The 54,500-nt window shown below is 68.4% G+C and carries 59 protein-coding genes and 1 pseudogene (1 of these 60 running past the window's edge); 33 read left to right on the plus strand and 27 right to left on the minus strand.

The genetic code is table 11. From position 1 onward, the window contains the following. Positions 1-221: 221 nt before the first annotated feature. The 3 genes from ACNPQM_RS29770 to ACNPQM_RS29780 all read right to left on the minus strand — a co-directional run bounded on the left by ACNPQM_RS29770 (position 222) and on the right by ACNPQM_RS29780 (position 2,945). Positions 222-836, minus strand: coding sequence for a hypothetical protein (locus ACNPQM_RS29770; protein WP_418086387.1), 615 nt, complete (start codon positions 834-836; stop codon positions 222-224). A gap of 92 nt (positions 837-928) precedes the next feature. Then, positions 929-2,560 (minus strand): multicopper oxidase family protein, encoded by a 1,632-nt coding sequence (locus tag ACNPQM_RS29775; RefSeq protein ID WP_418086388.1) that lies wholly within the window; start codon positions 2,558-2,560, stop codon positions 929-931. After that, positions 2,553-2,945 carry a hypothetical protein gene (locus tag ACNPQM_RS29780; protein WP_358861290.1) on the minus strand — a complete coding sequence of 131 codons (393 nt, stop codon included), beginning with the start codon at positions 2,943-2,945 and terminating at the stop codon, positions 2,553-2,555. The genes ACNPQM_RS29775 and ACNPQM_RS29780 overlap by 8 nt, the downstream gene beginning before the upstream one ends. Before the next feature lie 165 nt (positions 2,946-3,110). Here ACNPQM_RS29780 and ACNPQM_RS29785 point away from each other — a divergent pair, with 165 nt between their 5' ends. Continuing rightward, entirely contained in the window at positions 3,111-3,998 is an 888-nt protein-coding gene (locus tag ACNPQM_RS29785) for a LysR family transcriptional regulator (RefSeq protein WP_418086389.1), read from the plus strand. Between the two features lie 278 nt (positions 3,999-4,276). Here ACNPQM_RS29785 and ACNPQM_RS29790 read toward each other — a convergent pair whose 3' ends face one another. Further along, positions 4,277-4,633: a zinc ribbon domain-containing protein YjdM gene (locus ACNPQM_RS29790; protein WP_358861292.1), complete on the minus strand. Its 357-nt coding sequence runs from the start codon at positions 4,631-4,633 to the stop codon at positions 4,277-4,279. A gap of 156 nt (positions 4,634-4,789) precedes the next feature. On the opposite strand from ACNPQM_RS29790, the gene ACNPQM_RS29795 reads away from it, so the two are divergent. The 6 genes from ACNPQM_RS29795 (at position 4,790) to ACNPQM_RS29820 (ending at position 9,148) form a co-directional block, all read left to right on the plus strand. After that, positions 4,790-5,131, plus strand: a complete 342-nt coding sequence (locus ACNPQM_RS29795; protein ID WP_418086390.1) for an ArsR/SmtB family transcription factor — start codon at positions 4,790-4,792, stop codon at positions 5,129-5,131. Positions 5,132-5,148: 17 nt separating this feature from the next. Then, positions 5,149-6,858 (plus strand): SulP family inorganic anion transporter, encoded by a 1,710-nt coding sequence (locus tag ACNPQM_RS29800; RefSeq protein WP_358861312.1) that lies wholly within the window; start codon positions 5,149-5,151, stop codon positions 6,856-6,858. Beyond that, positions 6,855-7,274, plus strand: coding sequence for a pyridoxamine 5'-phosphate oxidase family protein (locus ACNPQM_RS29805; protein ID WP_418086391.1), 420 nt, complete (start codon positions 6,855-6,857; stop codon positions 7,272-7,274). The genes ACNPQM_RS29800 and ACNPQM_RS29805 overlap by 4 nt, the downstream gene beginning before the upstream one ends. Next, positions 7,271-7,690, plus strand: coding sequence for an ATP-binding protein (locus ACNPQM_RS29810; RefSeq protein ID WP_358861295.1), 420 nt, complete (start codon positions 7,271-7,273; stop codon positions 7,688-7,690). Before ACNPQM_RS29805 ends, ACNPQM_RS29810 begins: the two co-directional genes overlap by 4 nt. Before the next feature lie 286 nt (positions 7,691-7,976). Then, positions 7,977-8,321 carry an ArsR/SmtB family transcription factor gene (locus ACNPQM_RS29815; protein WP_358861313.1) on the plus strand — a complete coding sequence of 115 codons (345 nt, stop codon included), beginning with the start codon at positions 7,977-7,979 and terminating at the stop codon, positions 8,319-8,321. Between the two features lie 56 nt (positions 8,322-8,377). Next, the gene (locus ACNPQM_RS29820; RefSeq protein ID WP_418086392.1) at positions 8,378-9,148 is read left to right on the plus strand and encodes a CBS domain-containing protein; all 771 of its coding nucleotides are present in this window, start codon (positions 8,378-8,380) and stop codon (positions 9,146-9,148) included. A gap of 188 nt (positions 9,149-9,336) precedes the next feature. Here ACNPQM_RS29820 and ACNPQM_RS29825 read toward each other — a convergent pair whose 3' ends face one another. Beyond that, entirely contained in the window at positions 9,337-10,257 is a 921-nt protein-coding gene (locus ACNPQM_RS29825; RefSeq protein ID WP_418086393.1) for a DUF1918 domain-containing protein, read from the minus strand. A gap of 589 nt (positions 10,258-10,846) precedes the next feature. Here ACNPQM_RS29825 and ACNPQM_RS29830 point away from each other — a divergent pair. The 4 genes from ACNPQM_RS29830 (at position 10,847) to ACNPQM_RS29845 (ending at position 13,571) form a co-directional block, all read left to right on the plus strand. Next, entirely contained in the window at positions 10,847-11,299 is a 453-nt protein-coding gene (locus ACNPQM_RS29830) for an SH3 domain-containing protein (protein WP_418086394.1), read from the plus strand. A gap of 68 nt (positions 11,300-11,367) precedes the next feature. Further along, positions 11,368-12,396, plus strand: coding sequence for a teichoic acid biosynthesis protein C (locus ACNPQM_RS29835; RefSeq protein WP_418086395.1), 1,029 nt, complete (start codon positions 11,368-11,370; stop codon positions 12,394-12,396). Positions 12,397-12,566: 170 nt separating this feature from the next. Next, entirely contained in the window at positions 12,567-13,346 is a 780-nt protein-coding gene (locus ACNPQM_RS29840) for a DUF2690 domain-containing protein (protein WP_418086396.1), read from the plus strand. Further along, the gene (locus tag ACNPQM_RS29845) at positions 13,347-13,571 is read left to right on the plus strand and encodes a hypothetical protein (protein ID WP_418086397.1); all 225 of its coding nucleotides are present in this window, start codon (positions 13,347-13,349) and stop codon (positions 13,569-13,571) included. It begins immediately after the preceding gene. 23 nt (positions 13,572-13,594) lie between these two features. Here ACNPQM_RS29845 and ACNPQM_RS29850 read toward each other — a convergent pair whose 3' ends face one another. Then, a complete protein-coding gene (locus tag ACNPQM_RS29850) occupies positions 13,595-13,975 on the minus strand; it encodes a VOC family protein (RefSeq protein WP_358861302.1) in 381 nt (126 codons plus the stop codon). A 291-nt stretch (positions 13,976-14,266) separates the two neighbouring features. Further along, positions 14,267-14,908: a TetR/AcrR family transcriptional regulator gene (locus tag ACNPQM_RS29855; RefSeq protein ID WP_418086398.1), complete on the minus strand. Its 642-nt coding sequence runs from the start codon at positions 14,906-14,908 to the stop codon at positions 14,267-14,269. 53 nt (positions 14,909-14,961) lie between these two features. Here ACNPQM_RS29855 and ACNPQM_RS29860 point away from each other — a divergent pair, with 53 nt between their 5' ends. After that, positions 14,962-15,939 (plus strand): GNAT family N-acetyltransferase, encoded by a 978-nt coding sequence (locus tag ACNPQM_RS29860; RefSeq protein ID WP_418086399.1) that lies wholly within the window; start codon positions 14,962-14,964, stop codon positions 15,937-15,939. Here ACNPQM_RS29860 and ACNPQM_RS29865 read toward each other — a convergent pair. After that, positions 15,861-16,454 (minus strand): transposase, encoded by a 594-nt coding sequence (locus ACNPQM_RS29865; RefSeq protein ID WP_418086400.1) that lies wholly within the window; start codon positions 16,452-16,454, stop codon positions 15,861-15,863. The genes ACNPQM_RS29860 and ACNPQM_RS29865 overlap by 79 nt on opposite strands. A 72-nt stretch (positions 16,455-16,526) precedes the next feature. On the opposite strand from ACNPQM_RS29865, the gene ACNPQM_RS29870 reads away from it, so the two are divergent. Together ACNPQM_RS29870 and ACNPQM_RS29875 are read left to right on the plus strand one after the other, a co-directional pair. Further along, positions 16,527-17,786 carry an esterase/lipase family protein gene (locus tag ACNPQM_RS29870; RefSeq protein ID WP_418086401.1) on the plus strand — a complete coding sequence of 420 codons (1,260 nt, stop codon included), beginning with the start codon at positions 16,527-16,529 and terminating at the stop codon, positions 17,784-17,786. Between the two features lie 24 nt (positions 17,787-17,810). Beyond that, the gene (locus ACNPQM_RS29875; protein WP_358861306.1) at positions 17,811-18,872 is read left to right on the plus strand and encodes an alpha/beta hydrolase; all 1,062 of its coding nucleotides are present in this window, start codon (positions 17,811-17,813) and stop codon (positions 18,870-18,872) included. A gap of 34 nt (positions 18,873-18,906) precedes the next feature. Here ACNPQM_RS29875 and sbnA read toward each other — a convergent pair whose 3' ends face one another. The 9 genes from sbnA to ACNPQM_RS29920 all read right to left on the minus strand — a co-directional run bounded on the left by sbnA (position 18,907) and on the right by ACNPQM_RS29920 (position 31,968). Beyond that, positions 18,907-19,983: a 2,3-diaminopropionate biosynthesis protein SbnA gene (gene sbnA, locus ACNPQM_RS29880; RefSeq protein WP_418086402.1), complete on the minus strand. Its 1,077-nt coding sequence runs from the start codon at positions 19,981-19,983 to the stop codon at positions 18,907-18,909. 208 nt (positions 19,984-20,191) lie between these two features. After that, entirely contained in the window at positions 20,192-21,262 is a 1,071-nt protein-coding gene (gene sbnB, locus ACNPQM_RS29885; protein ID WP_418086403.1) for a 2,3-diaminopropionate biosynthesis protein SbnB, read from the minus strand. Beyond that, positions 21,259-22,263 carry a TauD/TfdA family dioxygenase gene (locus ACNPQM_RS29890; RefSeq protein ID WP_418086404.1) on the minus strand — a complete coding sequence of 335 codons (1,005 nt, stop codon included), beginning with the start codon at positions 22,261-22,263 and terminating at the stop codon, positions 21,259-21,261. The genes sbnB and ACNPQM_RS29890 overlap by 4 nt, the downstream gene beginning before the upstream one ends. 23 nt (positions 22,264-22,286) lie before the next feature. Further along, on the minus strand, positions 22,287-25,553 hold the full coding sequence (locus ACNPQM_RS29895; protein WP_418086405.1) for a non-ribosomal peptide synthetase: 3,267 nt from the start codon (positions 25,551-25,553) through the stop codon (positions 22,287-22,289). A gap of 60 nt (positions 25,554-25,613) precedes the next feature. Continuing rightward, positions 25,614-28,148 (minus strand): Pls/PosA family non-ribosomal peptide synthetase, encoded by a 2,535-nt coding sequence (locus tag ACNPQM_RS29900; RefSeq protein WP_418086406.1) that lies wholly within the window; start codon positions 28,146-28,148, stop codon positions 25,614-25,616. Positions 28,149-28,747: 599 nt separating this feature from the next. After that, on the minus strand, positions 28,748-29,839 hold the full coding sequence (locus ACNPQM_RS29905; RefSeq protein WP_418086407.1) for an ABC transporter ATP-binding protein: 1,092 nt from the start codon (positions 29,837-29,839) through the stop codon (positions 28,748-28,750). A 109-nt stretch (positions 29,840-29,948) separates the two neighbouring features. Then, the gene (gene modB / locus ACNPQM_RS29910) at positions 29,949-30,827 is read right to left on the minus strand and encodes a molybdate ABC transporter permease subunit (RefSeq protein WP_418086408.1); all 879 of its coding nucleotides are present in this window, start codon (positions 30,825-30,827) and stop codon (positions 29,949-29,951) included. Further along, positions 30,824-31,648 carry a molybdate ABC transporter substrate-binding protein gene (gene modA, locus ACNPQM_RS29915; RefSeq protein WP_358863285.1) on the minus strand — a complete coding sequence of 275 codons (825 nt, stop codon included), beginning with the start codon at positions 31,646-31,648 and terminating at the stop codon, positions 30,824-30,826. Before modA ends, modB begins: the two co-directional genes overlap by 4 nt. 50 nt (positions 31,649-31,698) lie before the next feature. After that, entirely contained in the window at positions 31,699-31,968 is a 270-nt protein-coding gene (locus tag ACNPQM_RS29920; RefSeq protein WP_418086409.1) for a TOBE domain-containing protein, read from the minus strand. 252 nt (positions 31,969-32,220) lie between these two features. Between ACNPQM_RS29920 and ACNPQM_RS29925 the strand changes: the two genes are divergently transcribed. Then, a complete protein-coding gene (locus ACNPQM_RS29925) occupies positions 32,221-32,691 on the plus strand; it encodes a molybdopterin-dependent oxidoreductase (RefSeq protein ID WP_358863287.1) in 471 nt (156 codons plus the stop codon). Here ACNPQM_RS29925 and ACNPQM_RS29930 read toward each other — a convergent pair. Further along, a pseudogene (locus ACNPQM_RS29930) lies at positions 32,673-32,905 on the minus strand (hypothetical protein); the annotation flags it as partial. The gene ACNPQM_RS29925 and the pseudogene ACNPQM_RS29930 sit on opposite strands and share 19 nt — an antisense overlap. 145 nt (positions 32,906-33,050) lie before the next feature. Continuing rightward, a complete protein-coding gene (locus ACNPQM_RS29935; protein ID WP_358863288.1) occupies positions 33,051-33,446 on the minus strand; it encodes a TOBE domain-containing protein in 396 nt (131 codons plus the stop codon). A gap of 364 nt (positions 33,447-33,810) precedes the next feature. Between ACNPQM_RS29935 and ACNPQM_RS29940 the strand changes: the two genes are divergently transcribed. Both ACNPQM_RS29940 and ACNPQM_RS29945 read left to right on the plus strand, forming a co-directional pair. Further along, positions 33,811-34,062 (plus strand): DUF6400 family protein, encoded by a 252-nt coding sequence (locus ACNPQM_RS29940; protein WP_358863289.1) that lies wholly within the window; start codon positions 33,811-33,813, stop codon positions 34,060-34,062. Further along, the gene (locus ACNPQM_RS29945; protein ID WP_358863290.1) at positions 34,046-34,291 is read left to right on the plus strand and encodes a hypothetical protein; all 246 of its coding nucleotides are present in this window, start codon (positions 34,046-34,048) and stop codon (positions 34,289-34,291) included. The genes ACNPQM_RS29940 and ACNPQM_RS29945 overlap by 17 nt, the downstream gene beginning before the upstream one ends. Before the next feature lie 386 nt (positions 34,292-34,677). On the opposite strand, the gene ACNPQM_RS29950 is transcribed toward ACNPQM_RS29945, so the two are convergent. Both ACNPQM_RS29950 and ACNPQM_RS29955 read right to left on the minus strand, forming a co-directional pair. Continuing rightward, positions 34,678-35,010 (minus strand): hypothetical protein, encoded by a 333-nt coding sequence (locus ACNPQM_RS29950; RefSeq protein WP_418086410.1) that lies wholly within the window; start codon positions 35,008-35,010, stop codon positions 34,678-34,680. A gap of 380 nt (positions 35,011-35,390) precedes the next feature. Beyond that, complete coding sequence (locus ACNPQM_RS29955; protein ID WP_418086411.1) at positions 35,391-35,834, minus strand: hypothetical protein; 444 nt, start codon at positions 35,832-35,834, stop codon at positions 35,391-35,393. Between the two features lie 333 nt (positions 35,835-36,167). Between ACNPQM_RS29955 and ACNPQM_RS29960 the strand changes: the two genes are divergently transcribed. Together ACNPQM_RS29960 and ACNPQM_RS29965 are read left to right on the plus strand one after the other, a co-directional pair. Then, on the plus strand, positions 36,168-36,752 hold the full coding sequence (locus ACNPQM_RS29960) for an RNA polymerase sigma factor (RefSeq protein ID WP_358862320.1): 585 nt from the start codon (positions 36,168-36,170) through the stop codon (positions 36,750-36,752). Beyond that, a complete protein-coding gene (locus tag ACNPQM_RS29965) occupies positions 36,745-37,461 on the plus strand; it encodes a hypothetical protein (protein WP_418086412.1) in 717 nt (238 codons plus the stop codon). The genes ACNPQM_RS29960 and ACNPQM_RS29965 overlap by 8 nt, the downstream gene beginning before the upstream one ends. Positions 37,462-37,467: 6 nt before the next feature. Here ACNPQM_RS29965 and ACNPQM_RS29970 read toward each other — a convergent pair whose 3' ends face one another. Beyond that, positions 37,468-37,902 carry a CBS domain-containing protein gene (locus tag ACNPQM_RS29970; protein WP_358862318.1) on the minus strand — a complete coding sequence of 145 codons (435 nt, stop codon included), beginning with the start codon at positions 37,900-37,902 and terminating at the stop codon, positions 37,468-37,470. A gap of 214 nt (positions 37,903-38,116) precedes the next feature. Next, positions 38,117-38,416, minus strand: coding sequence for a hypothetical protein (locus ACNPQM_RS29975; RefSeq protein WP_358862317.1), 300 nt, complete (start codon positions 38,414-38,416; stop codon positions 38,117-38,119). A 267-nt stretch (positions 38,417-38,683) separates the two neighbouring features. Here ACNPQM_RS29975 and ACNPQM_RS29980 point away from each other — a divergent pair, with 267 nt between their 5' ends. From ACNPQM_RS29980 to ACNPQM_RS30005, 6 genes are read left to right on the plus strand one after another with little or no spacing between them, the layout of a single operon-like run. After that, positions 38,684-39,421 carry a DUF1684 domain-containing protein gene (locus tag ACNPQM_RS29980; protein WP_418086413.1) on the plus strand — a complete coding sequence of 246 codons (738 nt, stop codon included), beginning with the start codon at positions 38,684-38,686 and terminating at the stop codon, positions 39,419-39,421. 48 nt (positions 39,422-39,469) lie between these two features. Further along, the gene (locus ACNPQM_RS29985) at positions 39,470-40,987 is read left to right on the plus strand and encodes an ABC transporter substrate-binding protein (RefSeq protein WP_358862315.1); all 1,518 of its coding nucleotides are present in this window, start codon (positions 39,470-39,472) and stop codon (positions 40,985-40,987) included. Beyond that, a complete protein-coding gene (locus ACNPQM_RS29990; protein ID WP_358862314.1) occupies positions 40,987-41,952 on the plus strand; it encodes an ABC transporter permease in 966 nt (321 codons plus the stop codon). Before ACNPQM_RS29985 ends, ACNPQM_RS29990 begins: the two co-directional genes overlap by 1 nt. After that, positions 41,949-42,764, plus strand: a complete 816-nt coding sequence (locus ACNPQM_RS29995) for an ABC transporter permease (RefSeq protein WP_358862313.1) — start codon at positions 41,949-41,951, stop codon at positions 42,762-42,764. The genes ACNPQM_RS29990 and ACNPQM_RS29995 overlap by 4 nt, the downstream gene beginning before the upstream one ends. Beyond that, positions 42,761-43,558: an ABC transporter ATP-binding protein gene (locus ACNPQM_RS30000; RefSeq protein WP_358862312.1), complete on the plus strand. Its 798-nt coding sequence runs from the start codon at positions 42,761-42,763 to the stop codon at positions 43,556-43,558. The genes ACNPQM_RS29995 and ACNPQM_RS30000 overlap by 4 nt, the downstream gene beginning before the upstream one ends. Continuing rightward, complete coding sequence (locus ACNPQM_RS30005; RefSeq protein WP_418086414.1) at positions 43,558-44,322, plus strand: ABC transporter ATP-binding protein; 765 nt, start codon at positions 43,558-43,560, stop codon at positions 44,320-44,322. Before ACNPQM_RS30000 ends, ACNPQM_RS30005 begins: the two co-directional genes overlap by 1 nt. 183 nt (positions 44,323-44,505) lie before the next feature. Here the strand turns inward: ACNPQM_RS30005 and ACNPQM_RS30010 are convergent, their stop codons facing one another. Continuing rightward, positions 44,506-45,204 (minus strand): response regulator, encoded by a 699-nt coding sequence (locus ACNPQM_RS30010; protein ID WP_358862310.1) that lies wholly within the window; start codon positions 45,202-45,204, stop codon positions 44,506-44,508. Beyond that, a complete protein-coding gene (locus ACNPQM_RS30015; protein ID WP_418086415.1) occupies positions 45,201-46,799 on the minus strand; it encodes an ATP-binding protein in 1,599 nt (532 codons plus the stop codon). The genes ACNPQM_RS30010 and ACNPQM_RS30015 overlap by 4 nt, the downstream gene beginning before the upstream one ends. Positions 46,800-47,017: 218 nt before the next feature. Between ACNPQM_RS30015 and ACNPQM_RS30020 the strand changes: the two genes are divergently transcribed. From ACNPQM_RS30020 to ACNPQM_RS30045, 6 genes are all read left to right on the plus strand, one after another. Continuing rightward, the gene (locus ACNPQM_RS30020) at positions 47,018-47,833 is read left to right on the plus strand and encodes an ABC transporter ATP-binding protein (RefSeq protein ID WP_418086416.1); all 816 of its coding nucleotides are present in this window, start codon (positions 47,018-47,020) and stop codon (positions 47,831-47,833) included. Further along, the gene (locus ACNPQM_RS30025) at positions 47,823-48,686 is read left to right on the plus strand and encodes an ABC transporter permease (RefSeq protein WP_358862307.1); all 864 of its coding nucleotides are present in this window, start codon (positions 47,823-47,825) and stop codon (positions 48,684-48,686) included. The genes ACNPQM_RS30020 and ACNPQM_RS30025 overlap by 11 nt, the downstream gene beginning before the upstream one ends. A gap of 45 nt (positions 48,687-48,731) precedes the next feature. Continuing rightward, positions 48,732-49,769 carry an ABC transporter substrate-binding protein gene (locus tag ACNPQM_RS30030; protein ID WP_358862306.1) on the plus strand — a complete coding sequence of 346 codons (1,038 nt, stop codon included), beginning with the start codon at positions 48,732-48,734 and terminating at the stop codon, positions 49,767-49,769. A 349-nt stretch (positions 49,770-50,118) separates the two neighbouring features. Further along, a complete protein-coding gene (locus ACNPQM_RS30035; protein ID WP_418086417.1) occupies positions 50,119-50,583 on the plus strand; it encodes a hypothetical protein in 465 nt (154 codons plus the stop codon). Positions 50,584-50,667: 84 nt separating this feature from the next. Continuing rightward, entirely contained in the window at positions 50,668-51,177 is a 510-nt protein-coding gene (locus ACNPQM_RS30040; RefSeq protein WP_418086418.1) for a mycothiol transferase, read from the plus strand. 351 nt (positions 51,178-51,528) lie between these two features. Continuing rightward, entirely contained in the window at positions 51,529-51,768 is a 240-nt protein-coding gene (locus ACNPQM_RS30045; protein WP_418086419.1) for a DUF6296 family protein, read from the plus strand. Positions 51,769-51,804: 36 nt separating this feature from the next. Here the strand turns inward: ACNPQM_RS30045 and ACNPQM_RS30050 are convergent, their stop codons facing one another. Next, positions 51,805-52,284, minus strand: a complete 480-nt coding sequence (locus ACNPQM_RS30050; protein ID WP_418086420.1) for a VOC family protein — start codon at positions 52,282-52,284, stop codon at positions 51,805-51,807. A gap of 531 nt (positions 52,285-52,815) precedes the next feature. Beyond that, a complete protein-coding gene (locus tag ACNPQM_RS30055) occupies positions 52,816-53,007 on the minus strand; it encodes a DUF6381 family protein (RefSeq protein ID WP_358862302.1) in 192 nt (63 codons plus the stop codon). A 140-nt stretch (positions 53,008-53,147) separates the two neighbouring features. Here ACNPQM_RS30055 and ACNPQM_RS30060 point away from each other — a divergent pair, with 140 nt between their 5' ends. Beyond that, positions 53,148-53,843 carry a ribonuclease H family protein gene (locus ACNPQM_RS30060; protein WP_418086421.1) on the plus strand — a complete coding sequence of 232 codons (696 nt, stop codon included), beginning with the start codon at positions 53,148-53,150 and terminating at the stop codon, positions 53,841-53,843. Positions 53,844-53,974: 131 nt separating this feature from the next. Beyond that, positions 53,975-54,500, plus strand: the 5' portion of a protein-coding gene (locus ACNPQM_RS30065; protein WP_418086422.1) for a CDP-alcohol phosphatidyltransferase family protein. It continues 212 nt past the right edge of the window; only the first 526 of its 738 coding nucleotides appear in the window; it begins with the start codon at positions 53,975-53,977; its stop codon lies off the right edge, out of view.

Consider the following 54,500-nt stretch of genomic DNA (forward strand, 5'->3'; position numbering starts at 1 on the left):
GCACTCAGTTGATCTCGAATCTCCTGCGTTATGCCCATACCACATCAACGAGCCGCATCGCCGGAAGCAACACGTTGATTCTCTGCGAGCCCTAAGCCCTGCCCATGAACAGCTCCGACACCCGAAACGGCCCGCCAGACAATCCGACGGGCCGTCACGAAAGATCGAGGCCAGAAGAACAACGGAGCCCCACATGGGATGGTGGGGCTCCGTCGGTCATCTCAACTGCCCGTTGGGTTCACCTGACAGGGCTTGTATCTCTGAAACCGTTGCCGCCACTGTGCCCCTGCCGCGCGGCCGCGCCGGACCGGGACCGTACGGGCCAGCGGGTCACCCGGCTGCACGCGGAACTGGGAGGTCAGTTCCCGACCCGTGCCGGCCAGCACCCACTGCCGGTTCACGACCCGGCCACCGACCTCGAACTCGTTCCGCAGGACGGGAAGTTCGAGCATGCGGGTGAACCACTCCGCCGCGCGCTCCGCGAGGAATTCGGGCGTTCCAGAACTCTCGATCGCCGTTTCCGGGTTCCGCTCCAGCGTGTACAGCTGATCACGGAATTCGCCTCCGACGAGACGGGAGCCGGTGAAGAACGCACCCACGGTGAGAATGTGTGCTTCCGGATCGGAATCGGGATCGTAGAGCTCCAGGGTGACCATGAGTTCGGTGCGGTTCTCGAAGACCGCGAAGCTCGCGAACGTGTCGTCGGGATCGCAGGACCACGCGCCGGATTCCGACCGCTCGCGGAGAGCGGCGAGAAAGCGAAGGCCCTCCTCGGTGGCCTCCAACTCCGGATCGGGCTCGAACCAGACGGGGCCGGGGATGTCGTGCTCGTTCATGACGTTGCTGCCTCGCAAGGCCCCGGCAAGGGGCCGTGAATGAAGTGACCTGACAAGCGCTCGGCCGGGCTCTGGTCCGCAATGAGGATGTATCAGGTTATTTCGAGGTTGGCCATCATGCCCATGTCCTCGTGTTCCGCGTTGTGGCAGTGGAAGAGGTAGCGGCCGCGGTAGCCGTCGAAGCGGGTGATGATCTCCGCTGATTCGCCCGGCCGCAGCGAGATGGTGTCCTTCAGTCCGGCGTCGTGCGGCAGGGGCGCGCGCCCGCCGCGGGCCAGCACCCGGAATCCGACCAGGTGGAGGTGGATGGGGTGGTGGACGTCGGCGACGAACCGCCATACCTCTACGGCCCCGAGGCGGGTGCGGATGTCGGTGCGCGCGGGGTCGAAGGCTCGCCCGCCGATGACCCAGCCGCGGCCGTGCTGCATCTGCCCGGCGCGGAAGGCGAAGTCCCGGACCGCGGTTGCCTCAGAGCGCCGCCAGGTGGGCAGGTCGTCGGCGAGGAGTGCGGGGATGTGGGTGTCGTCCCCGGCGCGGCGCGCGACACGGAAGGCCATGACCTCGCGGGTGCGTCCGGTGCCGAGCCGGTTGATCAGGCGCACCCGGCTGCCGGCCGGCAGGCCCGCGAAGTCGACAACCACGTCGTAGCGTTCCGCCGGTGCGATCGGCAGGGTGGTGTGGTTGACGGGGGCGGCGAGCAGGCCCTGGTCGGCGCCGATCTGCACCAGGTCCAGACTGCGACCGTCGTCGGTGACGGCCGCCAGCTCGTAGTGGCGGGCGTTGGAGGCGTTGAGCAGTCGCAGCCGGTAGCGGACGGCGTCGACCTCGTGGATCGGCCAGGGTGCGCCATTGACCAGGATCACGTCGCCGAGCACGCCGGCCGCGTAGCGCGCCCTCACGCCGGGCCGGTCGCGCAGTGCGGGGTCGAGGGAGGGGTAGGTCAGGGAGCCGTCGGAGGCGAACGCCCGGTCGGCGATCATCAGCGGCAGTTCGCGTTCTCCGCGGGGCAGGTCGAGGGCGTCCTCGATGTCGTCGCGGATGATGTGCAGTCCGGCCAGGCCCCGCCAGATCGCCGGGGCGGTGAAGTCCATGCGGTGGTCGTGGTACCAGAGCATGGTGGCGCGTTGGTCCAGCGGGAAGGCGTACTCGCGCGTGGTCCGGCTGGTGACCGCGCGGGGGTCGGGCATCGCGTGTGCGCCGGTGTGGTGCTGGTGGTGCGCTGCGGGGTCGGGCCAGCTGTGCGGGAGGACGAGGTCGGTGGGGTAGCCGTCGGAGGCAGCGGGGGTCCGCCCGCCGTGCAGATGCACCACCGTCGGCACGGGCAGCTCGTTGCGGTGCGCCACGGTGATCGGTCGTCCGCGACGGGACTCGATCATCGGGCCGGGGAAGGTGCCGTTGTACGTCCACAGCCCCGTTCGGATCCCGGGCAGGATCTCCGCGGACACCTGGCGCTGGGTGATCTCGTACCGGTCGGCGCCCCCGGAAGTGCCGGCCGGTTTGAGGACGGGCGGGATCGGCAGCGGCAGGGTGTACGGCTCGGGCAGCGGCGCGGCGCTGCGCAGCTGGTTGCCGGTGCTCGCAGGTCGGTGTGCCATCGTGCCGGACAGTGCCAGCCCGCCCGCCGTGGCCAGCCCCAGCGCGCCACCGAGCCCGAGCACGTGGCGGCGGGTCCACTCCGCGCTGCTCCAGCCATCGTGACGGATCGGTCCCGGTCGCTCAGACATGGGTCTCGTCCCGCCGCGGCTTGCCCGCGTCAGTGGCCCGGTCGGCTACGGCGCGGTTCGGCAGCGGCAGCACCCAGACCGCGGCGGACAGCACGGCCAGCGCGGCGACGATCATCACGCCCAGGGGGATGTGCACCCACAGCAGGCCGGACAACCCCGCCATGTACTGCCCCGTCTCGGCCGCAAGGATCAGCATCGACACGGCTATCGGCCACAGGCGGCGCATCCGCCTCGAGGCCGCGCCGCCGACGGCGGCCTGCAGTAGTCCGAGGGAGAACACGACGTCGGCGCCGCGGGCGTGCCAGTCGAGGCCGCCGATCTCGCCGGTGAGGTAGACGCCCGCGAAGACCGGCTGGCCGAAGGCCGCAACGGTGTGTACTGTCACCGCCGCCCGGAACAGCCGACCGGCAAGACCCGTGGATCGCACGGCTGTTGATGGTCGTTCATATGTGGTGGTCACGCCCTCCACAGTCATTCTCGATACAGCATCATGTCAAAGATCAATACTGCTATCCCGCTATGCGTTCGGTGCTATGAGAGGAGGGTGGCGATGGATCTGCATGCGCTCAAGCAATTCCTCGTGGTCGCACGGCTGGAGCACCTCAGCCGGGCGGCCAGGGAACTGCGTGTCGCTCAGCCGTCGTTGAGCCGCACCATCGGACGGCTGGAGTCCGAACTCGGTGCGCCGCTGTTCGATCGGGCCGGTCGTCTCCGGCTCAACGAGTCGGGGCGGCTCTTCCGGGATCACGTCGAGCGCTCCCTCGGGGAGCTGGAAGCGGGACGCCGTGCTGTGGCGGAGGCGGCTCGCGAGGGCATCGGCGGTGTACGGCTGGCCTCGGAGACGTTCCTGACCATCACCGGCCCTCTGGCCGCCTACAAAGAAGCCCACCCCGATATCGACGTTGAACTCCACCAGATGCAGGCCGCGGACATGCACCGCGCCCTGCGCGCCCGCGAGGTCGACCTGTGCGTCGCCTCCCAGCCGGTCCTGGGCGACGGACTGGACAGCGTCCAGCTGCACGACGAGCCGGTCTGGCTGGCCGCGCCGCCCGGCCACCGGCTTGCCTCCCGCGCCTCCGTCAGTGTCGAGGAGCTGCGCGAGGAGCCGTTTGTGATCCCACGGCCCGGCCACTGGCAGCGCCGCCTGCTCGACCGGCTCTTCGCCGGCCACAATCTGACCCCGCGTATCGTCTGCGAGGGCGACGAGCCGGCCGCCCTCGCCGGCCTGGTCAGCGTCGGCATCGGCCTCACTCTCATCCCGGCCATGGCCCGCGGTGCCGACATCAGCGCACCAGGCGTCTGGGTCGGCATTGACGACCCCACCTGCCGCCGCACCCTCACCCTGCACCAGGCCGCCGACAGCCGACTGTCGACCGCCGCCCGGCTGATGCGCAACACCCTCGCCATGTGGCCCTGGAACACCACAGGCGGCCGGTAAGGGCGATGACGCACCGGCTGCCCCCTCCAGGTGCGGCGGGCCGTCCGGCCCCCGGGTCCGGACGGCACCCCTTATGTGGAGGCGGTGGGTCTTCCGGTGGCTGGGGCGGCGGGCGTCATCCCGTTGTCCGAGGGCGGACTCTTCGGGGCTGCGTACCGCCCCGATGTGCTTGATCCGACCGTCTGCGACCTCAATGCGTGCAGCGCCGCGGTGAAGCCCTCTCGCTGAACCATCAGGTCGGGCCGGCCGTTGACCGGGCCGGCTGATCGGGGCAGTGGTCAGACCTTCTTGACCACGCTGGACTTGAGCTGCATGGGGCCGAAGCCGTCGACCTTGCAATCGATGTCGTGCCCGTCCACCCCGTCGACCAGGCGGATGTTTCGGACCTTGGTGCCCGCCTTGATGCCGGTGGGGCTGCCCTTGACCTTGAGGGTCTTGACGACGGTGACCGTGTCGCCGTCGGCCAGTGCGTTGCCGACCGCGTCCCTGATTGCCTTCTCGCCGGAGCCGGCCGGGCCACTCTCCTCGGTGGTGGCGGACCACTCGTGTCCGCATTCGGGGCAGACGAGGAGGGCGCCCATCTCGTAGGTGTAGGCGCTGGAGCATTCGGGGCACGGGGGGAGGTTCTCGTTCACCCCGCGAGTCTACGGGGGCCCGACCCCCGGATCGCAAGAGCTGTTAATTGCAAAAAAACGCAATTCATTACATGATGGGTTGGCTGTGCCCGTAGGTAGCCGCGGGCACAGCACCATGCGAGACCCCCGACGGGGAGGTGAGGAGAGGCGACGACCGTGCCGGTTCCGCTGTATCAGGCGAAGGCCGAGTTCTTCCGAATGCTGGGGCATCCCGTGCGCATCCAGATCCTGGAGCTGCTCCAGGACGGGCCCTTGGCCGTGCGTGAGCTGCTGGCGCGGATCGAGGTCGAGCCGCCGGCGATGTCGCAGCAGCTGGCTGCCCTGCGGCGCTCGGGGATCGTCACTTCCAGCCGCGAGGGGCCGACAGTCGTCTACACCCTGGCCGGCGGGGACGTGGCGGAGCTGATGCAGGCCGCGCGGCGGATCCTCACCGAGCTGCTGGCCGGGCGAAACGAGCTGCTGGCCGAGCTTCGGGAAGCCGAGGTCATCGCTTCGTGAATGCCGTGCTGTCCGGGATGGCCCGCCGGGTGCGGGAGCTGCTGCCCGTCCGCGCAGACTTCGCCGCCATGGCCCGCAATCCGCGACGCGACCTGCTCGCCGGGCTCACCGTCGCCATCGTCGCCCTGCCACTGGCCCTTGGCTTCGGGGTGTCCTCCGGCCTCGGCGCCGAGGCCGGGCTCGCCACCGCCGTCGTCGCCGGGGCGCTCGCCGCCCTGTTCGGCGGATCGAGCCTCCAGGTCTCCGGCCCGACCGGAGCCATGACGGTCGTCCTGGTGCCCATCGTCGCGCAGCACGGTCCGAGCGGGGTGCTGACCGTCGGACTGCTCGCCGGGCTGATCGTCGTCGGCCTCGCCCTGGCCCGGGTGGGCCGGTACATGGCCTACATCCCGGCCTCGGTGGTGGAGGGCTTCACTCTCGGCATCGCCCTCGTCATCGGCCTCCAGCAGATGCCGAACGCACTGGGCGTGCCCAAGCCCGAGGGCGATCGCGTGCTCGTGGTGACCTGGCGGGCCGTCGAGGAGTTCGTCCGTACGCCGAACTGGACCGCGCCGGCGCTCGCGCTCGGTGTCGCCGCCGTCATGCTGATCGGGGCCCGGCTGCGTCCCACCATCCCGTTCTCGATTGTCGCGGTGATCGTCGCCACGGTCGTCGCGCAGGGCTGCCACCTCGACGCCGTGCCCCCGATCGGCGACCTGCCCGCGGGCCTGCCTGCGCCCTCCCTCGGCTTCCTCGATCTGTCGGCCCTCGGGTCCCTGCTCGCCCCGGCGGTAGCGGTGGCCGCGCTCGCCGCCCTGGAGTCGTTGCTCTCCGCGCAGGTCGCCGACGGCATGACCGTGGGACAGAAGCACGACGCGGACCGGGAGCTGTTCGGGCAGGGGCTGGCGAACCTGGCCGCGCCGCTGTTCGGCGGCGTACCGGCAACCGGCGCCATCGCTCGTACCGCGGTGAACGTGCGTACCGGCGCCTCCTCCCGGCTGGCCGCGCTCACCCACGCCGCCATCCTCGCCGTCATCGTCTTCGCCGCGGCCCCGCTCGTGTCGAAGATCCCCCTTGCCGCGCTCGCGGGCGTACTGCTGGCGACCGCCGTCCGCATGGTGGAGGCCGGGTCGCTGCGCGCGATGGCGAAGGCGACCCGCTCGGATGCGGTCGTGCTCGTGCTCACGGCCGTCGCCACGCTCGCCCTCGACCTCGTCTACGCGGTGATCATCGGTCTCGTCGTCGCCGGCGCTCTCGCGTTGCGGGCCGTGGCCAAGCAGGCCCGCATGCAGCAGGTGGACTTTCGGCCCGACCTGCCCGGCGAACACAGCGACGAGGAACACGCGCTGCTCGCCGAGCACATCGTCGCGTACCGGATCGACGGCCCGTTGTTCTTCGCCGCTGCCCACCGCCTCCTTCTCGAACTCACGGAGGTGGCAGATGTCCGGGTGGTGATCCTGCGGATGTCCCGGGTCATCACGATCGACGCGACCGGCGCGCTCGTTCTCAAGGACGCCGTCGAGAAGCTCAACCGGCGCGGCATCGCCGTCATGACCTCCGGCATACGGCCCGGGCAGCGACAGGTCCTCGACTCCGTCGGCGCCTTCGACCTGCTGCGGTACGAGGGCCGCGAGTACGCCACCACCCCCGAGGCCATCGCCGGAGCCCGCGCCTACCTCCAGGGGGCGGGCGTATTGCCGCGTCCCGCCCAGCAGAGCCACCCCGCCGTTCAGGAGGGCATGAGATGACCACCCCCGCTCCGAACCCCCGCCGCATGGTCGAGCTCTCGGGCGCGGAGGCGCTGTGGCTGCTCGAAGGAGCCGTGCAGGGGCGTCTGGTGTACGTCCAGCGGGAGCAGGCCGTGGTTCGCTCGGCCGTCCACGTCCTGGAGTACGGGCGGCTGATCGTCCGCACTCCCGTACAGGCCGACGTGGTCTCCGGCCGACCTGTCCTGACGTATCAGGCGGACGAGATCCGGCTGCCCGTCGGCACCGGCTGGAGCGTGACCGTCACCGGCCCCGCTGAGCCGGTCACCGACTCCGCAGAGGCGGCACATTATCTGCGGACCCTCTCCGGCTGGGCGTACGGCCCCCATGACACCTTGCTGCGCCTTCGGCCGCAGACGGTGACCGGGTACCGCCTCGGCACCGTGGAGATCCCGTGATCACGCTGCCGGAGGCACTGCCCCACCGTCATGTCCTCACAGTGCCGACGGTTCCCGGCTCGGTCCGTCTGGTGCGGGAGACCGCGGAGATGACGTATGCGTCCTGGGGTGTCGACGCCTGGCACCCCACGATGGGCCCGGCGCTGCTCATCCTGGGCGAGCTGGTCACCAACAGTGTCCGGCACGCCGCCGTGGCCTCCCCGTCTCTCACGGTGACCTTCGCTGCGGGCGAGTACACGCTCGTGTTCGCCGTGCACGACCGCCACCCCTACCACCCGGGTGTTCTCCCCGCGGCGGGCGCAGCGGGCGGGCTGGCCATGGTCGCCGAAGTGACCGCGGAGAGCGGCGGCACCTGTGTACTGCGGCGGGACGCCGACGGCGGCGGCAAGAGCGTGTGGATCACTCTCCCCCTGTGAGTGCGACCCGGTCGATGTGGAGGCTCACGAGCCGCTCGTGCCCGCAGCGAGGGCAGTAGCCGTCGGCGGTGGCGAGGCACTTGAGACGGACGCGGGAGACTTCAGCAGCGCGTTGCCGCCACGCAGGCGGGGACTTCTCACGCAAACCTCCTCTCTGAATTTGCTAGTTGCTAGCATGAGCAATTACCAAGGTCATCACATCGGCGTGAAGGCGTGAGGATGGGGCCATGGTGATGAGATCTGGATGGATGCGGTGCCCGGCTACGGCACGGTGGGGGTGGTGCGGGTGAGTGCGCCCCTGTACCAGTTGAAGGCGGAGTTCTTCAAGACGCTGGGGCACCCGGTGCGTATCCGGGTCCTGGAGCTGCTCAGTGAACGCGAGCACGCGGTCGGCGAGATGCTGCCCGAGGTAGGCGTCGAGCCCGCGCATCTCTCGCAGCAGCTCGCGGTGCTCCGACGGGCCAACCTCGTCGTCACCCGCCGCGAGGGGTCCACGGTCTACTACGCGCTCACCGACCCGCAGGTGGTCGAACTCCTCAAGGTGGCGCGGATGATCCTGTCCGGAGTGCTCGCCGGCCAGGCCGAACTCCTCGCCGACCTTCAGGCGATCACGCCCCGACCGCCCGCCTGACGGCGGGCTGGGAAGGGCGGGTTGCACGAGGGGCCGGCACCGAGAGGGAGCCAGCGATGAAGCACAGCAAGATCGGCAGCCTGATGGTGAACGATGTCGTCTCGGTGATTCCGCAGACCCCGTTCAAGGAAGTCGCCAAGCTGTTCGCGGTGCACCGGATCAGCGGTTTGCCGGTGGTCGACACCGACGACAAGGTCCTCGGCGTGATCTCCGAGAGCGACCTCGTACTCCGGCAGGCGGGCGTTTCGCCCGAGTCGGAATCCCTCCGCAGCGCGCGGCCGGCCTGGCGGTCACCGCCAGGCGGCGGTGACCGCACCGAAAGCACGGCAGATACCGAGGCGCAGGCCTTGAGTGCCCGAGAACTGATGTCGCACCCCGCGATCACCGTCCAGACCCATGACACCGTCGCCGTGGCCGCCCGCATCATGGCCCAGCACCGCGTCGAGCGACTGCCCGTGGTCGATGCGGAAGGCCGCCTGGTGGGTATCGTGACCCGCCGCGACCTGCTTCAGGTCTTCCTGCGGCCGGACCCTGACATCCGTCGGGAGATCGTCGACGAGATCCTGGCCCAGACGCTGTGGCTGTCCCCAGGCGCGGTTCAGGTGCATGTGATCGACGGTGTGGTCACCCTCGAAGGACAGCTTGAGCGGTTCAGCGACAGCCAGGTCGCGGTCCGGCTGGCCCAACAGGTGGACGGCGTGGTCTCCGTCATCGACAAGCTGACCTACCGCTACGACGACTCCCGCTCGCGGCCTGTCCGGCAGACGCCACCGTCCGTCATGGAAGACGGCGGACACGGCGGGACCCCCTGGGAGAGGTCACTGTGATCACGGAGTGTGGTCTCCTCGGGGCGCTGCCCGCGGACTGGAGAAGTCGACTCAGGCCGCTCGCCCATGAGTCCTGCGCGACAGGCGAGCGCATCTTTCAACGAGGGCGGCAAGGCCGACCGCTTCCGGATCATCGAAACGGGCACGGTCGCCCTACGGGCTGACGGGCGGCAGCTGTGCGTGGCCGATCACTGATCGGCCGGGATGATGCGGCGGCCGGTGAGGCGCGTGGGCTCGATCGACACCCACATCTCGCGTTCGCCGCCCGGCCATGGCTTGGTGTGGGCGCACTCGGCCAGCCGTCGCACGGCGTCGGCCTCCGTGACAACCCGTGCGGGGCCGACGACGAGCACGCTCCAGCCCTGGCTCATGGCCTCGTCCACATGGTCGACTTCGAAAGCGACGTCCGTTCCCACGGCCGCCGCAGGCACTGCGTCAGGTGCGGTCCGGAAGGCGATCGCGTCATCGATGACCTCGTAGTTGACCGGGACGACCGCCGGGCCATCGGGGGTCGACACCGCAACGCGCCCCACACCGTGCGTGGAAAGCCGGGCACGGCATTCGTCTGGGCCGAGGTCCAGCAGCTGCGGGTGCAGGAGTGCCTGGCCCCGGCCGGGCGGCTGATCGATGCCGCCCCCGCGCAGGGCTGCGACGCTGGTACCCAGTGCGGCGGCCACTCTGATGAGACTCGCCAGGCTCGGATCAGCCGGGTGTTCCTCGAGGTACGCGAGGTAGTCCGGTGCCATTCGGGCGCGACGGGCCGTTTCTGCCCGGGTCAGGCCTTGCCGCTTGCGTTCGACAGCCACGCGTCGGCCGATGTCGCCAGGGTTGGGTTCCCGGGCGAGCCGGGGCGCGCCGGACACGGGGCCCGCCTCATCCACGGTGGGCGGCAGGGAAGAATCGTGGGTGCTCACGGGCCCGTGCTCGACGTGACGGATATGCGCGTCGGGCCCGGGGAACACGAGCGTCACTTCGTCCGTGTCCGACCAGTGCACGTCGTAGGGGGGTGTTCCATCCGCATGGTGGAGTCCGACGATCTCGCCGTCGCGCCTGGTGGCGCCGGTCGTCGGACTTTCGATGACGAGTCGATCGCCGGGGTGAGCTCGCATGATCGCCACCAGTTCCTCACAATGTCGCTGTACCCAACGTGCCACGCGCGACATACCGGCGCATGGGGTGAGTACCCCGGATCCGGGGCCGGGCGGATCGGCCCCCTGACATGCGTCATGGATCGGGCCTCGGCGCACTTCGTGCCCATGCGACGGTGTCGTGAATCGACTGGGCTGTTGAGTGCGCCATGGCCGCGCTACTGGCATCGGCGCCGTACGCGCGCATCCACGCTGTGCGGGCCTGTCGACCGCAACGGCCGGGAGTTGCGCCGGGCCGGGCAGTAGTCGGACCTCTCATCAGCGTCTCCGACGGCACCCTGGGGCCCGGTGGCACCCCCAGGTCATCTATTCGACAGGGGGGACACGGTCATGCCGGGCCCGGACGGTCAGCGGCCCTCTTGCGCGACCACGAAGAACCTGGCGGGGGACGGGTGCGCCGTTCCAGTGGGTCAGCGGGACGTCCCAGTTCCTCCCGGAACTCATGGGGACAGCATCAAGGCACCCCGCGCCGGAAACGTTCCGAGTGCGGATGGTCACGCTCCGGCAGGGCGGTCCGGCGCACCCCTGGTTCAACCCGTAGGAGGTTCCCATGAATCGACGCACTGTACAGCGTGGCCTGCTGGCTGCCGTGGCAACGCTCGCCCTGTTTCCTACGGCGGCCGTGGCGGCCGACGGCATTCCTCGGACCCCCGTACAGTCCGCGCCGTCCCTGCGGGCCTCGGCGCCCGCCCGGTACTCCGTGCCGCCGCAGTCCTCGACCTCCAGCCACCGGCACACGGCGAATCCGAACGGGCACTCGAGCCGCACCGCCGCCGTCAAGGGCCGCCTGGTGACTCACCGCCTGCCCCTCAACGTTCGCTCGGGCCCGGGCACCAACTACCGGGTCATCGGCAAGGCGCGGCACGGCAGCACGGTGACTCTCGCCTGCAAGAAGCGCGGGATCAACGTCCTGGGCAACAACCGCTGGTACAAGCTTGCCGACCACAAGGGCTACGTCTCCGCCCACTACGTCCGCAATCGCGGCACCGTTCCCTGGTGCTGAGCAGGTAGGACCGGCCCGCTCCACAGACTCTGCGGGGCGGGCCCCCGGGCCCCGAGTAAGGAATCGCCATGTTTCTTTCCCTCCAAGGCAATCCGAGTCGCAGGACCCTGCTCGGGCTCGGCACCGGCGCCGTCCTGGCGGTCGTGAACCCGGTCCCGTCGGCCTGGGCGCAACAAGGCGAGAGATCGTCCGGTCCGTCCTCGTCGGAGTGGACCTCACTGGCTGCAGCCGGCAAACCCTGGATCCGCAACGGTCGACTGCGCCACGCCACCGCACTGCAGTCCTTCGCTTTCGACGAGCGGCAGGGGCACGTCTACGCGCTCCAGGTCGTGCCGGGTGGCATCCAACTGCCGGGCGAGAAGCGCGCATACCGTCATGCGGAGCGAGCGGCGCGTGGTGATCTCTGCGTCAACCGGCTCACGATGGCCGGTGTTCTCACCGGCTACATGTATCTCAAGGGCTTCGGTCACGGCGTCGCACTCGGCGTCGAAGGTGCATGGCGCGGCTCCGGCGGACTATGGACGGAGTGGGACGCCAATCCCGCCTCCGGCTACGGTCGCGGCATCTGTCGTTTCCGCTTCGCGGACGGCCGCGTACTGACCCGCGACAGCCGAGGGCTTGCCACCTACCGGCCTGTCCCCGGCTCGACAAGCAACTACGTGACCGTGGATCAGGCCAACCGGAGACTGCTTCTGCGGTACAAGCTACGGGGCGTGCCACGCCTTGCAGTGCACAACTTCGACCGGTTCGCCGCCGGGGACTTCCGCCCTCTTGCCGGCTTCCTTCAGCCCGGCGCCGGCATGGGCCTGCCCTTCCAGGGCATGACCTTGCACGGCGACTACATGTACCAGATGCTCGGTACCGGGTATGGCCCGGCGAATCCTCGGTCCTCTGGCGGAAACACTCGTCTGTTCCGTGTCGATTGGCGAACCGGCCGAGTCGTGCAGTCGCTCGACCGTACGGCTCCCCAGCTGTACCCGCGTGAGCCCGAGGGACTGGCCGTACTTCGCGAAGGCGGGCCTTGGCTGTGCTCGGGTTTCACTCAGGGGCGGTCTGGAGACCGCGAGTTTTCCATCTACTACAAGGCGATTGTCTGACGAATTTATGAACCTGTGCCGATAAATCCATGGCCCAGTCTCGGATCCTCTGTGTATTGGTGGTCTCTTTTCGCGGGTATGCATTGCGCAGTCCGGGATGAGTTGGCGGTCTCGACCAGCGCGGGAGTCTCGCGACGGCGACGTCCCAAACACGGCATGGAGGAAATAGGATGGCTCGTTGGCAGCCCTTGCCCGACTCGCTCAGTCCTGATTCCCGCCTTCTGGTGGAGAATTTGCGCATCATTAAACAGCGGAGTGGGCTGAGTCTGGCGGGATTGGCTGCGCGCACGGCCCACAGTAAATCTGCCTGGCATCGCTACCTCAATGGTGATCAGTTCCCGCCGCGTACGGCGATCGAGTCGCTCGGGCCGTTCGCAGGGGTGGACGTGCCCTGTCTCCTCACCTTGTGGGAAGCGGCGTCCCGGGCCGATGCCGAACTTCGATCGACCGAGCCGACGCCGTCCCCCGTGCCCCAGGCGAAGACCCCCTCGGGCCGCAACCGGCGACTGGAGCAGGTCGTCATCGTGCTGGCTGCCACGGTCGCCGTACTGGTACCCGCTGCCTGTGCTCTGTACCTGCCCACTCCGGCGACCGGCCGCCCTCTGCGGGAGTCGCCCGCGTCGTGCCGGGGTGAGACCTGCCAGGGGCACTACGCCAGCCGCTCCGGCTGCGAACAGGACGCGCGGACCGAGAGCACCGTCACCCACGCCGCCTTTGCCGTGAGGCTGCGCTACAGCGCCTCCTGTGCCGCAGTATGGGCAGAGGTACGCACGCAGGACGACGGTGCTCGCAAGGTCTCGATCAAAACAGGACCGAACGAATTGCTCGCCTCCTACTCCGGAAAAGCGACCACCGGGGGCAGCAGTCCCATGCTGGCCGCATCGCACCCGCGTCCCGCGGAGGCGTGCGCGGAAGTGGCGGGCAGGATGGCGTGCGCCGGGCTGTTGTGAGTGAGCCTCCAGGCTCTCGAACTGGCACGCGCCATCGAGTCGCCGTACGACGAAATGCTCGCCCTCGAAGGACTCGACCAGAGCCTGTGCGGTCAGGGCGCGGAGGGCAGCGGCACCGACCGCCTGTCGCTCGCATTCCCGATCGCCCGACGACTCGACGTACCCGATGCGGACCGCAATCAGGCGCGCCACGGGACGAGGCCGGGCCTGAAGAACTCATTCTGAAGCCGCCGCTCCCGGGGAACGGCTCAGTCAGGGAGCTGCTGCAAGGTCCAGCCGTTGCCGTCCGGGTCGGTGAACGCCGCGTAGGAGACGGTCGGCTTGCCCGGCGCGCTCATGTCCTGCACCTCGGCTACCTCGACTCCGTGCCCGACCAATTCGGCCCGGGCGGCGTGGATGTCGTCAACGACGAGGTGCAGGCCCTGGACCGAGCCCGGGGGAGTGCCGACGGTGCCAACGCCGATGGCGATCGAGCAGGCCGACCCCGGCGGCGTCAGCTGGACGACGCGGAACGCCTCGTTCGGGCTGAAGTCGAGGTCGACCTTGAAGCCGAGCCGATCGGCGTAGAAGGCCTTGGCGCGGTCGACGTCAGCGACGGGGAGCGGGATCAGTTCGAGGCGGTAGTCCACGGCGGCGGTTCCCTTCGAGAGGCTTGGTGGTCAGTCTTCACCGAGACGTCGAGTGGCAGGCTGGAATCGACAGTTGCGAACGTATTTCCGAATGCCGTGAAGTTTCCCTGATCGGCGGAACGGCCCGCAACCGCGAAGACGATGCTCAACGCTTGCCCCCGCCCCGGGATGACTGGCACGTCCGCTTCTGAGGGGGCCGGGTCACGGCAAGGTGACCCGGCCACCGACCAGGGCGTGTTTCGAAAGTCCCGCCTGCCGGGCGGCCGGACGACGCTACCTTCGGAACACGCCCTAGTACCGTACGCCGACACCAGGGGCAGGTCCGCCGCCGCCGTCGCACCGGGGCAGCGCGGTCGAGGCGAGGAAGTCGTCAAGCATGGTGACCTGTACCTCCTCGGGGAATCGGCCAGGGTCGAAGAGGGCCTGTACGACGAGTCCGTGGGTGAAGGCGACGGCGGTGGCCGCGAGTTGTTCCGGGTCGGTGGCGGCGGGGAGCTCGCCAATATCGCGTGCGGCTTCGAGGTGTGGCCGGATCGTCGAGCGCAGCCGGGTGTAGCGGTCGGCCTGTTCCGTGGTCAGCCCGTCGTCGGCGAGGGAGAGGTCCCAGGAGCTGACCCAGATGCGGTTGCGGGCGGTGTCGCCCGGTGTCAGCGGGAGGATGTCCAGGAGCAGGGCGCGCACGGTGGCGAGGCCGGCGGCGGGACGCGCGCGGCGCGGCCTCTCCGCGGTGCGCTTCTCCAGCAGGTCCAAGGCGTGCGTGATCAGGGCGCGTTTGGTCGGGAAGTAGTGCATAAGCATCCCGGTCGAGACCCCCATCGCAGTGGCGACGCTACGCAGGGTCAGCTCGCCGAACCCCTTGTCGGCGAGTACGCGCCACACCGCCTCGGATACATCTCTGCGGCGGGCTTCACGGTCTCCGGGTGCGGGCGGCATGCTGCTAGTTTACGTACCGAACGCTTGTTACGCACCCTGAGAGCGAGGCTCCCATGTTCACCCTGCCGCTCGGCGACCATGCACAACTCCGCCCCCTGGAGCCCTGGCAGGCACAGGAGTTCCTTGACCACATCGACCGCGCCCGGGCCTCCGTGGACCCGTGGATACCCTGGGCGACGTTCAGCACCGACCTCGATTCGGCCACGGCTACCCTCCAGCGCTACGCCGACCGTCTGGCCCACGACACCGGCCGGATCTACGGGATCTGGCTGGAAGGCACGCTGGTCGGCGGCGTCATGTTCACCCGCTTCGACAGCGCCTCCGGGGTGTGCGAAATCGGCTGCTGGCTCGAGCAGGCCGGGGAGGGGCGAGGCCTGGTGACCCGGGCCTGCCGGGTGTTGATCGACTGGGCCTTCCAGGAACGCGGGATGACCCGCGTCGAATGGTGGGCCGCGGCGCGCAACACCCGCAGCGTCGCCGCCGCGCGCCGGCTGGGCATGACCCGCGACGGCGTGCTGCGCCAGCATTCCTCGTACCGAGGTGTGCGGCACGACATCGAAGTCTGGTCGGTCCTTTCCGAGGAATGGCCGGACCTCGGGGAAGTATCCGGGTCTGGCGTCCAGGCCGAGCTCGACCGGCTGATGCGCGTGTTCGTCGGCGCCTTCACCAACACCAACGACAGCCGGCCGGACCTCGGGGTCATCCGCGACGTATTCATTCCGCAGGGGAGGATCATCGCGAACGTCGGGGACGAACCCGTGATCTACGACCTCGACGCGTTCATCGAGCCCCGGCAGAAGATGCTCACGGACGGGACGCTGACGGAGTTCTCTGAATGGGAGGTCGCCGAGCGGACCGAGATCTTCGGATCGATCGCGCATCGGTTCAGCGAATACCGTAAGTCCGGCTACCGTCACGGTGAGTGGTTCGAGGGCTCCGGCCACAAGACCACTCAGTTCGTCCGGACCCCGTCAGGGTGGAGGATGTCCTCTTTGGCCTGGGACGACGCGCCCGCCACCACCACGAGATGACTACGCGGATCCCGGCGGGACCGAGGACCGAGCTTCAGCGGAGCTTCCAGGTTCAGTTTCGGCTTCCGCCTCGAAACGGTCGGGAGGAGCAGGAGGGGCCGCGGCCGGATGTCTCTGGTGTCGCGTCTCCGAGTCCGAGCTGATTGCGTAGTACGGCACGTCCCGCGTGGTGAAGGCGACGATGCGTGGTCAGGCTTGGCGAGGGTGAGGGCGCCGCCGCGCCTGTGGGGCCGTCCGCCCTTCGGCCCGGAGCGGGCGGGACCCGGGTCGCGGAGCATGACGCGGTCCGAGCGCAGGCGTCCGACCAGCACGATGGGCAGGTCCGCCAGGGCGTGGGAGAGGCAGGCGACGTCGTAGCCGCGCAAGCCCGCTGCGTCACAGCCGACGCGAGAGGCGCCAGAAGCAGATGAGCGCTGCGGCAATGCCGACGAAGGCACTTGTAACAGAGCCCGCGCATCCCCCAGCACATAGCGACACCACATACCCCGACCCGCATCTGTGGCTGACCATCCCATGGGGAGGCCTCCCGCACCGCCCTACCGTGGCGGGCCTGGACCACCGAGCCCAACCCGGACGGGAGAGCCGCGATGCGCAGAGCAACGAGCACCCTGCTCGGCCTGCTTCTCACACTGTTGAGTTTAGGAGCAGCCACCACACCGGCCCACGCGGCCCCACCCGGCTACCTCACTCTCGAGGCCACCTACACCACCGTCGCCAACGGCTGGGACCGCGTCGACCGCTACCTCGACACCACCAGCGGTTTCCGCTCCGAGCAGTACCCCACGGACGGCCGTGGCGACCAGGACGGTCAGCGACGCACCTTCTTCGGCGGCGTCAAGCAGCCCTACTCCGGCCGATTCCTCCTCTACTCCGCCCCCGGCTGGAACAGCGGCAGTCACCCGACCCCCGTCCTCCTCGTCCACGGCGCCAACGACAACGCCGACCGCGCCTGGGCCAACCCCGGCGAAGCCGGTGGCTACGGCTGCGGCACCATGTCCTGCCCCAACACTGGACTCATGCAGTACCTCGCCGCCCGCGGGTACCGCGTCTTCGCCGTCAACTTCGCCCACAAGCAGGGCGACAATCTGATGCAGGCCCAGCAGGTCGGCGACGCCATCGCCGTCATCAAGGACCGGCTCGGCGTCAGCCAGGTAGACCTCGTCGGCTGGAGCAAGGGGGAGATGTCCACCCGAGCCTACGTCTCCTCACTGCGCCCCAGCTGGGGACGTCCCTACGCCGGAGATGTACGGCGCCTCATCACCCTCGGCGGCCCCAACGGCGGCTACGACTACCCCTACGCCCACGGCTGGGCCCACGACTTCAGCATCTGGCCTCAATGTGGCGGCAGCGTCAACGCCCCCTCGCCCCACCTCTACATGACCTGTTACGGCACCTACACCGCCCACCCTGAATTCGCCTTCGCCCCCACCAACGGCTACGACGTCTATCCGGGACAGCGCCAGATGCTCGCCCGTTGGGACGCCACCTACGGCATCGACATGACCCAACAGGACTGGTACACCACCTACCACGGTGGCCAGGGATTCTATACCTCCGGCAGCGGTATCCAGACCGCCATCGACGCCGGCTCCCTGATCACTCCCCTCCACAAGGCAGGCATCCCCGGCACCGTCGCCACCTACCTCCTCGCCGGCGGATCCCCCAATGTCCTCGGCATCTACAACGAGAACCGCGGCCCCAGCGACGGCGTGGTCTTCGTCAGCAGTGCCCTCGACCGCACCGGCATCGCCAACGTCGCCGGCACCGCACTCATCGCCACCGCCAACCACCTCCAACTCGGCTGGCACTCCTCCGCCTGCGCCCAGATCGCCGCCTGGCTCGGCTGACCCTGCCACTCCCAAGGACGGACCATGACCCCGCCTGCACTTCTCCCCGGTATCCACGCTCGACGCATCACCACCCCCCGGCTCACCCTCAACCTCCTCGAACTCCCCGACCGGACCGGCGAACCCGTCCTCTTCGTCCACGGCAACGTCTCCGCCGCCACCTTCTGGCAGCAGACCATGCTCGACCTGCCCCACTCCTACCGCCCCCTCGCCGTCGACCTCCGCGGATTCGGCGATACCGACCCCCTCCCTGTTGACGCCACTCACGGCCTCCGGGACTACAGCGACGACCTCACTGCCCTACGTGACACCCTCGCCCTCGACCGCGTCCACCTCGTCGGCTGGAGCATGGGCGGTGGCATCGTTCTCCAACACCTCCGCGATCACCCCACTGCCGTTCGCAGCCTCACCCTCGTCAACCCCGTCTCCCCCTACGGTTTCGGCGGCACCCACGGCCCCAACGGCCGGCTCAACTACCCCGATGGCGCCGGCTCCGGCGCAGGCACCGTCAACCCCGAATTCGTCCAGCGCCTCACCGAAGGCGACCGCAGCGAGGACTCACCACTGTCCCCCCGCGCTGTCCTTGCCTCCAGCTACGTCAAACCGCCGCTCCGACCCGCGCTCGAAGACGCCTTCGTCGACGCCATGCTCTCCACCCGCACCGGAGACGACCACTACCCCGGCGACACCCGTCCCAGCGACCACTGGCCCGGCACCGCCCCCGGCCCCCGAGGTGTCCTCAACGCCATGGCTCCCACTCACTTCCGTATTGACGACCTGCACCGGATCGACCCCAAACCGCCCATCGGCTGGATCCGCGGCACCGACGACGTCATCATCTCCGACACCTCGCTCTTCGACCTCGCCCACCTCGGTGCACTCGGCGCCGTCCCCGGCTGGCCCGGCACCTACCACTGCCCTGCCCAACCCATGCTCGCCCAGACCCGCCACGCACTCGATCACTACGCCGCGACGGGCGGACTGGTCCGCGAAACCGCCGTCCCCGACGCCGGCCACGCCGTCCACATCGACAAACCCAAGGAGTTCACCGCCGCCCTCCTCGACACCCTCACCGCGGGCCGGTGAAGCAGCCGGGCCGTCCACCCCGCGCAGACCTCTATCAGCCTTGACGTTGCCCGGATCGATCACGGGCTTGAGGTCGCCGGTCTGCTGATTCAGCAGCCGGGTCCCACCGTGTCGGTGGCGCGGGGGAGGCTGCCCAGGAACCGTCGGCCACCTCGTCGGAGCCGAGAACGTCCTCGCCGTACAGATCCTGGAGCCAGTTGGTCTGGTAAATGGTGTCGAGGTACCGCTCGCCGAGGTCCGGGCCGATGGCCACCGCGGTGAGATCGCGCGCGTCATGCCGGGCCAGCCAGTCCGTTGCGCCGCTGACCACCGTGCCGGTGGAGCCGCCGAACAGAAATCCTCGCCTGGCCAGACGGTGGCAGGTACGGACGGTGTCCGCCTCCTCGACACGTATCACCTCATCCACATAGGACTCGTCGAGGAGCGGCGGGCGCATGCTCATCCCCAGTCCGGGAATCATCCGGCGCCCCGGCGAACCGCCGAAGGACACCGAGCCGACGCTGTCCACCGCGATGATCCGCACCGGCCGGTGCCACTCCCGGAAGTAGCGCGCACAGCCCATCAGGGTCCCGGTGGTGCCGGCCCCGACGAACAGCACGTCCAGCCGCGGGAATTGGCGGGCGATCTCCGGCGCTGTCCTGCGGTAGTGCGCCTTCCAGTTGCTCGGATTGGTGTACTGACTGAGCCACACGTACCGGTCGTCGGAGTCGCACAGCGCGCGGACGTACTCGATCCGCGCGCCCAGGAAGCCGCCGTTGGCCTCCTGTCCGGCGATCATGTGCACCTGGCTGCCCAACGCCTCCATCATCATCCTGGTCGACAGGTTGCCGCGGGCGTCCGTCACACACAGGAACCGGTAGCCCTTGCTTGCCGCGATGATGCTGAGCGCCACGCCGAGGTTTCCGGACGAGGACTCGACCAGGATCGATTCAGGCGTCAGGATTCCATCCCGCTCGGCGGACTCCACCATCTCGGTCGCGGCCTTCAACTTGATCGAGCCGGCGAAGTTGAAGCCCTCACACTTCACGAAGAGTGGGTGCCCGAAGATCGGACGAAGGTCGACATAGAGCTCCCCTTCGTTGTAGGCGTAGGGAACGGATACGACGGGCACGATGGTCTCCTCTGTCTGGAGCAGAGCACTGTCGGAACGTCCATCCGGTCGTGGGCGGGCTTCTCGCTCTTGCGGGCGGGAGCCGGTGTCGGGCCGGACGGGGCCCTGCGTCAGCGGTCGCTGTCTCGTACGCCCTGACCTGCGGCGACTTGACCCGCGATCTCTCCTGGGATGAGTCCTGGACTAGCCCCATGGGCTCTGGGTTCGCTCATCCGTACCGGCTCAGTTCGTGGAAGAAGTCGTCGACGACGCGCAACTCCCCGCGGCGGACCACTTCGTCGTAGACGTCCTTGCCCACCGCGAGGTCGAGCACCCCGAGGCCGAAGGGCGAGAACACCACCGGCCGGTCCGCCGGCACCGCCACGCGCCCGGCCATCACGTCGTCCAACGTGCCATGCAGGAAATCCCGGTTACCCGTGAGCTGCTCGGCCAGATGCGGCGAGGTGTCGGCCTTCAGGCAGTGCTCGATGTCATCGACGATGTTGGCCGAGGCGAGCAGGATCTCCGGCGCAAGGTCGCGCAGCGACACGTGCAGCACCAGCGGATTGTGCGCGAACCAGGACAGGTCGCTGACATGCGGCTGGCCGGCGACGGTGGCGAAGACCACCAGGTCGCTGTGTCGGATCAACTGCTCGGCGCTGTCGTGCACGGTGATCCGGCCGGTGGTGCCCGACTGCTCCAGGTAGCACCGGAATCCTGCCGCGCTGTCGGCGGACAGGTCGTGCACACCGATCTCGTCGAACGACCAGCCGGTGCCGGCCAGGAAGGTGTGGATGTAACGGGCGATCAGGCCCACCCCGAAGAACCCGACACGCATCGGTCGCGGCCGGTCGCGGCTCAGCCAGTCTGCCGCGGACGCCGCCGACGCTGCCGTCCTGGTGGCGCTGATGATCGAGCTTTCCAGACACGCGAATGGGTAGCCGGTGGCATGGTCGTTGAGGATCAGCACAGCCGAGGCCCTCGGGATACCGGCCGTCACGTTCTCCGGAAAGCTGGAGATCCACTTCAGGCCGTCCACCCGCACCTCGCCGCCGATCGAGGCGGGCAGCGCGATGATCCGGGAGGACGGGCGGTCCGGGAAGCGCAGGAAGTACGACGGCGGGTTCACCGAGTCACCGGCGCCATGCAGCCGGTAGGTGGCCTCGACCAACTCCACGATCTGCTTCTCGCGCCCGTGCAGTGCGCGCTGGACCTGGGCACCGGAGATCACGGCGAATGGCGGCACGGTGACTGGAGCGGAGATTGCGGACTTCATGGCGGTGGAACCGATGGTGGTCATCCTGCGGTCACCTCGACGGTCGGCGAGCAGTCGGCCAGCTGCACCGGGTCGGCCATGGCGACGAGCACTTCGCGCGGTCCTTCGAAGGGCTCCCTGCTGTGCGCGGTGCGGACGTTGTCGACGAGCATCAGGTCGCCGGCCTGCCACGGTTCGCGTGCGGTGTTGGCCTCGTAGACGCTGTTGAGCAGGTGCACGACGTCCTCGTCGATCGGGTCACCGTTGCCGAAACGGGTATTGAACGGCAGCCCGTCGGCGCCGTAGACGTCCACCAGGTACTCGCGCACCTCGGGGGCCATCGTCCACTCGTTGAGGAACGCGATCTGGTTGAACCAGCAGCGTCGGCCGGTGACCGGGTGACGTACCACGGCGCTGCGGCGCTGTCGGGTGCGCAGTCCGCCGTCGGGCTGCCACTCGAACATGATCGCGTTGGCGCGGCAGTAGCTCTCGACGGCGCCACGGTCCGCGGTGCCGAACGCCTCGGCGACGGACGCCCCGATCTCGTCGTTGTAGCTGCGGGTGAGCAGCCAGCCCTCCCGCTCGAACCGCTCGGTCAGGTCGGCGGGCAGCGCGTCGAGTACGGTCGGTGAGTCGGCCACCGCGGTTGCCCCGCCTTCGATGGGCGCGCTGACACAGGCGAACATCATCAGGCCGGGGAACTCAAGCGTGTAGCTCAGTTCGTGGTGCATGCACATCGGCTGGTTCGGCGGCCACTTCGATGAGGAGTACACGCCGTCGGAGTAGGTCCGTCGGGGTGCGAAGACCTCTTTCTCGGTCATCAGACCGGTCGCCAGCCTTGAGAAGACGGCGCCGGTCCCGTCCGCGTCGTGCAGTCCGAGGCCGCGGACCAGAACCGAACCGTGCTCGGCGACGACCGCGCGCAGCGCGTCCCGGTGCTCGGCCGCCCAGTTCAGCGCGTCGCCGGTGGCCCCGGTCCGGACGAGAGGAGGTTTGCCGGGTACGAGTTCGACGTCGACCGGCGACGCCGTGGATATGGAGGACATCTCGGTTTCCTTTCAGTTGCCGGTCAGGAAGAAGCGAACAGGTCGGCGGCGCGCAGCACGGCCTGTGCCGCCTCGGTAGGACGGGTACGCAGGAAGTAGTGGCCGCCGTCGGCGAGTTCGTGCAGGTCGACCTGCTCGGCCAGGAGCTGCCAGTCGCGGTACCGGCGCGGGTACTCCGCCGTGCTCGGGTCGTCGGCGGCAATGACCACGGTGACCGGCGCGGACAGCTTCAGGGCCGACGGGCTGTCCAGGACGTCGGCGAAATAGCGGTGTGCGGATACGCAGTCGTGCCGGTAGGCGGCGCCGATGTGCTCGGCGTGCTGTGCATCCAGCTCACCGAGCTCGGGGTAGCCGCCGTCCGCGCTCAGCATGCCGGTGATCTCGGCGTCGCTGCGCCCGGTCAGCTCGGTGATGCCGGCGCGCCGGTCGGCGGCGTTGCCGAGCAGCTGCGCGCCGAGGAACACCCGCTGGACGGCCACCCCGCGCTCCTGCAGCTTTCTGGCCGTCTCCACGGCCAACGCGGCGCCCGAGGAGTGGCCCCAGAGCAGGACCCTGGTCAGGCCACGCCGGACGATCTCGACGACGACCTGCTCGACCACCTGTGCCATCGGGGCGAACGGCCCGCTCCCGGCGGCCATGTCGTGACCGGGCAGTTCGACGGCGTAGACCGCCGGCCCGCCGCGCGGCAGCGCGCCGGCCATCGGCCGGAAGTTCACCGCGTTGCCGCCGGCGTAGGGGAAGCACACCAGGGCAGTGCCCTGCGTACCGTCCGATTCCGACAGTGACTGAAGCAGCCCGGAGCGCCCGGAGCGCAGCTCGGACCTGCCGTCGACCAGCCCCGCCAGATCGGCAAGGATCGGGTGACGGGTGACGTCCTTGAGGGACACCGCACGGTCCAGGGTGATCGCCAGCTTCACTGCCGACAGCGACGTGCCGCCCCGGTCGAAGAAGTGGTCCCGCCGTCCGATCTGGTTCTGTGGGATGCCGAGCACCTTCGCCCATGCGGCCGCCAGTTGCTGTTCGGTCGGCGTATTCGGCGCGCGGAAGTCCTCCTGCACGAGGCCGAGTTCTCCGGCGAGCGCCTGCAAGGTCTTCCTGTCGATCTTGCTGTTGGCCGTCAGCGGCAGACTCTCCCGCCAGTGGAAGGCCGACGGGACCATGTATTCGGGCAGCGACTCACCGAGCCGGTCCAGCAGGACGTCATCCTCGAGTGGCCGCCGGCCGGAGTAGAACGCCACCAGGTGCTTGCTCTGGTCGGCCCGCTCGGTGACCACCACTGCACCGTCGCGCACACCGGGCACCCGCAACATCGTGTTCTCGATCTCGCCGATCTCGATCCGGAAGCCACGGATCTTCACCTGGTTGTCCCGGCGGCCGAGGAACTCCAGCTTGCCCTCGGGCTGCCAGCGGCCGTAGTCGCCGCCCCGGTAGAGCCGGGCACCCTCGCGGTGCGGATCGGTCAGGTAGGCCTGCCGGGTGCGCTCGGGGTCGTTGACGTATCCGCGGCCGACGCAGATGCCGGAGAAGACGATCAGACCGGGGGCGCCGAGCGGCACCGGGGCCAGGTGCTCGTCGACGACATAGACGTGCACGTTGTTGACCGCGTGACCCAGCAGGACCCGGTCCCCGTCGGGCGCGCGGTCCATGACCTCGTGGTTGGTGTCGTCCGAGGTTTCGGTCAGCCCGTAGGCGTTGACCAGTTTGATCCCGGGCTGGGTGGCGAACCAGCGCTGCGTGAGCTCCCTCTTCAGTGCCTCGCCGGTGACGGACACGCACCGCAGGTCCGGCAGCTCGCGGGGGTGCTGCTTCAGAAACGACACGACGACGTCCAGGTAGGAGGGCACGACCTGGAGGACGGCGACCCGGCCGTCAATGATCTTGTCGACGAACCGACGGACGTCCAGGATCACCTCCTGCTCCAGCAGCAGGGTCCGCCCTCCGACCAGGAGCCCGGACACCAGTTGCCACAGCGAGATGTCGAAGCACTGGGGTGCGGTCTGGGCGACCACCTGTCCCTCGCCGATCTCCAGGTCGTCGATCTTGGCGTAGAGGTGGTTCAGCATGCCTGCGTGCTCGCACATGGCGCCCTTGGGCTCCCCGGTGGACCCCGAGGTGAAATAGATGTAGGCGAGCTGGTCCGGTGCGATGCGGAGGCCCAGATCGTCGTCGGTATGGTCCTCCTCGTAGGCGGCAGCGACGAAGAGCTTCTGGATCCCGGGCAGCGAGTCGAGGGCCTGGTCGAGCGTGGAAGTGCTGCCGGGTTCGGTCAGCACGAGCTCGCATGCGGCACGGGAGAGCATGGTTGCGAGGCGATCGGCCGGGAAATGCGGCTCGATGGGCAGATACACGCCGCCGGCCTTGAAAACCGCGAGCACAGCGGCCATCCAGTCCAGGTTGCGCTCGGTCACCACCGCGACGACCCCCTCGGGGCGAAGCCCCCGCGTCAGCAGTGCCCGTCCCAACCGGTTGGCACGCGCGTTGAGTTCCCGATACGTCAGCTGCTGCTCACCGTGCACCGCCGCGACGGCGTCCGGGTGTGCCGCCGCCCGTTGCTCGAACAACTCGTGGAACCGGCGGTCCGGGAGTTCCCGGCGCGGACCGGCGAGCCCTTCGAGCTGGAAGCGGAGTTCCGCGGCGGAGAGCAGACTCTGCCGCCGGTGCTCGGCGTTCGGATCGGCGGCCATCAGCGCGAGCGCGGTGAGGTGGTATCCAGCGATCCTGACGGCGTAGTCCGCGTCGATCGCGTCGGTCCGGTACCGCAGCCGCAGTACGAGCCGACCGTCGCGTTGCGAAAATCCCACCCACAGCACGGTGTCACCGGCGAGTTCGCCGCCCGCGCCATGCGGATCGAACACGGTCTCGATCGACGGTTCGGCCAGGCCCAGTTCGCGCCTGAGCTCATCGACCGGAAAGTTCTTGTGCACCAGTAGATCTGACGCGACTCGATGGGTGTCCAGCAGCAGCGTCCGCCACGAGTCGGGTTCGGTCGTCAGCCGGCAGGGCAGGGGCCGGCTGTCCTCCGCCGTGACGTAGCCGGTCGCGACCTCGTGCTCGCCGGACAGCGCGGCGAGCACCTTGGCATGCGCGGCCAGCAGCACCGAGTCGAGCGGCACCGCCAGGTCTTCGGCCAGCCGGCCCAACGCTGCCACGACGTCGTCCGGAATGGTCGCCTCGTGTTCGCCGACGCCCGTTACCGGATTGAGTGTCCACCGGGGTATTGCGGTGAATCCACCGGTGACGAGCACGGCGCGCCAGAACTCCCGGTCGGCCTGCTGCACTTGCATTCCCATCTGGTCGTTCCTCTCCATTCACCGTCGCCACCGTGCTGTTCGACGCCGACAAGGGCGGCGCTACGCCTTCCGCGTCAGTGCCTCGGGCTGATCAGGGGCGTCTCGCGTCTCCGCGGCGGGATTTCCTCCCCAGCGTGCGTGCTGCGGGACTTCCTCGCCTTTCATGAGGAAGGAGTCCGGGGCGAGCACGGCGCCGTCGCCCATCGTCACGCCGTAGTGGACGTGTGCTCCCACACCGATGGTGCAGCCTGCGCCGATGGTGCTGCGATCGGACTTGAAGGTGCCGTCCTCCTGAGAGTGGCACTGGATCTTGCTTCCCGCATTGAGCGTGCAATCGCTCCCGATGGTGGTGAGCGTCCGCTCCGTCAAATAGCAGCCGTCATCGAAGACCCGGCTGCCGAGCTGAACCCCCAGCATCCGCCAGATCACGTTCTTGAAAGGGGTGCCGTTGAAGACGTTGAGGTACGTGTCAGGCACCTTCCAGAGGCGCTCGTGCCACCAGAAGTACGGGTCGTAGATGGAACACAACCGCGGTCGGAGCGCGCGGAATGCCGCGATGCCGCGCTCCACCAGTACGAAGTAGACAGCGGTGAACCCAAGGCTCAACACCAGGAATACAGCGATCAGCACATGCCCGTAGGAGTCGTACAGATCGGCGTTCGCCAGGCCGAGCATCGTGAGCACGAAGAAGTGCAGCCACCGCACGAGCAGGAAGAAGACCATCGAGCGGATGTTGTAGCGGTTCTTCGCCGCGAGGCTGCGGCGCAATTCGTCACCGGTCCGGAGATGGTCGAACCGGGAGTCGCGCTCGACCGACCGGGGAATCTCGAAGCATGGTGAGCCGAGCAGGCCCACCCCTTCGCGTACCTCGCCATCGAGCGGAATCATCACCTTCGTCGCGAGGAGACAGTTCTCGCCCGTCCTGGCCCCTGAGGGATAGGCGATGTTGTTCCCGAGGAAGTTGCGTGGACCGATCGAGGCCCGGGACACCCGGAAGGATGTGCTCGAGAATTCGGCATTGATGATGGAGAGCCCGTCAGCGACCATCGTTCCGCTGCCGACCGAGCACAGAAACGGGGACTCTTGCTGCACTTCCGTGCCGAAGTTCGACCCGGTCTGCTCGACCCGGGACAAATCGTATCCCAGGCCCCGTAGATAGTGGACGATGTAGGAGCTGTCACCGAACAGCCATGCGAAGAACTTGATGTTGGTCATGTGCCCGATCGCCCGGTGCACCGAGTAATGAAACCCGTACAGCGGATAGACCTTGTCCGGTTTGACGGCCAGGTTCAGCAGGCGCGGAACGGTGAACAGGACGGCAAGGCCCACGACGACGAAGCCGAAGAACAGCACGAAGGAAAGGATCAGCGCGTCGATGTAGAGATCCGGCGAGGTGAACCCCACAGAACTCGGGCCCAGCCGGTTGTGCAGCGCCGGAACCAGGGTCGCCAGCATGTAGGCGCCCCCGACAGCCAGCGGCAGGTAGAGGAAGAACAGCTGAAGCAGGGTGATGAGGCCGAAGCCGGCCCGACGCAGCGTGCCGCACTTGGCCGGCCCGATGCTCAGGTAGTCATGCTCGGTGGGCTGTGCCGGTGATCCGTGCCAGCGCTGGCCGTCAGGGACCACCTGGCCGCTGTACAGCGTGGAGGTGTGGCCGAGTTGCGCTCCGTCGCCCATCGACGTGTCGATGTCGAGCACGGTCTTCTCGCCGATGAACACGTCACGGCCCAGGGTGACCGGGCCGGTCTGGATACGGCCGGCGTGTGCCCGGTAGCAGAGGAAGAACGAGTCTTTGCGGACCACCGTGCCGGCGCCGATGGTGAGCAGGTCGGTGCAGACCGGGATGTTGCGGGAGAGGATCGTGACCCCCTTGCCGATCCGTGCGCCGAGGGCTCGCAGGTAAAGCACGTACAGGGGATTGCCGACGAAGAAGATCATCGGGTTGGCGTGTATCAGCACCTTGATAGTCCAGAAGCGCAGATACGTCAGACCCCAGACCGGGAATTCGCGCGATTTCCACCGGCCGATGAGGAGCCATTTGGCCACGATCGGGAAGGTGCACAGGCCGACGAATCCGACGCTGCCGAAGACGAACGATCGCAGGTAGATGCCGATCACATCCGAGTCGGCGGAGACCCATGCATAGCCTCGGTCGGCACCCAGTCCGGCGAGGAAGGAATATCCCAGGAAAAGCAGGAACTGCAGCGTTCCACAGAGGGCGTACCGCGCCGTGCCGGCAGGGACCACCACCTCGGTCGGCACCGGGACCGACGACTCGACAGGGGTGGGCGCGGCGTCCGCGAGCCCCGTCGCCAGATGTCGGATCGTGGGGTGCCGGTAGATATCCTTCATCGACGCTGATGGGAGGTCCGTCCGCTTCCTGAGCCGTGCGCAGAATTGGGCCATCACCAGCGAGTTGGCGCCGAGGTCATCGAAGAAGTGGCTGTCGACCGACACCCGTTCGACGCATATGACGTCGGCCAGTACCTCGGCGAGATCTCTTTCGATGTCAGTCCTCGGGCCGGTGTACCTGCGCTTGTCGGTCGCAGATTCATCCGGCCCGGGCGTCAGGACGTCGACGGATTTCTCCTCCATGCGAGCTCCTTGAGCGACATTCGAGCGCGATCGGCCATGGCGGTCGGCGCCCTGATACTCGCGCTTTCGATGGCCGGAGCGAGTAATCCGGAATTCTGAGGTCGGGATCTGGTGGCCAGTTCCTCAACCGTTGCCCAGTCTCTGCCGTTCACCGTCGGGCTGCCACTCGAACTCGATCACGTCGGCGCGGCTGCAGCTCTCGGCGGCGCCAGGTGGTCCTCGCTACCGGAGGCCTGACGGCGGGAGGGCGGCGTACTCGCTGCCCGATTTCATGCCTCATCCACGATCCCGCCCAAGGGGACGGCGATGAGCTGCACCCGGATCTGGCCCTACTGCATACGAGTGGCGTGGGCCTGATCCGGGAGGGAACGGCGCCGGTGGCGGGCAACGGAGTGCCTGGCAGGTCGGGGCTGCCCGGAATGTGCCGGGCCTTGAATCCCCGGCGTTCGGGGCTTCCGGCCCCGGCCGGGGCTATGGCCTGTTTCGAAAGTAGCGTCGTCCGGCCGTAGGGCGGGCCGGGCGGCGTCTGGCACGCAGCGAGCGTGCGGGCCGGACGCCGCCCGGCAGGCGGGACTTTCGAAACACGCCCTAGCGCTGCGTCAGGCCGGGTATGCGTGCGTCTGCGCGGCCTTGACCGTGGCCCAGACCGGGGCTCCCGGATAGAGGTCGAGTTCGGCTGCGGCGACCGTGGTCAGGTCGGCGGCGAGGGAGAGCTCGCCGGTGAGGTCCGCGCGGATCTGGTCGCCGTGCGCCTCGAGTCCGGTGACCTCGCAGTGCCACAGGTTGCGGGCGCTGGAGCCGGTGGGCCGGTCGCGGTGGAGAGTGACCGCGCCGGGCGGGAACGCGACGAAGGCGGGGCCGGTGAGATCCTCGGCGGTGGTGATCGCCCGGCCGGCGTCCAGCCGCACGGTGTGTCCCTCGGCCAGCCCCTTGTAGAGGTTCAGGCCGACCAGTTGGGCGATGTAGTCGGTACGTGGATGGCGGGCGATGTCGGCAGGGGTGCCCTCCTGGACGACCCGGCCGTGCTCGATGACGACCAGCCGGTCGGCCAGCACCATGGCGTCCAGCGGATCGTGCGTGACGAGCACGGCGACCGCCTCGAAGCCGGCGAGGTGGCGGCGGAGTTGGGCGCGTACGTCGAGACGGGTGCGGGCGTCGAGCGCGGCCAGCGGTTCGTCGAGCAGCAGCAGCCGGGGGTGGGTGGCCAGTGCGCGGGCGAGCGCGACGCGCTGGGCCTGCCCGCCGGAGAGCCGACGGGGTTTGGCGCCGGCGTGGTCGGCGAGGCCCATGCGGTCCAGCCACTCGGCGGCCTGTGCGCGTGCCTCGGCCTTGGACGCGCCCTGGCAGCGGGGGCCGAACGCAATGTTGTCGAGGGCGGACAGGTGCGGGAAGAGCAGGTAGTCCTGGAAGACGACGCCGACCGGACGGAACTCGGGCGGTGTACGGTCCAGCGCGACGCCGTCGAGGCGCAGATGACCGCCGGTGAGCGGGGTGAGACCTGCGAGCGCGCGCAGGGCGGTGGTCTTGCCCGCGCCGTTGGGTCCGAGGAGCGCCACGACGTCGCCGGGCGCGGCTGTCAACGCCACGTCGAGATGGAAGAAGCCGTGGCTGACGACCAGATGGGCGTCCAGGCCTGCGGCGGGTGCGTCCGTGGCGGGGAGGCTGCCCGGGGCATCGTCGATGTCCGTCATGAGGGGTTCGTCCAGCGGTTGCGCGGTGGGGGAACAGGAACGGACGCGCCGGCGGTCCGGCGTCTCGGCGATCCGGGGCGGACTGCGAGTGGCTCACGGGCGGTTCGGGTCATGAGGCCGTCATCCAACGGTCCCGCAGTCCGGCCAGGACGGCGATCGACACGGCGAGCAGGACCAGGCTCAGCGCGATGGCGGCGGCCGGATCGTTCTGCAGGGCCAGGTAGACGGCCAGCGGCATGGTCTGCGTACGGCCGGGAAAGTTGCCCGCGAAGGTGATCGTCGCGCCGAACTCGCCGAGCGCGCGGGCCCACGCCAGCACGGAACCCGCTGCGATGCCCGGCGCGATCAGCGGCAGGGTGACCCGGCGGAACGCGGTGAAGCGCGAGGCGCCCAGTGTGGCGGCGGCCTCCTCGTACCGGGGATCGGCCGCCCGAAGCGTGCCCTCCACACTGATGACGAGGAACGGCATCGCCACGAACGCCTCCGCGACCACCACCCCCGCCGTCGTGAACGGCAGCGTGACCCCGAAGGCCGAGTCCAGCCACTGCCCCACGACACCGTTGCGTCCCAGCGCCAGCAGCAGTGCCACACCACCCACCACCGGCGGCAGGACGAGCGGCAGCGTCACCAGGGCCCGTACGAAACCCCGCCCCGGGAAGTCGGTGCGCGCGAGAAGCCAGGCCAGCGGCACGCCCAGCACCAGGCTCACCGCGGTCGCCGCGGTCGCGCACACCAGGGACAGCTGAAGGGCCTGCCACACCTCTGTGCTGGTCAGCTGGTCCGGCAGGGTGCGCCAGGGAGCCCGTACGAGAAGGGCGATCAGTGGCAGCGACAGAAACGCCAGTCCGACGAGGGCGGGCAGTAGAAGAGGCAGAGGCACCCTGCCCCGGGCGTCCGTGCGGACGCGCCGGCGCCGCGGCCGGCCCCCGCGGGCGTCGCCACCCATGAGGAGCTCGTCCGCGGCGCCGGACTTGTCCAGCTCGGTCACGGCTTGAGGAACCCGGCCGCCGTCAGGACCTTCTGGCCCTCCGCGGACTGGACCAACGCGATGAACGCCTTCGCCGCGTCGGCGTTGGGCGCGTCCTTGAGCAGCGTGATCGGGTAGTCGTTGATGGCCTCGGCGGACTCGGGGAACTCCACGCCCTCCACCTTGTCACCCGCTGCCTTCACATCGGTCTTGTAGACCACGGCGGCGTCGGCCTCCTTCAACTCCACCTTGGTCAGGGCGCTCTTGACGTCCTGCTCGTACGAGACCGGGGTGAGCTTGAGCTTGCTGGCCTCCAGCGCCTTCTGCGCGGCCGCCCCGCACGGCACCGTCTTGTCGCACAGCACGACCTTCAGGCCGGACTTGGTGAGGTCCTTGAGGGAGGAGACCTTGTCGGGGTTGCCCGGCAGGGTCGCGATCTCCAGCTGGTTGCGTACGAAGGTGGACGGCGTGCCGACCGCGTCCTTCGCATCGGTGACGATCCCCATCGTCTTCGGGCTGGCGGCGGCGAAGACGTCGGCCGGGGCGCCACCGGTGATGCTGGCGGCGAGGGTGTCGCTGCCGCCGAAGTTGAAGGTGACCTTTGTGCCCGGGTGGGCCTTCTCGAACCCCTTGCCCAGGGTCGTGAAGCTCTCCTTGAGCGAGGCGGCGGCGAAGACGGTCACCGTGCCGGAGAGCTTCTTCGACGAGCCCGTGGACCCCGAGGAGTCCGGCTTGGCCGAGGAGCTGTCGGACGAGGAGCAGGCGCTCAGTGCCAGCAGCGCAGCGGCGCCTGCGCCGGCCACCTGCAGGGTCCGGCGGGTCCGGCGTGCGGAACGGGTCATCACGGGGGCTACTCCCTCTGGTTTCTTCCGGAAGAGTGCGTCGGACTCTTCTACGGTCGCTCGACGACCACGTGGGTCGACTTGAGCACGGCAAGCGCCGGAACGCCGGGTTCCGGCGCCGGTTCCTCAGCCCAGTCCCGGCTGAGGGTGGACACCGCCCGGAACGGCCCGGCCTGGATCTTTCCCCGCGCCGACACCTCTCCGAGGATCACGTCGGTGACGGTCCCGGCGAGGTGGCTGCGCGCCGAGGATCCGTTGTTCGTCCGCTCGGTGTGGCGCAACTCCCGGTCGAAGGAAGCCGGTTCCGGCCCGCGGATCATCCGCCGGCCCAGCTCGTGACGTTCGGCCCGCAGTGTCCCGGCCCCGACCCGGCGCCGCAGTGTGTCGGCGCTGACATCAAGGCGGCTGCTTCCCCGATCCGGCAGGTGTGCATGTGCACATCATACTGCCGCAGATACGAGGTGGAAGTCACCTGTGGCATCGCATGAGCTGGACTGTCTGTGAGAGGTGGTGTGCATGTGCGTTTATACGGGACTGCCGCCTGGGTATCGACATCCGGGAGGTGGTAGCCCGTGAGTCATTTCCTTCCGGCCGCCGATCCGGTGGCCGAGGTCGCCCTGACCGGCGATCTTGCGCGGCCGGCCCGGCTGACGGTGCCCGACCTGCTCGCCTGGCCCCAGCAGCGGGTGCAGGTGAGCTTTGAGTGCGCCACCAGCGGCATCCGGCACCATCGCTTCGCAGGACCGCTGCTGCACGATGTCCTGTCCGACGCCGGCCCCGCCTTCGACCCCGCCCGGCGCAAGGACCGCCTGCGCTTCCTGATCGCCGTGGCGGGCGCGGACGGCCACCACGCCGTCCTGTCCTGGGCGGAGATCGACCCCGACTTCGGCCGTGCGTCCGTCCTGCTTGCGGCCAGCATCGACGACACCCCGCTCGACAAGGCGGGCCCGCAGCTCGTGCTGCCCCAGGACCGCTGCGGCGCCCGGCACATCAGCGGCATCAGCGCGATACGCGTGGACGGCGGCTACGCGGTGTGGACGTGACACCGGCGAGGCGAACCGGTGGGGGATTCGCCAGTTCCGTGAGGGGCTGCTCGTCCTCGGCTGTGCGCAGCCGCCACTCCCGCCGTGTCCGGGGCCGGGCATACCCGGTCGCGGGTCGTAGGAAGTTCCGTGAAGCGCACGCCGGTGGCGTCCCGCAGGGCGTTCGCGAAGGCCGGGGCGGTGGGGCCGGACGGGCCTCGCTCATCGACTTCGACCGCCGCGCCCTGCAAAGGAGTTGAGGAGACGCGACACGGCCATTGAGCTCTCCGCGCCGTACGGCGACGGCGGGGCATCGGCCGGTGCGGGGGCGCACTCCTGCTCGGGCGTGACCCACGGCCGCCACGCCCGCACGTGTCCGATCAGGTGCGGTCGATGTGCACGCTGGTCGACTTCACGCGGGCGGTGGCCTCCACGCCGACCTCCAGGCCCAGCTCCTCCACGGCCTCCCGGGTCAGCAGCGAGACCAGCCGGTGCGGCCCGGCCTGGATCTCCACCTGGGCCGCGACATCGCCGAGTTTGACGGCGGTGACGATGCCCGGAAAGGCGTTGCGGACAGAGGTGTACGGGGCGTCCTCCTCGCCACCACCGGTCCTGGCGACCTCGATCGAGAAGGCGGCCAGATCCTTGCCGTCGATGAGGCGGCGTCCACCCTTGTCGCGATGCGTGGCCACCCGGCCGGCATCCGCCCACCGTCGCGCGGTATCAGGGCTCACGCCCAACAGACGGGCCGCCTGCCCAATTGTGTAGGATTGCATAAGCGCCAAGATAGATGCATATTCCTTGCATATGCAAGCCCTTGCGTGTGGTCGTGTTGGAATGTGCCACACCATGTGAGTGGGCTTCGACGTTCGGCCCCGGCCCGTTGGGCCCGCCTCCCCGTGGCCGGGTCGCGGCCCATTCCGTGAGGCAGGTCATGAAGTACGTCACAGTGCCGTGCCTGGACCGTGTCTGCCGTCGGGGCTCCGGTGCCGGCAACGCCCCACCCCTGTCGGCCGATCCGAGGATTCCTTGCCGATGGGCCGGGTGCCGCCTCGCCCCAGGGCAACTTAGGTCACCCTTCCCCGTTGCTGTGGTCGCCTGGTACATGTGGAATTCCACCAGCGCATCGGAAGTTTCGCCATGAACAAGGAAGATCCCACCGATCTCATACCCTTCTCGATCGATCTGACCTTCGATGAAGTCCGGCGACGGGCCGAGGTCGTGGCCGCGCTCGGGCCCGACTGGGACCCGGTCAGCGTTCTCCAAGGCGAGGATGAGGCGTACACACTCCTCTACTCGGGCCTGGACGCCGAGCAGCAGCGCACCTACGACCTGCTGGTGGCGGCCGGTGTCCTGCCAGGAGGGGAGCCAGGCCGTGAAGCTGCCCATTGACCCGCAGGCGGATGCTTCCCGCCGCGCCTGGATGGCCTGCCCCGTCTGCGACGACGCCCGCCATTGCGGAACCTGCGCCGACCGCCGTAACTGCGCTGATCACTGGCGCTATTTGATATCCACCAAGGGGCCGGTCGTTCACCTCCAGTGCCCGCAGTGCACGCACATGTGGTCAGTGAACACGCGGCCTGGCGTCACCTGCCGCGAGGACAGCGCCCCCGGCTTCTGACCGACGGCGGGCCGAGCGAAAAGTCGCGGCTCATGCCAGGGCGTGTTTCGAAAGTCCCGCCTGCCGGGCGGCGTCCGGCACGCACGCTCGCCGCGTTGTCGGGCTCGCCCCGATACGACCGGTATCGGGACGACCCTCCGCCCTGCGATCGCACGCACCGGACGCCGCCCGGCCCGCCCTGGGGCGGACGACGCCACTTTCGAAACACGCCCCAGTGGCCGCTTGATCACCGCTCGGCGGGGCCTCTCCACCGAGGAGCAGCTGCGCGACCGGCTGCTGCGAGAGGGCTGTTGGCTCCGGAGAGGGGTACGCCGACGAAACGGAAGGCGCCCCTCGGGGCGTGTCCGAGAGGCGCCATGGCAGATGGCCGATCAGGGGATGGGGCGTCAGTTCCAGAGCTGGTATGTCACGACTCTGGGCATCCCCGAGGGCCTGCTGTCGGTGAAGACGAGGCGGAGCTGGGTGAAGTGCCGTTGGTGAGGATTCTTGTTCCACGGCTGCGAGCGGTCGAGCCTGACGGTCACGGGGTAGGGGTGGAACGTGCCGGCGGCGCAGAACGGCTGGCAGTCGTTCACTACGTTGAGGCCGCGGCCCGCGGCGAAATTCGGTTTCCAATCCGACCACCGGAGTGCGGTGAGGATGCTGTTGCCATCCCCGCAGGCGATCAAGAAATCGTTCGGGCGTACTTGAGGATGTGAGAAGCAGTCGACGATCACCACGTCGGCGGGTGACCGCGTCCCTGTGGAAGCGGATGCCGGTGCGGCCGCTGTTGCGAGCGATGCCGCGGCACAGATCAATACCGCTGCCTTCAGCTTGTGTCTCTGCATGTCCGCTCCCAGCCGTCTCTCTCCGAGCCCATCTGGTCTCCATGTACTGCCTGGTTCGCCCCAAGGTGCGATCCGCGACTTCGGAGCAGACACCGAACGGCGCTGCCGGCCCCTTTCGACGGTTGTTCCGGTATCGACGCTACGACCGCGTTCCGGGGTGCACCACCCGCACAGGTAACAACTTCGCAAAGCGTCAGAAATGTACATATCCGTACGAGTGTGAGCGAAGTCGTGAAGGCGACGGAGGTGACGAAACAGGGCCGTGTCCCCGTTTACGGCAACCGCGCCGACGGAGCCTTCATGCGGGGCGCGCCTCGGGGCCGCAGATCCGCAACCCGCTCGGCGCCGCCCTTTTTGAGCCAGGCCAGAAAGGTGAGAACGAAGATGCCTTCCACCACCAGGGACAGGACGCCGTACGGAGGCTCCCAGCCGGCTTCGCGATAGTCAGGCAATCCGACGGTGCGCGACAGCAGGAATCCGATGATCATGACGATGCTGGTAGCTGCCCCGATCAGCCAGACGCCGAGCGGTTGCTTCTGCAGGACAAGCCCTGCGGCGACGCCGAGCATCACCACGCTGCCGACCAGGAACAGGATGCCGATGTAGGGCATCTCCGTGAGGTGGGAAGGGACCAGCGAGAGATGGATCACCGCGTTGACCAGGGCGCAGAACGCTGCGGTCCCGCGCAGTGCGAGGTGGGTCGTGCGAGACGTCATCACGACTCCAGGGGTCCGGGGCGGCCGACGCCGCCGTGCTTCTGGCAGGGACTGGACCGGGCCACGCCGGGGCGCTTCCGTTGCCCGCCGGGCCTTCCGGTCCTGGGACCGGCCGGCCGCTGCCGTTCGTAAGAGCGTGCCTTTGTTACCTACGGTCGTACCGGGCCAAGGGTTCATGATCAGCCCGGTCCGGGTCCGGGTGGGTCGAGTGGCGGGTTCGCGCGAGGGGGCCCCGGTACCTGGGCCGCGACACGGGTTCTGTCCCGGCTCTTCGGCAGCGCCGAGGGTTGCCGGGCGGAGGAAATCCCTGGAGGCCCGTGTTACGTAGGGAGTATGCGCAGGATTGGCATTCCCCTGGAGCGGGTGCCTGACGAAGCGCTGCTGGCCGCCCTCATGACCGGCGATCCCGAGATCGCCGTGGCCTTCGTCCGGCGGTTCCAGCGCCGAGTTTTCGGCGTGGCCGTCGCTGTGATCGGAGACGTCCAGCTCGCCGAGGACATCGCCCAGCAGACCTTTGAGCGTGCCTGCCGACACGCTCAGGTCTACGACCCGCGCCGGGGATCGGTGCCCACCTGGCTGGCGGCCATCGCACATAACCTCGCGATCGACGCCGTACGTGCCCGCAAGGCCACTCCAGTCGACCCCACGGACCTGGAGAACATGATGGAGACCGTCACCAGCACGCCGGAGCAGCAGGCGCTCTCCGCCGAAGCCGCAGCGGAATTGCGTCGAGCGGTTGCCGCGCTGCCGCGCGATCAGGCACGTGCTCTGGTGATGGCCGGTATCTACGGGATGACGGCTCAGCAGGTCGCCGATTTCGAGAAGATCCCGCTCGGTACCGCCAAGACCCGGGTCAGGGCAGCCATGGGCAAGCTCCGCGCGTCCCTCGCAACCAGGCAGGCGGACCACGATGACTGAGAGCCGTGGATTCACCTGTGAGCAGCTCCGGGAGGTCGGTGCGGAGCTGGCGCTCGGCATTCTGCCCGCCAAGGAGCGGGCCGGGGCGATGGACCACCTGGAGCACTGTCCCGCCTGCCGCGAATACGTCCACGAACTGGTGGCCACGGCGGACGCACTGCTGGATCTTGTCCCGGGAAGCGAACCGCCGGTCGGCTTCGAGGACAGGGTGATCGACCGGCTGGGCCTGCCCTCCGGTCGACGGCCGCTCCGGCGCGTACCGTGGCGGCGCGTACCGTGGCGGCGCTTCGCCCTCGCTGCGGCGGCAGTCGCGGCGGGCCTGGCCCTGGGTGGTGGTGGTTGGGTGCTCGGCGCATCCGTCGGACGTCCGGCCCCGGTCGCACCGATCGTCTCTCCGGTGCAGCCTCAGCTGCTCACCGCCCGACTCACCCACGGGGGCGAATCGCGCGGGCAGGTTTTCCTCTACACCGGAGCGTCGCCCTGGCTGTACATGGCGGTGGACGCCGAGGGGCACTCCGGCCCTGTCCGCTGCGAGCTGCAGCGGGCCGACGGCTCCACCGTCCAGGTCGGTACCTTCGCCCTCAGCAAGGACGGCTACGGTGCCTGGGGCGCGCCCTACTCCGCCGGCACGGCGCCGGTCACCAGCGTCCGCCTGCTCACCGCCGGCGGCACTGTGCTGGCCGACGCCACCTTCGGACAGTCCTACTGAGCTCCTCTAAGCGGTCGCGTACACGCGGCTCGCGAACTCGGCGACTTGTTCGTCGCTCAGGTTCTTCGCGAGATTGGCCTCCGTGATCATGCCGACCAGGCGGTGGCCGCCCTGGACATCGATCACCGGCAGCCGCTTGATCTGATGTTCCTCCATGGTCGTCAGGACCTTGGAGGCATCCGCTTCGGCATCGATCCAGTGGACCTTGGCGCTGAGGGATCCGGCCTGCACGGTCGCGGGGTCGACTCCCTCGGCGCAGCACGTGATGACGATGTCTCGGTCGGTGATCAAGCCGGTGAGCCTGTTGTTGTCGCCGCAGATGGGCAGGCAGCCGACGTTGAGATCGCGCATCATCTTCGCCACATCGAGCAGCGACTGGTGCGCACCGACGCACTGCACGCCACTGGACATGATGTCTCGCGCTCGCAGCTTGGCAGCCATGACGTCCTCCGTCCTCGACAGCATTGCCCCTCCGTCTTCGATCACAACACGAATGGCTCAGCGTCGCCCGCCGGATGTGTCGGAGAAGGAGTGGATCCCGAATCGGCCGCGACAGGGCGGGGATCCGGGCACTCGTGCAACCTGTCATGTGCCGTCGCCCGCAAGCGTCGGCCCGGCAACTGTGCGGCGCGGTCGACATCCGGACCGCCGACCGCTATGGCTCCATGTGGCCGAATCCCACCTCGAAGCGCTCGACCGAGACGATCCGCTGGCCTTCCCTGTGGGCGACTTCCTCGCGGAGCCGGGTGGCCCGGCCCTCGCTGGCCTGCATGGCCTGCTCGTCATCCCACAGAGTCAGCGATGTGGCCTTCCCGGAGGCCCGGTCGATGAGGTAGTACATGCCCCGGAAGCCGGAAACCTCCCGGATCTGCCTGAGAATTGCCTCCCAGTTCGCGGTCAGGTTTCCGTCTGTGGGCACCGGTGAACCCTGGTAGGTGCTCAGCCTCGCGAACATGGCTGCCACCCCTTTCCTGGCAGGCTGCCGGTCGAGGGGACAAGCAGCCTCAGCACCAGCGTGCTCCGGTAGGCCGCACGTCGCATGCCGAGGTTCGGATTCCATGCCTGCCTGCCGATGGCCCGGCTGACCTGCGGCTCCCGCCCCGGTCTCACTATGCAGGCCGACTTGACATTAGCTCGCCTTATGGAAGATAAAGAAGGTCCTTTGGGCTGAACTTCACGCAATGTGACATTCGACGTGTGGCAGCCGCGATCGTCTACGCGAATGAGTAAAGCCGTGTCCCACGCCGCCGTCCCGGATCAGCCGACCGACCCCGCCGCGGACTGGGAGGCATGGCGCGCCGAGCGGCACCGCTCGGTCACTTCGCCTGCGGGGAACCTCGCGCTCGTCGAGACCCGCTGGGCCCCCGCCGGTGAGCGCCCCGACCTCGATGCGGCCCGTGCCGGACAGCCGGAGACAGTGACGGTCACCACAGTCGAGCGCACCGACTTCGTCACCGGCGACCCCGAGCACGGTCTGCGCTTCTGGGACGCGCAGTCGCCCGCGATCCAGAACTTCGATCACACCGATGTCTTCCCGTACGACCCGGCCTGGGTGCTGGAGGCCTCGTACACCCCGGTGCCCGGTGCCCGGCGGGTCGGGTTCGAGCACATCCGGGACAACGGCGGCACCCGTGACCTCGCCGTGCCCGGAGACATCGTGCTCACCCTGGACGGCCGGAACTACACGCTGAGCGCCTTCGACGACGACGGCACCCTGCTGCTCGTCTTCGGTGACCCCACCAACGGCGACACCACCTACGGTGCCGGGCGCTTCCTCTTCGTCACCCACATCGGCGAAGGCCGTGTCCTTCTCGACTTCAACCGCGCCTTCGTGCCGCCCTGCGGATTCTCCGACCAGTACAACTGTCCGATGCCGCCGCGGCAGAACCGTTTCCACCTGCCCGTCGAGGCCGGCGAGAAGCACCCCGTCTTCCGCGACGGCTTCCTCGCGCAGCACTGATCACTCTCCTCGCACTCCCGCCTCGCAGCACGAAAGCGCATACTCCTGATGAGCATCAAGAAGACCTCCCTGTACGGCGGCGTGTCCGCCGCTGCTCTTGCCCTGACCCTCACCGCCTGCGGCGGGGGCTCCAACGGGGGCGGCGCGGCCGGAGGGGCCTACGACAAGAACGCCACGGTCAACATCGGTTCGCTCTACGAGCCGCAGAATCTCGACAACACCGCGGGCGGCGGCCAGGGCGTCACCGAGGCGCTCAACGGCAATGTGTACGAAGGCTTGTTCAAGCTCACCGACGACGGCAAGGTCGAGAAGCTGCTCGCCCAGGACTACAAGGTCAGCGACGACGGACTCACGTACACGTTCACCCTCCGCGACGGCGTGAAGTTCCACAGCGGCAAGAAGCTCACCAGCCAGGACGTCAAGTACAGCCTGGAGAAGGTGATCGCCAAGGACTCGCAGTCCGCGCGCAAGAGCAATCTCGAGGTCATCAAGTCCGTCGAGACACCGGACGCTCGCACCGTGAAGGTCCAGCTGTCGAAGAAGTCCATCTCCTTCGTCTACAACCTCTCCTACGTGTGGATCATCAACTCCGCGGCGCAGGAACTCAAGACGAGCGAGGACGGCACCGGCCCGTACCGGCTGGACAAGTGGACCCACGGCTCCGCTCTCAGCCTCGACCGGTTCGCCGGCTACTGGGGTGAAGCTGCCAAGAACAAGCAGGTCGTCTTCCACTACTACAAGGACGCGACCGCTCTGAACAACGCGCTCCTGACCAACGCCGTGGACGTGGTCACGAGCGAGCAGTCGCCCGACTCCCTCGACCAGTTCAAGAACAACCAGAACTACAAGGTCAACGACGGCGATTCGACGACCAAGCTGCTCCTCGCCTTCAACGACAAGGCCAAGCCGTTCACGGACGTCAAGGTCCGCCAGGCCGTCTCCGCCGCCATCGACGACAAGAAGCTCCTGGAGTCGGTCTGGGGAGGCTACGGCAAGCTCATCGGCTCGATGGTGCCGCCCACCGACCCCTGGTACGAGGACCTCACCAAGGTCAACGGCTACGACACTGCGCGCGCCAAGAAGCTGCTCGCCGAGGCCGGATACCAGAACGGCTTCACCTTCACCCTCGACACCCCGAACTACGACCCGCACCCGACCGCGGCGACCTTCATCAAGTCGCAGCTCGCCAAGGTCGGCATCACTGTCAAGATCAACACGATCACGCCGGACGAGTGGTACACGAAGGTCTACAAGAACCACGACTTCACGGCCACGCTCCAGGAACACGTCAACGACCGCGACCTGGTCTGGTACGGCAACCCCGACTTCTACTGGGGCTACGACAACAAGCAGGTCACGAAGTGGGTCGAGCAGGCCGAGCAGGCCTCCGGCACGGCTGAGCAGACCGAGCTGCTGAAGAAGGTCAACCGCCGGACTGCTGAGGACGCAGCCAGCGACTGGCTGTACCTGTACCCGCAGATCGTCGTGGCGAACAGCAAGCTCTCGGGGTACCCGGTCAACGGCCTCAACTCGCAGTTCTTCGCCTACGACATCGAGAAGGGCTGATGGCGCGGTATCTCCTGCGCCGTCTCGCCTTCCTGCTGGTGTCGCTGGCGCTCGCGAGCGTGGTCCTGTTCGTGCTGCTGCGGATGCTGCCGGGTGACCCCGCAAACGCGCTCACCTCGGTGGGCGCCAGCCCCGAGCAGATAGCGGCGGCGCGGCACTCCATCGGCTCCGACAAGCCGCTGCCCGAACAGTTCGTCCACTGGATCGGGCAGTTGGCGAGCGGTGACCTCGGTACGTCGTTCGTCAGCTCGCTGCCGGTCGCGCCCGAGGTCGGCTCGCGGCTGAACGTCACCATCCCGCTCACGCTCGCCGCGTTCGTCCTGGCAGTCCTCATCGCCGTCCCGGTCGGCTTCGTGGCCGCGTATCGGCGCGGGACCTGGTACGGCGCGCTGCTCAGCGGAGTCTCCCAACTGGGCATCGCCGTACCGGTGTTCTGGCTCGGGATGATTCTCATCGCCGTGTTCGCCCTGAACGCCGGCTGGCTTCCCGCAGGCGGCTTCCCGCAGGACGGCTGGTCGCAGCCGGCCGAGGCGATCCGCTCACTCGTCCTGCCCGTCATCACCATCGCACTCGTGATGAGCGCCTCGCTGATCCGCTACGTCAGGTCGGCCACGCTCGACGTGCTGGACAGCGACTATCTGCGTACCGCGCGAGCGCTGGGCTCGTCGTTCGGGCAGGCCATGTGGCGGCACGGGCTGCGTAACGCCTCGGTACCGGTGATCTCGATCCTCGGTATCGAGCTGGCGTCCACACTGCTGGGCGCGGTCGTCGTGGAGTCGGTGTACGCGCTTCCCGGCCTCGGCTCCCTGCTCGCGACCGGTATCGCACAGCACGACTATCCGGTGATCCAGGGCGTGCTGTTCGTTTCCACGCTCGCGGTGCTGATCATCGGCTTCGCGGCCGACTTCGTGCAGCGGATCATCGACCCGCGGCTGCGGGGCAGGCTTTCGGGAGGTACCCGATGAAGCGCTCGTACACCTTGAGCGTCGGATGCGTACTGGCCGGCCTGATCGCTCTGCTTGCGCTGGTCTCGGCCCTCTGGGTCCCGTACGCCGCCGACGACACGTCCGGCGGACGGCTCACGGGCCCAGGCGCGGGACATCTGCTGGGCACCGACAAGCTCGGACGTGATCTGTTCACCCAGCTGATGACCGGTTCCCGGGTCGCCTTCGAGGCGGGCCTGGGCTCGGTCCTCATCGCGGCCGCGGTCGGCGTCACGCTGGGGGTACTGGCAGCGTTCGCCCAGGGCTGGCTGGACGACACGCTCTCCGCGTTCCTCGACATCCTGATCGCCTTCCCGACGCTGCTGCTGGCGATGCTCATCGTCGCCGCCCACTCGGCCACACTGGGGTCGGCCGTGCTGGCGATCGGTCTCGCGCAGAGCGCGGTCGTGGGACGGCTCGTGCGGATCCTGGTCAAGCGGGTGCTGGCGCAGGACTACATCACGGCCGCGCGCACATCCGGCACCTCGTGGCCGCGGATCGTGGCCGGGCATGTGCTGCCCAACATCTGGCCGACGCTCGTGGTGAACCTGGCTCTCCAGTTCGGGCTCGCGGTGCTGGCCGAGGCCGGTTTGTCCTACCTCGGTCTGGGGGCACCGCCGCCCAACGCCTCGTGGGGCCGCATGCTGCAGGAGGCGCAGGCGACCTTCACCACGGCCCCGGCCGGCGCGCTCGCCCCCGGCATCCTGCTCGTCCTGCTCGTCGTCGGCGTGAACCTCATCGCCGACGGACTGCGCGACACCCTCGACCCGGCGGCCCGACGGAGGCGCGCATGAACATCCTCGACGTGCGCGACCTCGGGATCCGTACGGCAGACGGGCGCACGCTCGTCGACGGCCTCTCGCTGACCATCGCACCCGGCGAACGACTCGGCCTCATAGGAGAGTCGGGCTCCGGTAAGTCGCTGACCACCCTCGCCGTGCTCGGCCTGCTGCCCGACGGCATGACGGCCACCGGCGGTATCGAACTTGCCGGCACCCAGATCGTGGGCGCGAGCGAGAAGCAGCTCACCGGCGTACGCGGCCGGGACGCCGCCATCGTCTTCCAGGAGCCGCTCACCGCACTCGATCCGCTGATGCGTGTCGGCAGGCAGATCGCCGAACCGCTGGGCAGAAGGCGAGGGCTGAGGGGCGCCGAGCTGAAGCGGGCCGTCGTGGACGCGCTGGAGCAGGTGCGGCTGCCCGCGCCCGACCGCATCGCCCGTGCCTTCCCGCACGAAATCTCCGGCGGGCAGCGGCAGCGCGTCGCGCTCGCCATGGCACTGGCATGCGACCCGAAGCTGCTCATCGCGGACGAACCGACGACCGCGCTCGACGTCACCGTGCAGTCCGACATGCTCGACCTGCTCGACACCCTCGTACGGGAACGGGACATGGCCGTTCTCTTCGTCAGCCACGACCTCGCAGTCGTCTCCAAGGTCACCGATCGCGTCGTGGTGATGAAGGACGGCCGCGCCGTGGAGGAGGGCGATGTCCGCACGATCGTGCGGGAGCCGCGTGAGGAGTACACCAGGGCGCTGGTGGCGAGCGCGCGGCAGCTGGAATCGGCTCTTGACCTGAGGAATGCGTGATGACGCCCGTACTTGAGCTGAACGGAGCCTCCTTCGCCTACCGGGGACACACCGCGTCCGTCGTCGAGGACATCTCCTTCACCGTCGAGACCGGGCGCAGCCTCGCCCTCGTCGGCGAATCGGGAGCGGGCAAGACCACTCTGCTGCGGCTGCTGCTCGGGCTCGCCCGGGCGACCTCCGGCACGGTCCGGTTCGACGGCGACGAGCTGAAACCGCGCGACCGTGAGCAGATGCGGCGTTTCCGGCGCAGTGTGCAGTGTGTCTTCCAGGATCCGTACTCGTCGCTGGACCCGCGTCGGCGCGTCGGCAGCATCGTGTCCGAACCACTGCGTTCCCTCGGTATCGACAGCCGGAGCACGGCCGCGCCCAAGGTGGCCGAAGCCCTGGAGCGGGTCGGACTCCCGGCCGACGCCGCCGAGCGCTATCCGCACGAGTTCTCCGGCGGCCAGCGCCAGCGCATCGCGATTGCGCGCGCGACTGTGTGCGACCCGCGGGTGCTACTCGCCGACGAACCCGTCAGCGCGCTCGACGTCACGACCCGGGTCAAAGTGGTCGACCTGCTGAACGAGTTGAAGCAGGAGCAGGGCCTGACTCTCGTCATGGTCTCCCACGACCTGTCGGTAGTGGCCTCGCTGTGCGAACGCACCGCCGTGCTGGAGAGCGGCCGCATTGTGGAACAAGGTGAAACCGGACAGGTGCTGGGTGCTCCCGCGCACCCGTACACACGCCGCCTGGTCGACAGCGTGCCGCGCCTGCCCGTGTGACCGGTGGGCTCGAAACACGCCCCAGTGCCCCTCCCGGCAAGCATTGCCGGGAGGGGCACTGGGTTGCGGTATCGCCTCCGCTGACCGGTAGCGGCCGTCGGTCCGTCCGGCGTGATCTCCGTCGGCACCGCAACCGATCCGAGAGCCGCTGATGGCACCGTATGCCTCAGCGCCCTGCGTTCCTCAGCTTGCCCTGGCCCACGCGTAGCGGTGTTCCGGTCGGCCGGTGTCGCCGTACTTGAGACTGAGTCTGATGCGACCCGCACTCTCCAGATACTTGAGGTATCGCTGGGCCGTGGAGCGGCTCAATCCGGCGCGGACAGCGACCTCGTGTGCCGACAGCGGTTCGTCGGCTGCCGACAGGACATGGCGGATGACGTCAGCGGTGGGCGCGGAGTGCCCCTTGGGCAGGCCGGCTGCGGCAGCGGCCTGCGGAGTGCGAAGCGCCCCGAAGATCTGATCGACCTGCTCCTGCCCGGCCTCGCCCTGGCCGCTGCCCACGCCTGCGAGAGTGCGGCGCAGGGCGGCGTAACTCTCCAGCTTGGACTTCAGACCACCGAAGCTGAAGGGCTTCACCAGGTACTGCAGGGCGCCGTAGCGCATGGCGGTCTGCACAGTCGCGACATCCCGAGCGGCTGTCACCATGATCACGTCTGCCGTGTGGCCGCGTTGGCGAAGCCGCCGTACGAGCGTCAGTCCCGTCTCGTCCGGAAGATAGTGATCGAGCAGTACGAGGTCGACATGTTCGCGCTCCAGCACGGACAGTGCCTGGGCGGCGGTGTGCGCGCGTGAGACGACGCGGAAGCCGGGCACCTTGGCCACGTACGCCGAGTTGATCTCGGCCACACGGAAGTCGTCGTCCACCACGAGGACGTCGATCATTGAAACTCTCCCACTTCGGTGAGTTGCCGGACGGCGAGTGTCTCGGGCAGGACGACAGTGAAGACCGCGCCACCGCCGGCCCTGGCACTGACGCGAGCCACGCCGCCGTAACGCTCCGCGAGACGACGTACCAGTGCCAGGCCGAGCCCACGGCCCCGATGTGCGGGGGACTCCTTGGTGGACCAGCCCTCGGTGAAAATCTGTTCGCGCAGATCGGGCGCTACGCCAGGGCCGTTGTCGCTGACCCGCAGGACCGCTGTGGTGCCCTCCGCGAAGAGCTCGACTTCGATGACGGAAGCGACGTCGAGTGCGTTGTCGATCAGGTTGCCCAGGACGGTCACCAGATCGCGAGGGTCCACCACCACGTCGGGAAGCAGGGTGCTGGGGGAGATGCGCAACGAAGCGCCCCGCTCTGCCGCGATGGCCGACTTGCCCACCAGCAGAGCGGACAGCAGGGGGTCATTGACGCGTTCCGCGACCTGCTCCGCCGATGCCCGCTGACCATCGGCCACCTCCGTGACGAACTGCATCGCCGCGTCGTGCCTCCCGAGTTCAAGCAACCCGAGCAGGGTGTGGAGCCGGTTGGCATGCTCGTGGTCCTGGGCGCGGAGCGCGTCGAGAAGGCCGTGCGTGGAGTCCAGTTCGCGGCCGAGCAGCTCCAGTTCGGTGCGGTCGCGCAGGGTGACCACAGCCCCGCCGTCACCGGTCGGCATGCGGTTGGCGATCAGCACGCGTCCCTTGCAGACGGTGAGCAGGTCCGCGCCGTCGACCTGCCCGGCCAGTACCTCTGCCGCACGGCCTGGGGGCAGTACCTCGCCCAGCGCACGTCCGACGGCGTCCTGGGTCAGCTCCAGCAGACGCTGCGCCTCGTCGTTCAGCAGACGGATCCGCCCCCGGGCATCAAGGGCGAGAACTGCTTCGCGGATGCTGTGCAGCATGGCCTCGCGCTCGTCCAGCAGCGCCGAGATGTCGGCGAAGGCCAGTCCGTGTGTGCCGCGCTGCAGGCGTCGCGAGACGGCCAGGGCAGCAAGCACACCTGCGGCAAGCGCAGCCCCCGCGTAGAGCAGAAGCCCGGGAATGGTTCCGAGGAGCCGCTCGCGGACGCTGTCGTAGGCCATGCCCACCGAGACAGCACCGACGATCGTCCCGCGGCTGTCGCGGAGGGGAACCTTCGCGCGCGCGGAGCGGCCCAGCGTTCCGTTGTCGATCTGCATGATTTCCCGGCCGGCCAGGGCCGTGCTGGGATCGGTGGAGACGTGCTTGCCGATCTGCCGGGTGTCGGTGTGCGACCAGCGGACCCCGCGGGTGTCCATGACCACGATGTAGAGCGCATGGGTGGCGTGCCGGATCTGCTCCGCCTCGGCCTGCACCGGGCCGCTGGGGCTCGGCTCGGTGCTCGTCAGGTGGTGCGCCAGCCCGGGTTCGGCCGCAGTGGTCTGGGCGATGGACAGGGCCTGATGCATCGCCTGGTCGTCCAGCTGGTGGCTGAGCGGGGCAAGGAAGAGTCCGGTGACGAGCATGACCACCCCGGTCGTGATGGCCACCTGTGTGAGCAGGACCTGCGCGAAGACACGGCGGGGCCAGTGAATCCGCATGCGTTCGCCTTCTGCCCTTCCGCCAGCTTGGAACCTGAGGCTCCGTTTTGCCTTGTGTGAACGCAACGTAAACCCCGCTGCCGCCTCTGACTAGTCCTCGTAGCGCTTTCGTTCTACGAGCGTGAGCAGAACGAGCAGAACCGCGGGTTATGGGCAGAAGCCGGAGTTGTGAGCGCAAGGGTGCCGCCGTGCCCGGGACGCGCCTAGCGTCCCGCCCCATGAACAGCAAAACGAGCCCCGCCATCGAGCTGCGGGGGGCGAGCAAAGCGTTCCGGACTCCGTCGGGGGCGCTCCACACCGCCGTACGAGATCTGGACCTCACGATCGGACGCGGTGAGTTCGTTGCCGTGGTGGGACCTACCGGCTGCGGCAAATCGACCACACTGACCCTGGTCAGCGGCCTGGAGGAGCCCACCGAGGGCGAGGTGCTGGTGGCCGGTGAACCGGTGCGCGGCATCGGCGACAAGGTCGGCTTCGTCTTCCAGCAGGATGCGGTCTTCCCCTGGCGCACCGTGCTCTCCAACGTGATGGCAGGCCCCCGCTTCCGGGGTGTGCCGAAGCCCGAAGCAAAGGAACGGGCCCAGGAGTGGCTCGCCCGGGTCGGCCTGTCCTCCTTCGAGGACCGCTATCCCCACCAGCTGTCCGGGGGACAGCGCAAGCGCGTCGCGCTCGCGGCCACCTTCGTCAACGATCCCGAGATCCTGCTCATGGACGAGCCCTTCTCCGCACTTGATGTGCAGACCCGGGCCCTGATGTCGGACGAACTGCTGGAGTTGTGGGCCGGGACCGGCGCCTCCGTCGTCTTCGTCACCCACGACCTGGAGGAGTCCATAGCGCTGGCCGACAAAGTCGTGGTCATGACCGCGGGACCGGCCACCGTCAAGGAGGTCTTCGAGATCGACCTGCCCCGCCCGCGCAAGGTCGAACAGGTGCGTCTGGAGCCCCGGTTCCTCGAGATCTACCGGGAGATCTGGTCCTCGCTCGGCGAAGAGGTTCGCATCACCCGTGAGAGGGGTGCTCTCAATGTCGCCTGAAACCATCACCGCGAACGCCGCCGTGACCAAGACCGAGCGGACCCAGGCCAGGGCGCGGGCCAACCGCAACCGCAGGTTCCTGGTGCTCGGCAGCCGGATCGCACTGCTCTTCGCCGTCATCGGGTTGTGGGAGTGGCTGGCCCGGACCGCGGTCATTGACCCGTTCAACTTCTCCATGCCGTCGAAGATCTGGGACCAGATCCGCACCTGGGTCGTCGACGGCACCGCCCAGGGCTCCTTGTGGGAGCAGATCTGGTACACGCTCTACGAAGCGCTGCTCGGCTGGGTCATCGGTGTGATCGCCGGTGTGCTGCTCGGCATCGCGCTGGGCCGGATCCGCTTCGCCGCCGATGTCCTTGGCCCATACATCAAGGTGCTCAACGCCCTGCCGCGCATCGTGCTCGCCCCGATCTTTCTGATCTGGTTCGGTCTCGGCCCCGCCTCGAAGGTGGCCTCCGCGGTTGTCCTCGTGTTCTTCCCCGTCTTCTTCAACGCCTTCCAGGGCGCCAGGGAGGTGGACCGCAACCTCGTCGCAAATTCCCGCATCCTGGGGGCCAGCAACCGTCAGGTCACCTTCCAGGTGGTCATCCCCTCGGCCACGTCATGGATCTTCACCAGCCTGCACGTGAGCTTCGGCTTCGCGCTCATCGGCGCCATCGTCGGCGAGTACATCGGCGCCACCAAGGGTCTCGGACTGCTGGTCGCCGCCTCCCAGGGCACCTTCAACGCCGCCGGCGTCTATGCCGCCATGGTCATCCTGGCGATCGTCGCGCTGCTGGCCGAAGGGTTGTTGACCTTCCTCGAGAAGCGGCTCTTCCGCTGGAAACCCGCTGATGCCGGCAGCACACGCTGACACCGCCCGCCATTCCGTCAACTTCTTCACAAGGACGTGAAACTGATGCGTAGATACACCCAGATCTCGGCCGCTGCCGTCGCAGGCGCCCTCGCCCTGACCACTCTGACCGCATGTGGCGGAGACTCCACCTCCGCCTCCGGCGACAAGGACGTCAAGGTCAAGATCATGGTGGGAGGCCTCGACAAGGTCATCTACCTGCCCGCGATGCTCACCGAGCGTCTGGGCTACTTCAAGGACGAAGGGGTCTCGGTCCAGCTTCTGACCGAGCCCGCGGGCGTCCAGGCCGAGACGGCCCTGGTCTCCGGTGATGTGCAGGGCACCGTCGGCTTCTACGACCACACCCTCGACCTTCAGGTGAAGGGCAAGCAGGTCGAGTCGGTCGTCCAGTTCTCACACGCTCCGGGCGAAGTCGAGATCGTCTCCAACCAGGCGGCGGGCGACATCAAGTCGGCGAAGGACTTCAAGGGCAAGAAGCTCGGAGTGACGGGCATCGGCTCCTCGACCGACTTCCTGACGAAGTACCTCGCCGTCAACAACGGTGTCCAGACCGATCAGTTCTCACCCGTCGCGGTGGGAGCGGGGCAGACCTTCATCTCCGCCCTCCAGCAAGGCTCCATCCAGGGCGGTATGACCACCGACCCGACTGTCGCCACCATTCTGGACAAGAAGCTCGGCAAGATCCTTATCGACATGCGCACCCCGGAAGGCTCCCAGCAGGCGCTCGGCGGGCCGTACCCCTCCTCCAGCCTCTACATGCAGACCGAATGGGTCAACAGCCACAAGGAAACCGTCCAGAAGCTGGCCAACGCCTTCGTCAAGACGCTGAAGTGGATGTCTACGCACAGCGCCGAAGAAATTGCGGCCAAGATGCCCGCCGACTACGCGCAGGGCGGCGGCACGGCTCTGTACGCGCAGGCCATCAAGAGCACGCTGCCCATGTTCACCACGGACGGCGTCATGCCGGCGGACGGCCCCGCCACCGTCGAGCGCGTGCTGAAGTCCTTCAATCCGAACCTGAAGAACGCCAAGGTCGACCTCGAGAAGACCTACACCACCGAGTTCGTCAAGAAGGCGAGCTGACCGCACGCGTCGATCGCGCCTGCGCACCGGCGGGCCGGCTCGCCGGTCAGTCCCCGGTGCGCAGGCGCCTCCGGCTCACGCGATGACCTGAATGACGCACCCACTGGTCGGCGGAGCCCCCGCACGGGAACGACTCGCCTCGGCGGACACGTCGTTCCCCCCCGGGGGGGTCCGTCTCTCCTGCGAACGGCGGAATGCGCGGCACGCGGCCGAAGCGACACCGATGGGCGCCCGGGCAGCGGCGGCACGCGTGATCCAGTACCGAGAGGGAGACCTCTTCGCGAGGCGCCTTTGCCGCCTTCTGGCTAAGGTCGACGAGGGGCCGAGTAGCTGATCGACGGAGACTCCCATGATCATGAAAGTTGAAACACGCGATGTGGCCCCGCGCATTGCCACTGGCGCGTTCATCCTGAACTCAGGGCTGGGCAAACTGAAAGCGGACAAGGAGACGGCCGCGGGCGTGCACGGCACGGCCTGCTTGGCCTATCCATTCCTGAAGAAGCTGGACGCACAGCGCTTCACGCGGCTGCTCGCCTGGTCGGAGATCGCGGTCGGCGGAACACTGCTGGCTCCCTTCGTTCCGACCCCACTGGCCGGGCTTGCCCTGACCGGGTTCTCCGGCGGACTGGTCGGCCTGTACCTCCGGATCCCCGGAATGCGGGAGCCCGGCAGTGTGCGGCCTACGCAGAACGGCATCCCGCTGGCCAAGGACTCCTGGATGCTGGGGATGGGGATCGGCTTCCTGGGCGCGGCTTCACGCTGGGGAGGCGGGTGCACGACCCGGCGTCGGCGGCGCCGGTGCGGACGGCACTGACGGCACAACCGGCGCCGGACCGGCGGTGCTCATCGACGCGTGTCGATGGCAGGGCCAGGGTGCGGGAGCGGCGATGGTGGTCGCATGAAAAGCGCGGACCTTTTGGCGGATGCGTTCACACGAGTCCAGGAATCGGTGCATTCGGCGGTCGAGGGTCTTTCCGTCGACGACCTGCACGTGCGGCTTGACGAGGGCGCCAACTCGATCGCATGGCTGGTGTGGCACCTCACCCGGATTCAGGACGACCATGTCTCGGACGCGTTCGAAGTGGAGCAGGTCTGGTTCTCCCAGGACTGGGCCGCCCGATTCGACCTGCCTTTCGAGAAGGGAGCGACCGGGTACGGGCACAGCAGTGCACAGGTCGCGTCGGTGCAGGTGGGTTCGCCCGAACTGCTGCTCGGCTACCACGACGCCGTCCACGAGCGGAGCGTCGACTTCATCCGTGGGCTGGACGCCAGGTCCCTGGACCGCGTCGTGGATGAGGCCTGGTCGCCACCGGTCACCCTCGGCGTCCGGCTGATCAGCGTCATCGCGGACGACCTGCAGCATGCCGGCCAGGCCGCATTCGTCCGGGGCTCGCTCGAGCGTCGGTAGAACCGGACATCTAGGGAGTGCCAGGCGTCGCCCGGCAGGCGGGACTTTCGAAACACGCCCTAGCTGGGGGACGGCTGCCCAGGATTCTTGGACCGTGCGCCCGGCCGACCGCCATGGCGACGGGTGCGGTGTGGACCCACGCGCAGCCGTCGGCCGCGTTGCCGGCCGCCTGCGCAGGCGCCCCTTCGCAGGCACCCATCACCGGCGGCGAGGCACTCGAACCAGGGCTCCGCGGCAGGCCGACTCCTCGACTGCGACGGAACCGCCCTGAGGCACGTCGCGCTGCTGTGGGCGACAATGGAAGACGCAGGCAAGACACTCGCAGCCGCCGATTCTGGTCCGGAGCCACCCATGGATTACCCGGAATATTACGAGCTGGTATTTCAGGCGTCCGCCGTCGAGGACGACACCGTGATCGTTCGGCGCACCGAGAAAGAGGGGGCCGGCGGCTATCCCATCTACGAGGACGAGACGGGAATCGTCCGCGCGGAGATCAGCGAGCTCGGCGAGGTACGGATGCTGGCCAGCGGCGGACACCAGGATTTCGGAACACCGCAGGTCCGCGCGGTCACCGAGCACACCGAGCCCTGAGGTGACCGTGCGGCCTCGACGACGGTCCCGTGGACGTCAAACCCCCGCGTGGGCCTTCTGGAGTGCGGCGATGTCGAGCTTCTTCATCGTCATCATCGCCTCGGTGGTACGGCTCGCCTTCACTGGATCAGGGTCGCCGATCCAGTCGATGAGCACGTTCGGCACCACCTGCCACGACACGCCGTACTTGTCCTTGAGCCACCCGCAAGGACCTTCCTCGCCGCCTTCGCAGAGCCTGCTCCAGTAGTAGTCCACTTCCTCCTGGTCCTCGCAGGCGATCTGGAACGAAATGGATTCGTTGAAGGTGAACTGCGGTCCGCCGTTGAGTGCGACGAACTTCTGGCCGTTGATCTCGAACTCCACGGTCATGACGGAACCGGCCTGACCCGGCCCGGCCTCGGGGTAGCGGCCCACCCTGCCGAGCTTCGAGTTCTTGAAAATCGACATGTAGTGGTCCGCCGCATCTTCGGCCTGTCCGTCGAACCACAGGCACGTGGTGAAGCCTTCGCTGGTCATCGCTGCCTCCTCGGCATAGAGGTATGTCCACCTATACCGACTGACTCAGCGCCGAAAACTCATCGCTGCCCGGTTTAGAACGGGGACGGCTTGCCGTCCGCCATTCGGCAGCGAACCGGCGCACCGTCGCGAACCATAGGCCAGGCGGCACGCGTACGGGATGCGGATGCAGGCGAGCGGAAACGATGCCGGTTTCGGCAGGGATGACGAACAGTCAACTGCTCGCATTCGTAATGTCGGTGCGGTCCCTCATTCGGTGCCCGCCCCCGCCGGATCAATCAGATGATCGTCGAGCCTGGGGAGTCCGATGCGCGCGTCGTCCAGTTGCTTACGATGCATTGCGCTTCATCGCCGTCGCCCTGCTGATCCTGGCGGTCTGCTTCACTCGGTGCTGCCCTGAGTACGTGAAGCGACGTGCGGCTATGGCACGTGTCGGGGTCTGAACCGTGGCCGAACGGAAGCGAGGCCGGTGGTCCGCCACTCACTCATGGAAGAGCGGCAGACCACCGACCGTTCACGTGGTGCGGCTGCTTACTTGGGCCGGCGCGTGTCGCCGGAGCCCAGGTTGCCGAGCTGCTCGCTCTGCTCCTGCAGCTTCCGCGCCTTCTCCTGGAGCCGCTGACGTTGCTCCGGGTCGGTCGCGCGCTCCGCGGCCTCGGTCAGATGCCGGGCCTTGTCGCGCATCTCCTGGGCGCGGCCACTGGTTTCGCCTGCAACGCTCATCGTCACTCCTAGGACGGTAGGGAAGAGCGGGCTCATTCAGAGAACCAGCGTCCGGCTGTCACCGCATTCCGAACCGTTACGCTGTGTTACCGGCTGCCCGTGGGGCCGTGGACCGGTTCGGCGCTGGCATGATCAAGGGTATGAACGAGCGCATCATTGCCGCGTGTGACGGGGCATCGAAGGGGAATCCAGGGCCTGCGGCCTGGGCATGGGTCGTGGCCGATGCGCAGGGGACTCCGCAGCGTTGGGAGGCGGGGCCGCTGGGCACCGCGACCAACAATGTCGCCGAGCTCACCGCACTCCAGTCGCTGCTGGAGGCCACAGATCCGGCGGTGGAGACCGAGGTCAGAATGGACTCGCAGTACGCGATGAACGCGGTGACGAAGTGGCTGCCGGGGTGGAAGCGCAACGGCTGGCGGACCTCGGCCGGCAAGCCCGTGGCCAACCAGGAGCTGGTGGTCCGCATCGACGACCTGCTGAGCGGCCGGACCGTCCGCTTCGTCTATGTGCCGGCCCATCAGGTGGACGGGGATCCGCTCAACGCCCTTGCCGACCAGGCGGCCAGCGAGGCCGCCGTGACGCAGCAGGCGGCTGGTACGGCGCACGGCTCCCCGCCGCCGACGCCCGCACCCGTGAGGGCGTCCGAGAGCCGAAGCGGCGGCGCGGCGGCGAAGAGGAAGACGGCGGGCGCGGCGCGCCCCGCCCGCACCGGGGGCACCATCCGGGCCAAGTTCGCCGGGCGTTGCCACTGCGGAAAGCCGTACGCGGCGAAGGACATGATCGCGAAGAATCCGCACGGATGGGGCCACCCGGAATGCAGGTCTGCGCCCGCCTGAGCCGACCGTCTGCCGGGCCGGGGTCGGGGGAGTGCTCACCTGGCAGAGGTTCTCCGTGCCATGATGCGGCTCCGACCGCAGCGCTTTCGGTGTTCCGCCGGCGCTGCGGGAACGCTGGACGCTGCGGGCGGATGGGATCCACGGGCACGGTGCTGCGCGAATTGCGCGGCGCGCAGAAGACCGCAGAAGGTGTGTCGCTCTACTCGCGGTATGTCAATCGCCCGGCCGGGCGTGTGCTGGCCGCGGGCGCCTGCCGGATCGGGCTCACACCCAGTCAAGTCACCTTGGTCAGTGCGGTCTTCACTTTCACCGCAGTTGCCTCGGTGGCGCTGGTCCGGCCCTCCTGGGGGCTCGCCTTCGCCGTGTACGCGGGGCTGGCCGTCGGCTTCGCCGTCGACTCGGCCGACGGGCAGCTCGCCCGGCTGACCGGACGCGGCGGGCCGGACGGAGAGTGGCTGGACCATGTCGTGGACTGCGCCAAGCTGATCCTCGTACTCACCGCCGTACTGGCCTCGTTCCGCCGGTTTGCGCAGCTGCCCGGCGAGGGCTGGCTGTTGCTGCCGCTGGGTTTCCTGTTCGTCGCGGTGCTCACCTTCTGCGCCGGGCTGCTGCGCGAGCAGCTCGGCAAGGCGGCCGCCCGCCCCGCACCGGCCGGCC

This window comes from Streptomyces sp. NPDC056231 (assembly GCF_048270745.1).
In the GTDB taxonomy this organism is placed as follows: Bacteria; Actinomycetota; Actinomycetes; order Streptomycetales; family Streptomycetaceae; genus Streptomyces.

Coding starts and splice junctions, on each gene's coding strand:
- sbnB (WP_418086403.1), bottom strand. CDS start 21,262: ATGACCACCATCGGTTCCACCGCCATGAAGTCCGCAATCTCCGCTCCA.
- ACNPQM_RS29785 (WP_418086389.1), top strand. CDS start 3,111: ATGGATCTGCATGCGCTCAAGCAATTCCTCGTGGTCGCACGGCTGGAG.
- ACNPQM_RS29875 (WP_358861306.1), top strand. CDS start 17,811: ATGACCCCGCCTGCACTTCTCCCCGGTATCCACGCTCGACGCATCACC.
- ACNPQM_RS29835 (WP_418086395.1), top strand. CDS start 11,368: ATGTTTCTTTCCCTCCAAGGCAATCCGAGTCGCAGGACCCTGCTCGGG.
- ACNPQM_RS30060 (WP_418086421.1), top strand. CDS start 53,148: ATGAACGAGCGCATCATTGCCGCGTGTGACGGGGCATCGAAGGGGAAT.
- ACNPQM_RS30005 (WP_418086414.1), top strand. CDS start 43,558: ATGACGCCCGTACTTGAGCTGAACGGAGCCTCCTTCGCCTACCGGGGA.
- ACNPQM_RS29960 (WP_358862320.1), top strand. CDS start 36,168: ATGCGCAGGATTGGCATTCCCCTGGAGCGGGTGCCTGACGAAGCGCTG.
- ACNPQM_RS29970 (WP_358862318.1), bottom strand. CDS start 37,902: ATGGCTGCCAAGCTGCGAGCGCGAGACATCATGTCCAGTGGCGTGCAG.
- ACNPQM_RS29860 (WP_418086399.1), top strand. CDS start 14,962: ATGTTCACCCTGCCGCTCGGCGACCATGCACAACTCCGCCCCCTGGAG.
- ACNPQM_RS29805 (WP_418086391.1), top strand. CDS start 6,855: ATGACCACCCCCGCTCCGAACCCCCGCCGCATGGTCGAGCTCTCGGGC.
- ACNPQM_RS29865 (WP_418086400.1), bottom strand. CDS start 16,454: ATGGGATGGTCAGCCACAGATGCGGGTCGGGGTATGTGGTGTCGCTAT.
- ACNPQM_RS30040 (WP_418086418.1), top strand. CDS start 50,668: ATGAAAAGCGCGGACCTTTTGGCGGATGCGTTCACACGAGTCCAGGAA.
- ACNPQM_RS29830 (WP_418086394.1), top strand. CDS start 10,847: ATGAATCGACGCACTGTACAGCGTGGCCTGCTGGCTGCCGTGGCAACG.
- ACNPQM_RS29980 (WP_418086413.1), top strand. CDS start 38,684: ATGAGTAAAGCCGTGTCCCACGCCGCCGTCCCGGATCAGCCGACCGAC.
- ACNPQM_RS29940 (WP_358863289.1), top strand. CDS start 33,811: ATGAACAAGGAAGATCCCACCGATCTCATACCCTTCTCGATCGATCTG.
- ACNPQM_RS29995 (WP_358862313.1), top strand. CDS start 41,949: ATGAAGCGCTCGTACACCTTGAGCGTCGGATGCGTACTGGCCGGCCTG.
- ACNPQM_RS30045 (WP_418086419.1), top strand. CDS start 51,529: ATGGATTACCCGGAATATTACGAGCTGGTATTTCAGGCGTCCGCCGTC.
- ACNPQM_RS30010 (WP_358862310.1), bottom strand. CDS start 45,204: ATGATCGACGTCCTCGTGGTGGACGACGACTTCCGTGTGGCCGAGATC.
- ACNPQM_RS29975 (WP_358862317.1), bottom strand. CDS start 38,416: ATGTTCGCGAGGCTGAGCACCTACCAGGGTTCACCGGTGCCCACAGAC.
- ACNPQM_RS29935 (WP_358863288.1), bottom strand. CDS start 33,446: ATGCAATCCTACACAATTGGGCAGGCGGCCCGTCTGTTGGGCGTGAGC.
- ACNPQM_RS30035 (WP_418086417.1), top strand. CDS start 50,119: ATGATCATGAAAGTTGAAACACGCGATGTGGCCCCGCGCATTGCCACT.
- ACNPQM_RS30000 (WP_358862312.1), top strand. CDS start 42,761: ATGAACATCCTCGACGTGCGCGACCTCGGGATCCGTACGGCAGACGGG.
- ACNPQM_RS30025 (WP_358862307.1), top strand. CDS start 47,823: ATGTCGCCTGAAACCATCACCGCGAACGCCGCCGTGACCAAGACCGAG.
- ACNPQM_RS30030 (WP_358862306.1), top strand. CDS start 48,732: ATGCGTAGATACACCCAGATCTCGGCCGCTGCCGTCGCAGGCGCCCTC.
- ACNPQM_RS29955 (WP_418086411.1), bottom strand. CDS start 35,834: ATGACGTCTCGCACGACCCACCTCGCACTGCGCGGGACCGCAGCGTTC.
- ACNPQM_RS29990 (WP_358862314.1), top strand. CDS start 40,987: ATGGCGCGGTATCTCCTGCGCCGTCTCGCCTTCCTGCTGGTGTCGCTG.
- ACNPQM_RS29800 (WP_358861312.1), top strand. CDS start 5,149: ATGGCCCGCCGGGTGCGGGAGCTGCTGCCCGTCCGCGCAGACTTCGCC.
- ACNPQM_RS29870 (WP_418086401.1), top strand. CDS start 16,527: ATGCGCAGAGCAACGAGCACCCTGCTCGGCCTGCTTCTCACACTGTTG.
- ACNPQM_RS29920 (WP_418086409.1), bottom strand. CDS start 31,968: ATGATCCGCGGGCCGGAACCGGCTTCCTTCGACCGGGAGTTGCGCCAC.
- ACNPQM_RS29820 (WP_418086392.1), top strand. CDS start 8,378: ATGAAGCACAGCAAGATCGGCAGCCTGATGGTGAACGATGTCGTCTCG.
- ACNPQM_RS29965 (WP_418086412.1), top strand. CDS start 36,745: ATGACTGAGAGCCGTGGATTCACCTGTGAGCAGCTCCGGGAGGTCGGT.
- ACNPQM_RS29900 (WP_418086406.1), bottom strand. CDS start 28,148: ATGGAGGAGAAATCCGTCGACGTCCTGACGCCCGGGCCGGATGAATCT.
- ACNPQM_RS30020 (WP_418086416.1), top strand. CDS start 47,018: ATGAACAGCAAAACGAGCCCCGCCATCGAGCTGCGGGGGGCGAGCAAA.
- ACNPQM_RS29985 (WP_358862315.1), top strand. CDS start 39,470: ATGAGCATCAAGAAGACCTCCCTGTACGGCGGCGTGTCCGCCGCTGCT.
- ACNPQM_RS29855 (WP_418086398.1), bottom strand. CDS start 14,908: ATGCCGCCCGCACCCGGAGACCGTGAAGCCCGCCGCAGAGATGTATCC.
- ACNPQM_RS30015 (WP_418086415.1), bottom strand. CDS start 46,799: ATGCGGATTCACTGGCCCCGCCGTGTCTTCGCGCAGGTCCTGCTCACA.
- ACNPQM_RS30055 (WP_358862302.1), bottom strand. CDS start 53,007: ATGAGCGTTGCAGGCGAAACCAGTGGCCGCGCCCAGGAGATGCGCGAC.
- ACNPQM_RS30050 (WP_418086420.1), bottom strand. CDS start 52,284: ATGACCAGCGAAGGCTTCACCACGTGCCTGTGGTTCGACGGACAGGCC.
- ACNPQM_RS29825 (WP_418086393.1), bottom strand. CDS start 10,257: ATGCGAGCTCACCCCGGCGATCGACTCGTCATCGAAAGTCCGACGACC.
- ACNPQM_RS29895 (WP_418086405.1), bottom strand. CDS start 25,553: ATGGGAATGCAAGTGCAGCAGGCCGACCGGGAGTTCTGGCGCGCCGTG.
- modA (WP_358863285.1), bottom strand. CDS start 31,648: ATGACCCGTTCCGCACGCCGGACCCGCCGGACCCTGCAGGTGGCCGGC.
- ACNPQM_RS29890 (WP_418086404.1), bottom strand. CDS start 22,263: ATGTCCTCCATATCCACGGCGTCGCCGGTCGACGTCGAACTCGTACCC.
- ACNPQM_RS29775 (WP_418086388.1), bottom strand. CDS start 2,560: ATGTCTGAGCGACCGGGACCGATCCGTCACGATGGCTGGAGCAGCGCG.
- ACNPQM_RS29770 (WP_418086387.1), bottom strand. CDS start 836: ATGAACGAGCACGACATCCCCGGCCCCGTCTGGTTCGAGCCCGATCCG.
- ACNPQM_RS29905 (WP_418086407.1), bottom strand. CDS start 29,839: ATGACGGACATCGACGATGCCCCGGGCAGCCTCCCCGCCACGGACGCA.
- ACNPQM_RS29840 (WP_418086396.1), top strand. CDS start 12,567: ATGGCTCGTTGGCAGCCCTTGCCCGACTCGCTCAGTCCTGATTCCCGC.